The 55,077-nt window shown below is 73.8% G+C and carries 56 protein-coding genes (1 of these 56 running past the window's edge); 37 read left to right on the plus strand and 19 right to left on the minus strand.

Annotated elements, in window-relative coordinates; all coding sequences use genetic code 11:
• Positions 1-46, plus strand: the end of a protein-coding gene (locus tag ACF068_RS06415; protein WP_392273010.1) for a VOC family protein. It extends 365 nt beyond the left edge of the window; the window shows 46 of its 411 coding nt (coding positions 366-411); its start codon lies off the left edge, out of view; its stop codon occupies positions 44-46.
• 206 nt (positions 47-252) lie between these two features.
• Positions 253-2,643, plus strand: coding sequence for an ATP-binding cassette domain-containing protein (locus tag ACF068_RS06420; RefSeq protein ID WP_392273011.1), 2,391 nt, complete (start codon positions 253-255; stop codon positions 2,641-2,643).
• Positions 2,644-2,729: 86 nt separating this feature from the next.
• On the opposite strand, the gene ACF068_RS06425 is transcribed toward ACF068_RS06420, so the two are convergent.
• Complete coding sequence (locus ACF068_RS06425; RefSeq protein ID WP_392273012.1) at positions 2,730-3,242, minus strand: hypothetical protein; 513 nt, start codon at positions 3,240-3,242, stop codon at positions 2,730-2,732.
• A gap of 298 nt (positions 3,243-3,540) precedes the next feature.
• Between ACF068_RS06425 and ACF068_RS06430 the strand changes: the two genes are divergently transcribed.
• Genes ACF068_RS06430 through ACF068_RS06440 form a run of 3 tightly spaced genes read left to right on the plus strand, consistent with a single transcriptional unit; the run spans position 3,541 to position 7,438 of the window.
• Positions 3,541-4,308 carry a hypothetical protein gene (locus ACF068_RS06430; RefSeq protein WP_392273013.1) on the plus strand — a complete coding sequence of 256 codons (768 nt, stop codon included), beginning with the start codon at positions 3,541-3,543 and terminating at the stop codon, positions 4,306-4,308.
• Positions 4,308-5,861, plus strand: a complete 1,554-nt coding sequence (locus tag ACF068_RS06435) for an amidohydrolase family protein (RefSeq protein ID WP_392273014.1) — start codon at positions 4,308-4,310, stop codon at positions 5,859-5,861. Before ACF068_RS06430 ends, ACF068_RS06435 begins: the two co-directional genes overlap by 1 nt.
• A complete protein-coding gene (locus tag ACF068_RS06440; RefSeq protein ID WP_392273015.1) occupies positions 5,858-7,438 on the plus strand; it encodes a S41 family peptidase in 1,581 nt (526 codons plus the stop codon). Before ACF068_RS06435 ends, ACF068_RS06440 begins: the two co-directional genes overlap by 4 nt.
• 99 nt (positions 7,439-7,537) lie before the next feature.
• Here the strand turns inward: ACF068_RS06440 and ACF068_RS06445 are convergent, their stop codons facing one another.
• Positions 7,538-8,422: a hypothetical protein gene (locus ACF068_RS06445; protein ID WP_392273016.1), complete on the minus strand. Its 885-nt coding sequence runs from the start codon at positions 8,420-8,422 to the stop codon at positions 7,538-7,540.
• Between the two features lie 163 nt (positions 8,423-8,585).
• Between ACF068_RS06445 and ACF068_RS06450 the strand changes: the two genes are divergently transcribed.
• The 4 genes from ACF068_RS06450 (at position 8,586) to ACF068_RS06465 (ending at position 12,002) form a co-directional block, all read left to right on the plus strand.
• Positions 8,586-9,248 (plus strand): 1,4-alpha-glucan branching protein, encoded by a 663-nt coding sequence (locus ACF068_RS06450; RefSeq protein ID WP_392273017.1) that lies wholly within the window; start codon positions 8,586-8,588, stop codon positions 9,246-9,248.
• A gap of 200 nt (positions 9,249-9,448) precedes the next feature.
• Positions 9,449-9,652 (plus strand): hypothetical protein, encoded by a 204-nt coding sequence (locus ACF068_RS06455; RefSeq protein ID WP_392273018.1) that lies wholly within the window; start codon positions 9,449-9,451, stop codon positions 9,650-9,652.
• A gap of 140 nt (positions 9,653-9,792) precedes the next feature.
• Complete coding sequence (locus tag ACF068_RS06460; protein WP_392273019.1) at positions 9,793-11,421, plus strand: serine/threonine-protein kinase; 1,629 nt, start codon at positions 9,793-9,795, stop codon at positions 11,419-11,421.
• Positions 11,418-12,002, plus strand: coding sequence for a hypothetical protein (locus ACF068_RS06465; protein ID WP_392273020.1), 585 nt, complete (start codon positions 11,418-11,420; stop codon positions 12,000-12,002). The genes ACF068_RS06460 and ACF068_RS06465 overlap by 4 nt, the downstream gene beginning before the upstream one ends.
• A 4-nt stretch (positions 12,003-12,006) precedes the next feature.
• On the opposite strand, the gene ppk2 is transcribed toward ACF068_RS06465, so the two are convergent.
• Positions 12,007-13,044 (minus strand): polyphosphate kinase 2, encoded by a 1,038-nt coding sequence (ppk2, locus tag ACF068_RS06470; protein WP_392273021.1) that lies wholly within the window; start codon positions 13,042-13,044, stop codon positions 12,007-12,009.
• Between the two features lie 177 nt (positions 13,045-13,221).
• On the opposite strand from ppk2, the gene ACF068_RS06475 reads away from it, so the two are divergent.
• From ACF068_RS06475 to ACF068_RS06500, 6 genes are all read left to right on the plus strand, one after another.
• Entirely contained in the window at positions 13,222-13,986 is a 765-nt protein-coding gene (locus ACF068_RS06475) for an amino acid ABC transporter ATP-binding protein (protein WP_392273022.1), read from the plus strand.
• 44 nt (positions 13,987-14,030) lie between these two features.
• Entirely contained in the window at positions 14,031-14,876 is an 846-nt protein-coding gene (locus ACF068_RS06480) for a glutamate ABC transporter substrate-binding protein (RefSeq protein ID WP_392273023.1), read from the plus strand.
• A 10-nt stretch (positions 14,877-14,886) separates the two neighbouring features.
• Positions 14,887-15,552, plus strand: a complete 666-nt coding sequence (locus ACF068_RS06485) for an amino acid ABC transporter permease (RefSeq protein ID WP_392273024.1) — start codon at positions 14,887-14,889, stop codon at positions 15,550-15,552.
• Complete coding sequence (locus ACF068_RS06490) at positions 15,549-16,538, plus strand: amino acid ABC transporter permease (RefSeq protein ID WP_392273025.1); 990 nt, start codon at positions 15,549-15,551, stop codon at positions 16,536-16,538. Before ACF068_RS06485 ends, ACF068_RS06490 begins: the two co-directional genes overlap by 4 nt.
• 116 nt (positions 16,539-16,654) lie before the next feature.
• Positions 16,655-18,091 (plus strand): DEAD/DEAH box helicase, encoded by a 1,437-nt coding sequence (locus ACF068_RS06495; protein ID WP_392273026.1) that lies wholly within the window; start codon positions 16,655-16,657, stop codon positions 18,089-18,091.
• Positions 18,092-18,165: 74 nt separating this feature from the next.
• Positions 18,166-18,699: a GNAT family N-acetyltransferase gene (locus ACF068_RS06500; RefSeq protein WP_392273027.1), complete on the plus strand. Its 534-nt coding sequence runs from the start codon at positions 18,166-18,168 to the stop codon at positions 18,697-18,699.
• A 102-nt stretch (positions 18,700-18,801) separates the two neighbouring features.
• Here ACF068_RS06500 and ACF068_RS06505 read toward each other — a convergent pair whose 3' ends face one another.
• Positions 18,802-20,082: a serine hydrolase domain-containing protein gene (locus tag ACF068_RS06505; RefSeq protein WP_392273028.1), complete on the minus strand. Its 1,281-nt coding sequence runs from the start codon at positions 20,080-20,082 to the stop codon at positions 18,802-18,804.
• 274 nt (positions 20,083-20,356) lie between these two features.
• On the opposite strand from ACF068_RS06505, the gene ACF068_RS06510 reads away from it, so the two are divergent.
• Both ACF068_RS06510 and ACF068_RS06515 read left to right on the plus strand, forming a co-directional pair.
• Positions 20,357-21,481, plus strand: a complete 1,125-nt coding sequence (locus tag ACF068_RS06510) for an AI-2E family transporter (RefSeq protein WP_392273029.1) — start codon at positions 20,357-20,359, stop codon at positions 21,479-21,481.
• 102 nt (positions 21,482-21,583) lie between these two features.
• On the plus strand, positions 21,584-22,768 hold the full coding sequence (locus ACF068_RS06515) for a low temperature requirement protein A (protein WP_392273030.1): 1,185 nt from the start codon (positions 21,584-21,586) through the stop codon (positions 22,766-22,768).
• A gap of 70 nt (positions 22,769-22,838) precedes the next feature.
• Here the strand turns inward: ACF068_RS06515 and ACF068_RS06520 are convergent, their stop codons facing one another.
• Entirely contained in the window at positions 22,839-23,357 is a 519-nt protein-coding gene (locus tag ACF068_RS06520; RefSeq protein WP_392273031.1) for an SRPBCC family protein, read from the minus strand.
• Positions 23,358-23,546: 189 nt separating this feature from the next.
• On the opposite strand from ACF068_RS06520, the gene ACF068_RS06525 reads away from it, so the two are divergent.
• The 3 genes from ACF068_RS06525 (at position 23,547) to ACF068_RS06535 (ending at position 27,503) form a co-directional block, all read left to right on the plus strand.
• Positions 23,547-25,214 (plus strand): serine/threonine-protein kinase, encoded by a 1,668-nt coding sequence (locus ACF068_RS06525; protein WP_392273032.1) that lies wholly within the window; start codon positions 23,547-23,549, stop codon positions 25,212-25,214.
• 532 nt (positions 25,215-25,746) lie between these two features.
• Positions 25,747-26,511 (plus strand): VC0807 family protein, encoded by a 765-nt coding sequence (locus ACF068_RS06530; RefSeq protein WP_392273033.1) that lies wholly within the window; start codon positions 25,747-25,749, stop codon positions 26,509-26,511.
• Between the two features lie 80 nt (positions 26,512-26,591).
• Positions 26,592-27,503, plus strand: a complete 912-nt coding sequence (locus ACF068_RS06535) for a sigma-70 family RNA polymerase sigma factor (protein ID WP_392273034.1) — start codon at positions 26,592-26,594, stop codon at positions 27,501-27,503.
• 49 nt (positions 27,504-27,552) lie between these two features.
• Here ACF068_RS06535 and ACF068_RS06540 read toward each other — a convergent pair whose 3' ends face one another.
• Positions 27,553-27,993: an NUDIX hydrolase gene (locus ACF068_RS06540; RefSeq protein WP_392273035.1), complete on the minus strand. Its 441-nt coding sequence runs from the start codon at positions 27,991-27,993 to the stop codon at positions 27,553-27,555.
• Between the two features lie 114 nt (positions 27,994-28,107).
• Between ACF068_RS06540 and ACF068_RS06545 the strand changes: the two genes are divergently transcribed.
• The 3 genes from ACF068_RS06545 to ACF068_RS06555 all read left to right on the plus strand — a co-directional run bounded on the left by ACF068_RS06545 (position 28,108) and on the right by ACF068_RS06555 (position 29,625).
• Complete coding sequence (locus tag ACF068_RS06545) at positions 28,108-28,569, plus strand: hypothetical protein (protein WP_392273036.1); 462 nt, start codon at positions 28,108-28,110, stop codon at positions 28,567-28,569.
• 136 nt (positions 28,570-28,705) lie between these two features.
• The gene (locus ACF068_RS06550; RefSeq protein ID WP_392273037.1) at positions 28,706-29,095 is read left to right on the plus strand and encodes a thiol-disulfide oxidoreductase DCC family protein; all 390 of its coding nucleotides are present in this window, start codon (positions 28,706-28,708) and stop codon (positions 29,093-29,095) included.
• 110 nt (positions 29,096-29,205) lie between these two features.
• Positions 29,206-29,625 carry a hypothetical protein gene (locus ACF068_RS06555; protein ID WP_392273038.1) on the plus strand — a complete coding sequence of 140 codons (420 nt, stop codon included), beginning with the start codon at positions 29,206-29,208 and terminating at the stop codon, positions 29,623-29,625.
• Positions 29,626-29,694: 69 nt separating this feature from the next.
• Here ACF068_RS06555 and ACF068_RS06560 read toward each other — a convergent pair whose 3' ends face one another.
• Entirely contained in the window at positions 29,695-30,411 is a 717-nt protein-coding gene (locus ACF068_RS06560; RefSeq protein ID WP_392273039.1) for a BTAD domain-containing putative transcriptional regulator, read from the minus strand.
• A gap of 57 nt (positions 30,412-30,468) precedes the next feature.
• Here ACF068_RS06560 and ACF068_RS06565 point away from each other — a divergent pair, with 57 nt between their 5' ends.
• Together ACF068_RS06565 and ACF068_RS06570 are read left to right on the plus strand one after the other, a co-directional pair.
• Positions 30,469-31,566: a hypothetical protein gene (locus tag ACF068_RS06565; protein ID WP_392273040.1), complete on the plus strand. Its 1,098-nt coding sequence runs from the start codon at positions 30,469-30,471 to the stop codon at positions 31,564-31,566.
• A 155-nt stretch (positions 31,567-31,721) separates the two neighbouring features.
• Positions 31,722-32,375 carry a maleylpyruvate isomerase N-terminal domain-containing protein gene (locus tag ACF068_RS06570; RefSeq protein WP_392273041.1) on the plus strand — a complete coding sequence of 218 codons (654 nt, stop codon included), beginning with the start codon at positions 31,722-31,724 and terminating at the stop codon, positions 32,373-32,375.
• Between the two features lie 60 nt (positions 32,376-32,435).
• On the opposite strand, the gene ACF068_RS06575 is transcribed toward ACF068_RS06570, so the two are convergent.
• The 3 genes from ACF068_RS06575 to ACF068_RS06585 all read right to left on the minus strand — a co-directional run bounded on the left by ACF068_RS06575 (position 32,436) and on the right by ACF068_RS06585 (position 34,622).
• The gene (locus ACF068_RS06575) at positions 32,436-32,726 is read right to left on the minus strand and encodes a hypothetical protein (RefSeq protein ID WP_392273042.1); all 291 of its coding nucleotides are present in this window, start codon (positions 32,724-32,726) and stop codon (positions 32,436-32,438) included.
• A 140-nt stretch (positions 32,727-32,866) separates the two neighbouring features.
• On the minus strand, positions 32,867-33,202 hold the full coding sequence (locus tag ACF068_RS06580) for a YnfA family protein (protein WP_392273043.1): 336 nt from the start codon (positions 33,200-33,202) through the stop codon (positions 32,867-32,869).
• A 301-nt stretch (positions 33,203-33,503) separates the two neighbouring features.
• A complete protein-coding gene (locus tag ACF068_RS06585) occupies positions 33,504-34,622 on the minus strand; it encodes an FAD-dependent oxidoreductase (RefSeq protein ID WP_392273044.1) in 1,119 nt (372 codons plus the stop codon).
• Between the two features lie 53 nt (positions 34,623-34,675).
• Here ACF068_RS06585 and ACF068_RS06590 point away from each other — a divergent pair, with 53 nt between their 5' ends.
• The 3 genes from ACF068_RS06590 to ACF068_RS06600 all read left to right on the plus strand — a co-directional run bounded on the left by ACF068_RS06590 (position 34,676) and on the right by ACF068_RS06600 (position 36,382).
• Entirely contained in the window at positions 34,676-35,368 is a 693-nt protein-coding gene (locus tag ACF068_RS06590; protein ID WP_392273045.1) for a TetR/AcrR family transcriptional regulator, read from the plus strand.
• Positions 35,369-35,447: 79 nt separating this feature from the next.
• On the plus strand, positions 35,448-35,918 hold the full coding sequence (locus ACF068_RS06595) for a hypothetical protein (protein ID WP_392273046.1): 471 nt from the start codon (positions 35,448-35,450) through the stop codon (positions 35,916-35,918).
• On the plus strand, positions 35,918-36,382 hold the full coding sequence (locus tag ACF068_RS06600; RefSeq protein ID WP_392273047.1) for a hypothetical protein: 465 nt from the start codon (positions 35,918-35,920) through the stop codon (positions 36,380-36,382). The genes ACF068_RS06595 and ACF068_RS06600 overlap by 1 nt, the downstream gene beginning before the upstream one ends.
• Before the next feature lie 65 nt (positions 36,383-36,447).
• Here ACF068_RS06600 and ACF068_RS06605 read toward each other — a convergent pair whose 3' ends face one another.
• Complete coding sequence (locus ACF068_RS06605; RefSeq protein WP_392273048.1) at positions 36,448-36,966, minus strand: SRPBCC family protein; 519 nt, start codon at positions 36,964-36,966, stop codon at positions 36,448-36,450.
• Positions 36,967-37,029: 63 nt separating this feature from the next.
• On the opposite strand from ACF068_RS06605, the gene ACF068_RS06610 reads away from it, so the two are divergent.
• A complete protein-coding gene (locus ACF068_RS06610) occupies positions 37,030-37,611 on the plus strand; it encodes a TetR/AcrR family transcriptional regulator (protein WP_392273049.1) in 582 nt (193 codons plus the stop codon).
• A 157-nt stretch (positions 37,612-37,768) separates the two neighbouring features.
• The gene (locus ACF068_RS06615) at positions 37,769-38,029 is read left to right on the plus strand and encodes a hypothetical protein (RefSeq protein WP_392273050.1); all 261 of its coding nucleotides are present in this window, start codon (positions 37,769-37,771) and stop codon (positions 38,027-38,029) included.
• 120 nt (positions 38,030-38,149) lie between these two features.
• On the opposite strand, the gene ACF068_RS06620 is transcribed toward ACF068_RS06615, so the two are convergent.
• Positions 38,150-38,365: a ferredoxin gene (locus tag ACF068_RS06620; protein ID WP_392273051.1), complete on the minus strand. Its 216-nt coding sequence runs from the start codon at positions 38,363-38,365 to the stop codon at positions 38,150-38,152.
• Positions 38,366-38,370: 5 nt separating this feature from the next.
• Positions 38,371-39,564, minus strand: coding sequence for a cytochrome P450 (locus ACF068_RS06625; RefSeq protein ID WP_392273052.1), 1,194 nt, complete (start codon positions 39,562-39,564; stop codon positions 38,371-38,373).
• Positions 39,565-39,690: 126 nt separating this feature from the next.
• On the opposite strand from ACF068_RS06625, the gene ACF068_RS06630 reads away from it, so the two are divergent.
• From ACF068_RS06630 to ACF068_RS06645, 4 genes are all read left to right on the plus strand, one after another.
• Positions 39,691-40,431: a TetR/AcrR family transcriptional regulator gene (locus tag ACF068_RS06630; RefSeq protein ID WP_392273053.1), complete on the plus strand. Its 741-nt coding sequence runs from the start codon at positions 39,691-39,693 to the stop codon at positions 40,429-40,431.
• A 116-nt stretch (positions 40,432-40,547) separates the two neighbouring features.
• Positions 40,548-42,263 (plus strand): protein kinase, encoded by a 1,716-nt coding sequence (locus ACF068_RS06635; protein WP_392273054.1) that lies wholly within the window; start codon positions 40,548-40,550, stop codon positions 42,261-42,263.
• Positions 42,264-42,447: 184 nt separating this feature from the next.
• Positions 42,448-43,170 (plus strand): NPP1 family protein, encoded by a 723-nt coding sequence (locus tag ACF068_RS06640; RefSeq protein WP_392273278.1) that lies wholly within the window; start codon positions 42,448-42,450, stop codon positions 43,168-43,170.
• Positions 43,171-43,226: 56 nt separating this feature from the next.
• The gene (locus ACF068_RS06645; protein WP_392273055.1) at positions 43,227-43,619 is read left to right on the plus strand and encodes a hypothetical protein; all 393 of its coding nucleotides are present in this window, start codon (positions 43,227-43,229) and stop codon (positions 43,617-43,619) included.
• Between the two features lie 69 nt (positions 43,620-43,688).
• On the opposite strand, the gene sigJ is transcribed toward ACF068_RS06645, so the two are convergent.
• Together sigJ and ACF068_RS06655 are read right to left on the minus strand one after the other, a co-directional pair.
• Entirely contained in the window at positions 43,689-44,567 is an 879-nt protein-coding gene (gene sigJ, locus ACF068_RS06650; RefSeq protein WP_392273279.1) for an RNA polymerase sigma factor SigJ, read from the minus strand.
• Between the two features lie 332 nt (positions 44,568-44,899).
• Complete coding sequence (locus ACF068_RS06655) at positions 44,900-46,132, minus strand: serpin family protein (protein WP_392273056.1); 1,233 nt, start codon at positions 46,130-46,132, stop codon at positions 44,900-44,902.
• A 147-nt stretch (positions 46,133-46,279) separates the two neighbouring features.
• Here ACF068_RS06655 and ACF068_RS06660 point away from each other — a divergent pair, with 147 nt between their 5' ends.
• Entirely contained in the window at positions 46,280-47,188 is a 909-nt protein-coding gene (locus ACF068_RS06660) for a YwqG family protein (RefSeq protein WP_392273057.1), read from the plus strand.
• A gap of 203 nt (positions 47,189-47,391) precedes the next feature.
• Positions 47,392-48,582 (plus strand): cytochrome P450, encoded by a 1,191-nt coding sequence (locus ACF068_RS06665; protein WP_392273058.1) that lies wholly within the window; start codon positions 47,392-47,394, stop codon positions 48,580-48,582.
• Between the two features lie 48 nt (positions 48,583-48,630).
• Here the strand turns inward: ACF068_RS06665 and ACF068_RS06670 are convergent, their stop codons facing one another.
• The 4 genes from ACF068_RS06670 to ACF068_RS06685 form a co-directional block, all read right to left on the minus strand.
• Positions 48,631-50,412 carry an alpha/beta fold hydrolase gene (locus ACF068_RS06670; RefSeq protein ID WP_392273059.1) on the minus strand — a complete coding sequence of 594 codons (1,782 nt, stop codon included), beginning with the start codon at positions 50,410-50,412 and terminating at the stop codon, positions 48,631-48,633.
• Positions 50,413-50,495: 83 nt separating this feature from the next.
• The gene (locus ACF068_RS06675) at positions 50,496-51,062 is read right to left on the minus strand and encodes a TetR/AcrR family transcriptional regulator (protein WP_392273060.1); all 567 of its coding nucleotides are present in this window, start codon (positions 51,060-51,062) and stop codon (positions 50,496-50,498) included.
• A gap of 126 nt (positions 51,063-51,188) precedes the next feature.
• Entirely contained in the window at positions 51,189-52,706 is a 1,518-nt protein-coding gene (locus ACF068_RS06680) for an APC family permease (RefSeq protein WP_392273061.1), read from the minus strand.
• Positions 52,707-52,844: 138 nt separating this feature from the next.
• A complete protein-coding gene (locus ACF068_RS06685; protein WP_392273062.1) occupies positions 52,845-54,053 on the minus strand; it encodes a saccharopine dehydrogenase family protein in 1,209 nt (402 codons plus the stop codon).
• A 116-nt stretch (positions 54,054-54,169) separates the two neighbouring features.
• On the opposite strand from ACF068_RS06685, the gene ACF068_RS06690 reads away from it, so the two are divergent.
• A complete protein-coding gene (locus tag ACF068_RS06690; protein WP_392273063.1) occupies positions 54,170-54,871 on the plus strand; it encodes a TetR/AcrR family transcriptional regulator in 702 nt (233 codons plus the stop codon).
• The last annotated feature ends 206 nt before the right edge of the window (positions 54,872-55,077 follow it).

A 55,077-nucleotide genomic window follows, 5' to 3' on the forward strand; every position in this document is an offset into this window, starting at 1 on the left:
CCGGGACCCGGCCGGCAACCTGATCCGCGTCAACGAACTCCGCTGACCCGCAAGGCGATCGCACCCCCGCTCCCACCGCCGGGCGGCACGACGGCCGGCCGGCGCCGGGCCCCTGCCCCCGCCGGCCGGCCCGTCGCCGTGATCCGTACCGGAGGCGAGGGAACCGGACGTAGGCTCTGACCCGGCCGGATCGAGCACGGCGCGACGCCGACGGGGACCACGCAGGCGGCCCGCCCGACAGATGGAGACACCATGAGCAAGGCCAGGACGAGCACGGACGGGCCGTCGCCCGCCCCGCACGCCGCCGACAGCCACGATCTGATCCGGGTGCTCGGCGCCCGGGAGAACAACCTCAAGGACGTCAGCGTCGAGATCCCCAAGCGCCGGCTGACCGTGTTCACCGGTGTGTCCGGCTCCGGGAAGAGCTCACTGGTCTTCGACACCATCGCCGCCGAGTCCCAACGGCTCATCAACGAGACCTACAGCGCCTTCGTGCAGGGGTTCATGCCCACCACGGCCCGGCCCGACGTCGACGTCCTCGACGGGCTGACGACCGCGATCAGCGTCGACCAGCAGCGGATGGGAGGCGACCCGCGCTCCACGGTCGGCACCGCCACCGACGCCCACGCGATGCTGCGGATCCTCTTCAGCCGGCTCGGGAAGCCGCACATCGGCCCGCCCAGCGCGTACTCCTTCAACACCGCCTCCGTCCGGGCCAGCGGGGCCATCACGGTCGAGCGCGGCGCCAAGAAGGCGGTGAAGGCGACGTACCACCGCGTCGGCGGCATGTGCCCGCGCTGCGAGGGCCGCGGCACCGTCTCGGACATCGACCTGACCCAGCTCTACGACGACACCAAGTCGCTCAACGAGGGCGCGCTCACCATCCCCGGCTACAGCATGGACGGCTGGTACGGCCGCATCTTCGCCGGCTGCGGCTTCTTCGACCCGGACAAGCCGATCCGGCGGTACACCAAGAGGGAGCTGCACGACCTCCTCCACAAGGAACCCACCAAGATCAAGGTCGACGGCATCAACCTGACCTACGAAGGCCTGATCCCGAAGATCCAGAAGTCGATGCTGTCCAAGGACATCGACGCCCTACAGCCCCACGTCCGCGCGTTCGTGGAGCGGGCGACGACGTTCGCCACCTGCCCCGAGTGCGACGGGACCCGGCTCAGCGAGGGCGCCCGCTCCTCGAAGATCGGCGGGATCAGCATCGCCGACGCCTGCGCGATGGAGATCAGGGACCTGGCCGTATGGCTCCGCGGCCTCGACGAGCCGTCGGTGGCACCGCTGCTGACCGCGCTCCGGCACAGCCTCGACTCGTTCGTGGAGATCGGGCTCGGCTACCTCTCGCTCGACCGGCCGGCGGGCACGCTGTCGGGCGGCGAGGCGCAGCGCGTCAAGATGGTCCGCCACCTCGGGTCCTCGCTCACCGACGTCACCTACGTCTTCGACGAGCCGACCATCGGACTCCACCCCCACGACATCCAGCGGATGAACGGCCTGCTGCTGCGGCTGCGGGACAAGGGCAACACGGTCCTCGTGGTGGAGCACAAGCCGGAGACGATCGCGATCGCCGACCACGTCGTCGACCTCGGCCCCGGCGCCGGCACGGGGGGCGGAACGGTCTGCTTCGAAGGCACCGTCGAGGAACTGCGGGCCGGCGGCACCATCACCGGCCGCCACTTCGACGACCGGGCCTCCCTGAAGGAAACGGTCCGCAAGCCCACCGGAACGCTGGAGATCCGCGGCGCGTCCACGCACAACCTGCGGGACGTCGACGTCGACGTCCCCCTCGGGGTGCTGTGCGTGGTCACCGGAGTGGCGGGCTCCGGCAAGAGCTCGCTGGTGCACGGCTCCATCCCGGCCTCGGAAGGGGTGGTGTCGGTGGACCAGGCGCCGATCCGCGGCTCCCGGCGCAGCAACCCCGCCACGTACACCGGACTGCTCGACCCGATCCGCAAGGCGTTCGCCAAGGCCAACGGCGTGAAGCCGGCGCTGTTCAGCGCCAACTCCGAGGGCGCCTGCCCCACGTGCAACGGAGCGGGCGTCATCTACACCGACCTCGCGATGATGGCCGGCGTCGCCACCACCTGCGAGGACTGCGAGGGCCGGCGCTTCGACGCGTCGGTGCTGGAATACCGCCTCGGCGGGCGTGACATCAGCGAGGTGCTCGCGATGCCGGTGGCGCAGGCCGAGGAGTTCTTCCGCGACGGCGAGGCCCGCACCCCGGCCGCGCACAGGATCCTGGAGCGGCTCGCCGGCGTCGGGCTCGGCTACCTCACCCTGGGCCAGCCCCTCACCACCCTGTCCGGCGGCGAGCGGCAGCGCCTCAAGCTGGCCACCCACATGGCCGACAAGGGCGGGGTGTACGTCCTCGACGAGCCGACCGCCGGTCTGCACCTCGCGGACGTCGAGCAGCTGCTCGGGCTGCTCGACCGGCTCGTCGACGCCGGCAAGTCGGTCATCGTCGTCGAGCACCACCAGGCGGTGATGGCCCACGCCGACTGGATCATCGACCTGGGCCCGGGCGCCGGCCACGACGGCGGCCGGATCGTCTTCGAGGGCACTCCGGCCGACCTCGTCGCCGCCCGCTCCACCCTCACCGGCGAACACCTCGCGGCCTACGTCGGCGCCTGACCCGCCGGGCCTCCGGCAACCGCGGCGGGGCCGGCCGTCCGATCCGGGCCGGCCCGCCCACGGCCACGGCCGTTCCGGCCGTACTGCTACCCCGCGTCCCGCCCGGTCCGCAGGGCGAAGACCGCCAGGTTGAGGTCCTTCATGGCCTGCCGCGCGGTTCCGGCGTCGTCGCCCCGGTCGATCGCCTCGAGCGCGGCGGCCGCCGCGGTGCGCACCGGGTGCGGCAGGCCCTCGTCGGCGGCGATGCGGTAGGCGATGGTCCGGCGGGCCGACCGCTCGTCGGGGGAGACCCCGCCACCGGTCAAGGGGAAGGCGGCGGCCTCGTACGCGGTGATGCCCAGCAGCACCGCGTGCGCCAGCCCTTCGGCGTAGCCGTGGTCGTGGGCGTCCCGGGCCGCCCGGCCGTAACCGGCGAAGACCCGCCGGCGGATCAGGAGGCAGCCGCCCAGGACCCCGGAACCGGTCACGACGCCCGCGATCGCCGCGGCGACGGGCCCGCTCACCAGGAGCCCGCCGAGAGCGGCGAGCACCGCGCCCGCGAGCGTCAGTTCGACGGAGAGGAGCAGGTGTACGCGGCGGAGGGCGCGGGCCTGTGTCATGCCGGGCATTATGCCGACCGGCCCCGCCGCACACGACGCTCGCCCGGTGCCGTGCTCCCGCACCCGGGCTCAGGCCCCTCCCGGCCGCCCGGCCAGAACGCCGCCGTCGCCCATGGACCGGCGCGTACGTCCGGGCCACCCCCCGGGCCGGCCCCGGATGGCCGGCCGGCGTTTGCGGGGCACGGGACCGGGTGTTCCAGTGGAACCGGACACCGTCAGGGCCGGCGAGGCCGCGAGGTGGCGCCCGCCACCGCACCGGTGAGCGCTCGCCGTACCCCCGGTGAGGAGGCGCTGCCCCATGCAGGAGTTCGACCGCGGTCCGACGGCCCAGTTCGCCGAACTGCTCGCGCAGGTGCCCGACCCACCCGTCCCGGCGGCGTTCTGGTCCGACTGGGGACCCGTCTTCTACCGCGGCCGGCTCGACGGTTCGGCCCGGGTGCTGATCGTGGCCTCGGACCCCGGACCGACCGAACGGATCGCCGGACGCAGCCTGGTCGGCAACGCCGGACAGCGGGTGCAGGGCTTCCTCACCAAGCTGGGGCTGACCCGCTCCTACGTCTGCCTCAACGCCTGGGCGTACGCGGTCCACCCCGGCCAGGCCCTGGCGATGAAGGACCGTCTCGACGACCCCGCGCAGAAGCAATGGCGCAACACGGTCTACGACCGGGCCACGGACGCGACACTCCAAGCCGTCGTCGCGATGGGGTTCATGGCCCGGGAGGCGGTACGGCTGTGGACGACCCGGCCCCCGGTGCCACTGATCGAGATCCCCCACCCGTCCAGTCACGACGAGCAGGCCCTGCTGACCGCCTGGCGCGACGCCGTCACCCGACTGCGCGCCATCGTGACGCCGGACGACGACGGCGACAACACGGGCCCCACCTACGGCACCGCCTTCGAGGAGTCCGACCACAGCCCCGTCCCGCGCCGTGACCTGCCCTTCGGCGCACCGGACTTCCTGGGCGACGACGCCTGGGTGCGCGCCCAGCCCGGTGACGCGCAGAACTCCGTGGGCCGCCCGTCGCCGGACGATGGTCACACCCTGGTCTGGAAGGCGCCGAGCTGATGGCCCTCGTCCTCCTCGGCACCGTCGTCACCTTCGACGACGATCACCGGATCCTCGACCCCGGCGCCGTGTACGTCGGCGACGACGGCCGCCTCGACGCGGTGCGACTCGCCGGCCAGGACCCGCCGGCCGGCTACTCGGACGCGCCCCGGATCGACACCGAGGGGCTGATCCTCCCCGGGCTGATCGACCTCCACAACCACATCGCCTACAACACCCTGCCGCTCTGGGAGGCCGTGGGCGTGCCCTACGCGCACCACGACCGCTGGGTCGACGAGAAGGACCCGCCCGACTACTCCACGGCCGTCACCTGGCCCGCCAGGGTCCTGCAACAGGCCGCCCCCGAGGCACTGCTCAAGTACGTCGAGGTCAAGGCCCTGGCCGGCGGGACCACGACCATCCAGGGCGCTCCGCTCTCCACCCGCCCCGTCAACGGCTGGATGCTGCGGATCGTCGACAACGAGAAACTGCCGGCGGGCACCGACATGGTGATGACCGCCGCGCTCCAGCGTGACGCGGAGGAACTGCGCGACGTCCGGGCACCGATGCTCGACGGCACCCGCGTGCTGATCTACCACGTCGCGGAGGGCCGGAAGGGGTCCCTCGTCCACCGCGAGTTCGACGACCTCGAACCGTGCCTGAGGCCCGGCCTGATCGGCGTCCACGGCACCGCGCTGGCCGCCGCCGACTTCACCAAGTGGCGGGACGCCGTCGCGGCCGTCAACGCCGCGGAGAAGGGCACCCTCGTCTGGTCGCCGTTCTCCAACCACTGGCTCTACCACGAGACGACCGACGTGGTCGCCGCCCACAAGAAGGGGCTGCGCATCGCCCTCGGCTCCGACTGGTCGCCCTCGGGCACCAAGCACGTCCTCGGCGAGCTGAAGGTCGCCGACGCCGTCAACCGCCACGACCTGGGCGGGCACTTCACCGACCGCGACCTGTGCGACATGGTCACCGCGAACCCCGGCGACGCCCTGGCCACCGCCTGGGGCCCCCACGTGGGCCGCCTCCGGCGCGGCAGCGCCGCCGACCTGCTCGTACTCGAACACCACGACCCGGCCGAGGACCCGTACCGCAATCTGATCGGCGCGACCGAACGGCACGTACGGCTGGTGATGGTGCGCGGCCGGCCGTTCTACGGCACACAGGCGCTGATGACCGCGGCCGGGGCCACGGACACCGACCCCCTGACCGTCGCCGGGGTCAAACGCCGCGTCGTGGTGCGCCGGCCGGACCGGACCGACGCCCGGCTCGACTGGCCCGGCGTCAAACGCGCCCTGGAGAAGGTCCGCCAGGACCCGGTGGCCGCCTGGCGTGCCGCACAGGACGCCCTCGCCGAATGGGGCGGGCCGCTGGACGACCCCGACGCGCCGCTCGTCCTCTTCGGCGACATGCCGGAGGGCGACCTCGGCGCCTTCGGAGCCGCCGGGGAGGTCCCGTTGGACCTGGTCATCCCGCGCCTGGACCCGCCGGCCCACGACGCCGCCTACTTCGCCGCGGTGGCACGCTCCGGTGTGCCGCGGCTCCAGCACCTCGCGGAGTACTACCCATGAGCCCGGCCATCGCGGAACCCTCCCGGACCCTGCCCGACTCCATCGGCCTCGACGCGTTCACGGCCCGCGCCGGCGCCGACCCGCTGCCGCTCGCGGCGCGCTACCGGCTCGTGGCCGCCGCCCGCGTCCTCCTCGAGGAGCTCTACGTCCACCTCCCGCTCAAGCGGGCGATGCACGCCACCGATCCGGTCCAGCGGCTGCGCCTGCTCGAACGGCGGCTCGCCCCGCTCGGCGAGCTCCAGTTCCACGCCGAACTGGCCGGGATCTTCCGGGGACTGGGCGACCTCCACACCGTCTACCAGCTCCCCGACCCGTACCGGGGGCACGTCGCGGCGCTCGGCTTCCTCGTCGAGCGGTACACCGACCCGGACGGCACGCCCCACCACATCGTCACCCGGATCGATCCCTCGCTCGTCCACGCCGGCTTCGACGTCGGCGCCGAACTGGAGACCTGGAACGGCGTCCCCATCGAGCGGGCCGTCGAACGCAACGCGGCCGCGCAGCCCGGCTCCAACGCCGACGCCCGCCTGGCCCGCGGACTGGAGTCGCTGGCCCTGCGCCCGCTGCGGACCGGCCCACCGCCCGACGAGCACTGGGTGCTGCTGACGTACCGCACCCGGACCGGCCGGCGTCGCGAGACCAGGATCCCCTGGCGGGTGCGCGCCGCCGAGTGGTACGCGGGGCGCGCCCAGGACCCGGTGCCCACGCTCGCCACCGCCCTGGGCATCGACGCCGGCAACGAGGCCACGCGCCAGATCAAGCGCGCGCTGTTCGCGCCGCCCCCGGCACGCCGTTCGGCCGCGCGGGCGTTCCGCGGCGTCCTCGACCACCGGACGGTGCGCGTCCGCGGCCGCTCGTACGGCTACCTGCGCGTGTTCTCGTTCAACGTTCCCGGCGCACGGGCGTTCGCCGAGCAGATCGCCCGGATCGCGGCCCGCGCTCCGGCGGGCGGGCTGATCATCGACATCCGCGGCAACCCGGGGGGCCACGTACCGGCCGCCGAGTCCGCCCTCCAGGTCCTCAGCGAGAGCCCCGTCACTTCGGTGAGCTTCTCGCTGTCGACGACGCGCGCCGCACTCGTGCTGGCCCGGTCCCACCCCGGCTTCCGGATCTGGACGAACTCGATCCGCGACGCCGTGGAGACCGGCGAGGTGTACTCGCAGGGCTTCCCGCTCACCGACCCGGAGGCCATCACCGCCGGACTGCCGCGCCACACCGGCCCCAAGGTCCTCATCACCGACGCGCTCTCGTACTCGGCCGCCGACATCTTCGCCGCCGGCTTCCAGGACAACGGCCTCGGCCCCGTCCTCGGCACGGCGCACCGGACCGGGGCGGGCGGCGCCAACGTGTGGACGCACGAACTGCTGCGGGTGTGGCTGCCCGACCTGCTCGGCGACCTGCCGCGCGGCGCCGGGTTCCGGGTCGCGCTGCGGCGGGCCACCAGGGCACGCGGCAACGTCGACGTCCCGCTGGAGGACCTCGGCGTCCAGGCCGACGAGGTGCACCGGCTGACCGAGCGCGACGTCACCGGGCGCAACCAGGATCTGCTGGCGGCCGCCGCCGCGCTGCTCGCCTGATGCCCCGGCCGCCCGGCTCCCCGGCCGCCCGGCTCCCCGGCCGCCCGGCGGCCCGGCGGCCGTCCCGCCGCGGCAGCGGGCGGCGAGCCCGGGCCGGTGTCAGCCCTTCCGTACCGCCGTGACCGTGAAGCGCTCGACCTCGGCGATGTGCCCACCCGTGAACGCGACCACCGTCAGCACCGCGTCCTTGGCGCCCTTGAACGAGACGGACGACGACCAGGGCTGGCCGGAACCGCCCGCCGGCGTGCAGCAGGAACTGCCCAACGGGGCCTCGGAGGACGGCTGGCGCACCTGGACCCGCAGGCTCTCGTCCACGCCGCTGATCCGCCCGCCGACGGTCAGGGGGGAGCGGACCACGGAGCCGTAGGCCGGCGCGGTCAGGGTGAACGTCGTGTCGTCGGTGCCCACGACCTCCCAGGGCGCGTCCCGGCCGGTGCCGTACCGCATCAGGTGCACCACCGCCGCGCTGCCCGAGGACTCCGGACCGCTCAGCCCCACGCCGATGCGTGCCCGTGTCGCGCCGATGGACCGTGACGTGACGCGGTCGATCTCCGTGAAGCCCAGATAGCCCCGGGTGAACGACAGCGCGGTCTGCTCGGCGTCCAGGTGCCAGGGCTGGTGGCCTCCGGCGCGATACGCGCGCTGCCAGTCCTGCGCCTGCGCGGGCGTGGTGAAGGGCCACATGGGCTGGAACCGCCCCAGGCCCGGAACCGGCGCGGTGGCACCGGGACCGGCGGTGGTGGACGCGTCGGGCCGGGGCGTGCCCGGGACGGCCGGCGCGGACGTCGGCCGCCCGCTCGGCGCGGGCGCCGGACGCGAGGAGGAGGGCGGGGCCGCCGAGGACGGCGCCGACGGGACGGGTCTGGCGGACGGCGACCCCGAAGGCGCCGTGTCCGGGCGCCCGTCGGTGCCGCTGCAGGCGAGCAGCGACAGGCCGGTCGCGACCGTGACGGTCATGAGGCGGAAGCGGAGCCAGACGTTCATTGATGCCCCAGAGAACGAGTACCGACCCTCGGCACTGTTCGTCCGGCCATTTTGCCACGGAAACGGCCCGCTTCCCAGAGTGCCCCGGTCCGTCCAAGTGCCCCGCCGGAGCACGGCGTTTATAGGATCGGGAACCACACCGACACGGGAGGCGCACGAAACGATGGCCGTCATCCACCGGACCACGATGTCCCCGACGAAGCTCGAACTCCTCACGTCCTGGCTGCCCACGCGCCCCTGGTACGTCCCCACGGGCGCCACGCCCGCACTGGACAGGGCGGGCGGCTTCCGGCTCGACGACCCGGAGGGCGAGGTGGGCATCGAGTTCATGGTGGTCACCGACGCCTCGGGGGACCGGCCCGTCACGTACCACGTCCCCCTCACGTACCGCGCCGCGCCGCTGGAGCAGCCGGACGCCCACGGCGACGAGGCCCTCATCGGCACCTCCGAGCACGGCGTACTGGGCCGGCGCTGGATCTACGACGGTGCCCATGACCCGGTCCTCCACGCCCAACTCCTCGCCCTCCTCGCCGGGAAGGCGGAGCCCCAGGCACAGAGCGAATCCGGCACCCCCGACAAGACCGTCACCCGGCACGGCGCCGACGCCCCCTTCCCCGCCCCGTCCGGGCCGGGCACCGCCACCGACGGCGCGGAGGGCACCGACATCGTCCTCCCGGCGGGGTCCGGCCCGCTGACGCTCACCGTCACCCGCGTCCTGCGGCCCTCGGCCCCCGCCCCGGACCGCCCGTGCGTCACCGCCGCCTGGCGCCTGCCCGACGGCACCGAGCACCGGGCCCCCTTCGCCCTCCTGCGCACCGCCCCCTGACGCCCGGGCGTCCCGACGCCGGTCCGCGCGGTCCGCGCCGCCCCGCCGGGCCGGCCGCGCGGGCCCGGCGCCAAGGCGCACGAACTGTCCGCGAGCGGCCGCACCACCGGCAAGATCGTCCTGGCCACCGGTCCGGCGGACCGCTGCCCTTCTTCGACCCCCGCGCCACCCCGCACCCCCTCGCCTCCCTCCTCCAGGCGGTGCGGCTGGAGGGCGGCCTCGGCCGGTTCCGCGACAAGTCCTACGTCTACGCCACCGGGTGGCCCACCCCGTCGCCCTTCACCGAGCTGTACGAGCGGCTCGGCAAGGACCCGGAATGGCGGACCCACGCCGTCGCCAGCGGGCACAACATCATGCGCGACGCCCCCGAGGCGCTGCTGGAGGTGCTCCTGGGCCACGGGTGACCGGGCCCCGCGCCCGGCGGCACGGCCGCCCGGGTACCCTGTGCGCCGGCCGCCCGGTACCCCTGACGGTCCGGTCGGGAACCGGCCACGGCGCATCCGTGTCCCAGGGGGTGGAGACCGGCGGCAGGGGGGACGGAAAGATGAAGGCGTGGGTGGTCCCCGGTTACACGGAGACCAGAGAACTGGGCTCGGGCGCGAGCGGCCGGGTGGTGCTGGCGGTGCACGACGGGACGGGCATCCCCGTCGCGGTGAAGTACCTCAGCGACCGCCTGCGCCGCGACCAGGCGTTCGTACGGGACTTCCGGGCGGAGGCACGGCTCCTCGGTGGGCTGCACTCGCCGTACGTCGTCGGCCTCTACGAGTACGTGGAGGCGCCCGACGGCGCCGCCATCGTGATGGAACTGGTCGACGGCATCGCCCTGCGCGCCGTGCTCAAGCAGAGCGGGCACACCGACCCCGAGGCCGCCCTGGTCGTGCTCAAGGGCTCGCTGCTGGGCCTGGCCGCCGCCCACCGGGCGGGGGTCGTGCACCGCGACTACAAGCCGGAGAACGTGCTGGTCGCGGCGGACGGCTCGTCCAAGCTCGTCGACTTCGGCATCGCAGCCGACGACGGCACCACGCCCGGTGTCGCCGGCACCCCCGCCTACATGGCCCCCGAGCAGTGGCAGGGCGGGCCCGCCTCCCCGGCGGCCGACGTGTACGCGGCGACGGCCACCTTCTTCGAGTGCCTGACCGGGCGCAAGCCGTACACCGGGCAGAACTTCGCGGAACTGGCCCTCCAGCACATCGAGGCCCCGGTCCCCGAAGCCGACGCCCCGGAGCCGGTCCGGCCGCTCATCCGCCGGGGCCTGGCCAAACACCCCGAGGAACGCCCGGAGGACGCCGAGGCGTTCGTCGCCGAGCTGGAGGGCGTGGCCCGCGCGGCGTACGGACCGGACTGGGAGGAGCGCGGTCAGCGCAAGCTGGCGGCGCTGGCCGCGCTGCTGCCCCTGCTGTTCCCGTCGGCGGGCGCCCCGCCGGCGTCCGCCACCGCGTTCGCCACGACCTCGCTGTGGGCGCCCGGGCGGCGCGGCTGGCTGGGCGCCGGCGCGGCGCTGGCGCTGGGACTCCTGCTGATCTTCACCGAGGCGGAGGCCACGGACCTGACGGGCGGCGCGACGGTGCGCAGCGCGCGGGCGACGACCAGCGCGGCATCGGGCGCCCCCGTCCCGGGAGCGCCGGGAGCACCGTCCCCCTCGGCCTCGACCGGCACCTCCGCCCCGCCGTCCCCGTCGGCGTCCGCCAGTACCTCGCCGTCCCCCTCCGGCTCCACCTCCCCGGGCGCGTCCCCGACGACCGCACCGGCCACCCCCGGCGCGCCGGGGACGACCACGACGCCACCCGGCACCGGACCCACGGACACCGGCCCCACCACGACCCCGCCCACCACCCCGCCGACCACCGCGCCCCCACCGGCCCCGGTGGACGTGAAGGCGGTGAACGTGACCTCGTTCCGGCAGACCGACTTCACCGCGGCCCAGGTGACGCTGTCCGTCGACGCCTCCGGCCCGGCGACCGTCCTGCTCGAATGGTTCAGCAGCGACGCGCGGGGCACGCTCGGTGCGCCCGAGGGCTCCATGACCTTCCCGTCCGCCACGGCGGCCACCGCCCGGACCCTCACCTTCTCGGGCCAGGGCTGCTACTGGGGCGTACGGGCCACGACCACGCCCGCGGCCGGCAACGGGGCCGCGACCCAGCAGATCCTGATCAGGCGGTGCGAGATCCGATGAACGACGACGACTACAGCGCCACCGCCCTCGGCAGCCAATGGATCAGCGGCCCGCCCGCCACGGCCGACGTGACGGCCGTGGCACCCGACCGCGCCGACGGCTCCGTGCTGCGTTTCGGACCCGGGGTCACCGCTGCCGCCGTGGCCCCGTTCCCGGTGGAGCCGGCGCCCGCGCCCGCCCGGCGGGGCGGTGGACCGCGCCGGTACGCGCTCGCGGCGGCCGTGCTCGTCGCCGTCATCGGCTACCTCCTGTTCCAGCGCTACGGACCGGGCATCGAGGTGCGGGACCTCACCGTCACCACCGACCCGTCCGGCCCGGCCTGCGGCGCCGCCGCCGACGTGGTGGCCCTGGTGCGCACCAACGGCCGCGCGGGAACCCTGACGTACCGGTGGGTCCGCAGCGACGGCACCCGTTCCGAGCAACTGACCGAGCGGGTCGCGGGCGGCCACCGGGAGGCCACGCTGCACCTGCTGTGGACCTTCCAGGGGCCGGGCCACTACCCGGCCGAGGCGCGGATCGAGCTGCTGGAACCCGCCCGGCGCACGGCGGCGGTGGCCTTCACCTACGACTGCGCGACCTAGAGTCTCAGCCGGTGTCCTCCGGGGCCTCGGCGGAAGCACCCGGGCCCGGGGCCCCCGGCGCGTCCCGGCCGTCCGGTTCGGGGTGGTGGCCCGGCCGGGTGGGCGGGCCGGCGAGGGGCGTCGGCGAGAGGCTGGAGGGCTCCTCGCCGGGCTCCAGCAGCGTGTCGGCGGCGCCCACGATCAGGGGGTCCGGCTCACCGACCGCGGACGTGTCCTTGTTCTCGTAATCGACGCGCCACAGCAGGCTGCGTATCGCCTCCAGCCGGGCCCGCCGCTTGTCGTTGCTCTTGACCACCGTCCACGGCGCGTGCTCGGTGTCCGTCGCACGGAACATCGTCACCTTGGCGGCGGTGTACGCGTCCCACAGGTCCAGCGAGGCCACGTCGGTGGGCGACAGCTTCCACTGCCGCACCGGATCGACCTGGCGGATCGCGAACCGGGTCCGCTGCTCGCCGCGCGACACCGAGAACCAGAACTTCACCAGCAGGATCCCGTCCCGCACGAGCATCGACTCGAAGAGCGGGCACTGGCGCAGGAACCGTTCGTACTCGTCGTCCGAGCAGAAACCCATGACCTTCTCGACACCCGCGCGGTTGTACCAGGACCGGTCGAAGAACACGATCTCGCCGGCCGACGGCAGATGGGCGACGTACCGCTGGAAATACCACTGCCCCTTCTCCCGCTCGGTCGGCTTGTCCAGGGCGACGATCCGCGCCCCCCGGGGGTTGAGCCGCTCGGTGAACCGCTGGATCGTGCCGCCCTTGCCCGCCGCGTCCCTGCCCTCGCAGATCACCACCAGGCGGGCCCCGGTGTCCTTCACCCAGCGCTGGAGCTTCAACAGCTCGATCTGGAGGATCCGCTTGGTCCGCTCGTACTCGCCGCGCCGGATCTTGCGGTCGTACGGGTAGTTCTCCCGCCAGGTACGGATCGGCTCGCCCGCCGAGTCCAGCACCACCGGCTGCTCCGGCCGGCTCGCGTCCACGCTCAGGCCCGCCAGCAGGTCCTCGGCCCGGCGCTCCCCGGGTTCCATGTCCTCCGCCATGTCCCACCCCTACCCGCCCGCGCCCGGACTACCGCCACCGCCGGCCCGTCCCGCCCGAACGGCTCCGGCCGCCGCGGCCGCCCGTACGGCCCTCCCGGCGTGCAGGAGCTCGGAGGAGGGCGGAGCATGAACGTGAGGAAAGCGGCCAGCGGGGGACGGTGACCCCAGGAGGGTGCCATGCCCGTCCGGGACGAGGCCCGGCACGACGACGCGCTCGTCGTGCTGAAGAACGTCGACAAGCACTTCGGCGCGCTCCACGTGCTGCGCGCCATCGACCTGACCGTCGGCCGTGGCGAGGTCGTCGTCGTCATCGGCCCCTCGGGCGGCGGCAAGTCGACCCTGTGCCGTGCCATCAACCGGCTGGAGACCATCGACTCGGGCGAGATCCTCATCGACGGCAGGCCCCTGCCCGCCGAGGGACGGGAGCTGGCCGCGCTCCGCGCCGACGTGGGCATGGTGTTCCAGTCGTTCAACCTCTTCGCCCACAAGACGGTCCTGGAGAACGTCACGCTCGGCCAGATCAAGGTGCGGCGGAAGGACAGGAAGGCCGCCGAACAGCGGGCCCGTGAGCTGCTCGACCGGGTGGGTGTCGCTTCCCAGGCCGACAAGTACCCGGCCCAGCTCTCGGGCGGTCAGCAACAGCGGGTCGCGATCGCGCGGGCGCTGGCGATGGAGCCGAAGGTGATGCTGTTCGACGAGCCGACCTCCGCGCTCGACCCCGAGATGATCAACGAGGTCCTCGAGGTCATGCAGCAACTCGCCCGTGAGGGGATGACCATGGTCGTCGTCACCCACGAGATGGGCTTCGCCCGCTCCGCCGCCAACCGCGTGGTGTTCATGGCGGACGGCAGGATCGTGGAGGAGACCACACCGGACCAGTTCTTCAGCAATCCGCGCAGCGACCGGGCCAAGGACTTCCTGTCGAAGATCCTCCATCACTGAGTCCACGTCCCGTGCCGCGCGCACCAGCTCCAGGGGTGATCACCATGAACCCGTACAAGCTCACCAAGGCCGGTGTGGCCGCGGCGGCCGCGCTCGCTCTCTCCTTCTCCCTCGCCGCCTGCGGCGACGACGGCGGGGACGGCGGCTCGGGAGGGAACGGCGACAAGATCAACGTCGGCATCAAGTTCGACCAGCCCGGCATCGGACTCAAGACCCCGGACGGCGACTACACCGGCTTCGACGTCGACGTGGCCACCTACGTGGCCAAGCAGCTCGGCCACGAGCCGGGTGACATCGTGTGGAAGGAGGCGAAGAGCGCCGACCGCGAGACGATGCTCCAGCGCGGTGACGTCGACTACATCGTGGCCTCGTACTCGATCAACGACGAGCGGGCCCAGAAGGTCGACTTCGCCGGTCCGTACCTGCTGGCGCACCAGGACGTCCTCGTGCGCGCCGACGACGACTCGATCACCAAGCCCGCCGACCTCAACAACAAGAAGCTGTGCTCGGTGACCGGCTCCACGTCCGCCCAGAACGTCAAGACGAAGCTCGCCCCCAAGGCCCAGCTCCAGGAGTACGGCGGGTACTCGGAGTGCCTGACCGGTCTGGAGAACGGTGTGATCGACGCCGTGACCACCGACGACTCGATCCTGGCCGGCTACGCCGCGCAGGAGCAGTTCAAGGGCAAGTTCAAGCTCGGCGGCTTCAAGATGAGCAACGAGAACTACGGCATCGGTGTCCAGAAGGGCAGCGAACTGAAGGCCGAGATCAACAGCGCGCTGGAGAAGATGGTCGCGGACGGCTCCTGGGAGGCGGCCGTGAAGAAGAACTTCGGCCCGGCCGGCTACAAGAACGAACCGGCCCCGAAGATCGGCGTCATCGTCGGCTGAGGGAACCGACGTGTTCGACTTCCTCGAGGGGTACGACCTGCTGGGAGCGTTCTGGGTGACGGTGCAGCTCACCGTCTACTCCGCGATCGGCTCCCTGATCTGGGGGACGCTGCTGGCCGCCATGCGCGTCAGCCCCGTCCCCCTGATGCGGGGCTTCGGCACCGCCTACGTCAACATCGTCCGCAACATCCCGCTCACGGTGATCATCGTCTTCACCTCGCTCGGCCTGTTCCAGACCCTCGGCGTCGACCTCGGCGCCAAGGACTTCACCACCATCAACTTCCGGCTCGCCGTGCTCGGGCTGATCACCTACACCTCCGCCTTCGTCTGCGAGGCACTGCGGTCCGGCATCAACACCGTCCCGCCCGGCCAGGTCGAGGCGGCCCGCGCCATCGGCCTCGGCTTCGGGCAGGTACTGCGGCTGATCGTCCTGCCACAGGCCTTCCGGTCGGTCGTGGGCCCGCTGGCCAACGTCCTGATCGCCCTCACCAAGAACACCACCGTCGCCGCCACCATCGGCGTCGCCGAGGCCGCCCTGCTGATGCGCGAGATGATCGAGAACGAGGCACAGCTCATCCTCATCTCGGTGATCTTCGCCTTCGGCTTCATCTGCCTCACTCTCCCGACCGGCCTCTTCCTCGGCTGGGTCAGCAAGAAGGTGGCGGTGAGGCGATGAAGGAAACGACGAAGGAAACGACGGACAAGGCGACGAAGAAGGCGACGAAGAAGGCGGCGACGAACCGGCCGGCCGTCCTGTACGACGTCCCCGGACCGCGCGCGCGGCGCCGGAACGTCCTCTACAGCGTGGGCTTCGTCATCGCCCTCGCCGGGCTGGTCTGGTGGGTCGGGCAAAGCCTCGCCGACAAGAACCAGCTCGAGTGGGCCAAGTGGGACCCGCTCATCACCGACGGCCGGGCCTGGACGACGTACATCCTGCCCGGCCTGAAGAACACGGTGATCGCCGCCGCGCTCTCCATGGCCATCGCCCTGCCGCTCGGCGCGCTCCTGGGGATCGGCCGGCTCTCCGACCACCGGTGGGTACGTGGCGCGGCCGGCACGGTGGTGGAGTTCTTCCGCGCCATCCCGGTGCTGATCCTCATGCTGTTCGCCAACGCCGCCTACGCCGAGTTCACCAACATCAGCCCCGAGTCCCGTCCGTTGTACGCGGTGGTCACCGGGCTCGTCCTCTACAACGCCTCGGTCCTGGCCGAGGTCGTACGGGCCGGCATTCTGGCCCTGCCCCGGGGGCAGACCGACGCGGCCAAGGCCATCGGCATGCGCAAGGGCCAGACGATGACGTATGTCCTGCTGCCGCAGTCGGTGACCGCCATGCTCCCGGCGCTCGTCAGCCAGCTCGTCGTCATCGTCAAGGACACCGCCCTCGGCGGCGCGCTGCTGAACTTCTCCGAGCTGCTGGCCTCCGTCCGGCCGATGAGCGCCAACTACGGAGCGAACACCATCGCCAGCTTCACCCTCGTGGCGATCGTCTTCGTCGCCCTCAACTTCGCGCTCACCACCTTCGCCGGATGGCTCGAGCGGCGCCTGCGGCGGGCCAGGAAGTCGACCGGCGCGGTCGTGGGAGCCGGCGCGGTGGAGGAACTGGCGACGCCCGGCGAGCACGTCGGACCCGCGGACGTACGGGACGACGACACCAAGGCATGACACCCGGCGCCACGCCCGCTGGTAAAATGTCCCTGCGCTTCGACGCGACCGGGGCCCGTACCGACGAGGTACGGGCCCCGGTCCGTTCCGGGCGACCAGACCGAGGAAGGTTCCCCATGAACGCGAAGCCACCGTCCGCCGTGCCCCCCGTGCCCCCCGTGCCCCCCGAGACCGGCGCGGCCCGCCCCGAGGCACGGCCCGGCGAGCCCGGGGACCCAGCGACCGTGACCCCGGGCCTGCCGCCGGCCGCGTCCTTCGCCGAGCTGGACCTGCCCCCGCGGCTGCTGGCCACCATGACCGGCCTCTCGGTGCGGGAGCCGTTCCCGATCCAGGCCGCCACCCTGCCGAACGCGCTCGCCGGACGGGACGTCCTGGGCCGCGCGCGGACCGGCTCGGGCAAGACGCTGGCCTTCGGTCTCGCGCTGCTCGTCCGCACGGCGGGCCGGCGCGCCGAACCCAAGCGACCCCTCGCGCTGGTCCTCGTACCGACCAGGGAACTCGCCCAGCAGGTGGGCGACGCGCTGGAGCCCTACGCGCGGACGCTCGGACTGCGGCTGGCGACCGTGGTCGGCGGGCTGTCCATCGGACGGCAGGCCTCGTCCCTCCGGGACGGCGCCGAGGTCGTCGTCGCCACCCCCGGCCGGCTGGCCGACCTGCTCTCCCGCCGTGACTGCCACCTGAACCGGGTCCGGATCACGGTGCTGGACGAGGCGGACCAGATGTGCGACATGGGCTTCCTGCCCCAGGTGTCGGAGATCCTGGAGCAGACGCCCGCCGACGGCCAGCGGATGCTGTTCTCCGCCACCCTCGACCGGGACGTCGACCGGCTGGTGCGGCAGTACCTGCACGACCCGGTGCTCGCCTCCGTCGACCGGGTGGAGGGCTCGGTCACGACGATGGAGCACCACGTGCTGCACGTCCACCCCGCCGACAAGTACGCCACCGCCACCGAGATCGCGGCCCGGGACGGACGCGTGCTGCTGTTCCTGGACACCAAGGCGGGCGTGGACCGCTTCACCCGCCACCTCCGGGACAGCGGTGTACGGGCCGCCGCGCTGCACAGCGGCAAGTCGCAGCCCCAGCGCACCCACACCCTGGCGCAGTTCAAGGAGGGCACGGTGACGGCCCTGGTCGCCACCAACGTCGCCGCCCGCGGCATCCACGTCGACGACCTCGACCTGGTCGTCAACGTCGACCCGCCCGCCGACGCCAAGGACTACCTCCACCGCGGCGGGCGCACGGCACGCGCGGGCGAGTCGGGGCGGGTCGTCACCCTGGTCACGCCCGGCCAGCGGCGGGACGTGACCCGGATGCTGTCGGACGCCCGGATCAGGCCGACCGTCACCCAGGTGCGCTCCGGCGAGGAGAAGCTGACCGGCATCACCGGCGCCAGGCGCCCCCCGGCGGGCGACCGGGCGAAGAACTCCGCCGCCGGCACCACCGCCTTCCGGGGCATGGGCACCGGCCGCCCCGCCAAGGAGTCCCGCCGGACCACCGAGGCCCGCAGGCTCGCCGAGGCCCGGCGGGCCGCCCAGGTCCGCAAGTCCCGCTGACCGCCGGGGCGCGTCGCCCCGGCGGTGTCGCGACCCCCGCGAGCCGCTCCCCGGCCAGGTGGGAAGATGGGCGCATGACCGAGATCCACACACCCCGCCTCCTGCTGCGCCGCTGGCGCGAGGAGGACCTGATGCCCATGGCCGAGATCAACGCCGACCCGGCGGTAATGGAGTGGGTCCGCGACGGCTCCGTCCTCGACCTGGAGGAGACCGCCGAGGCGATCGAGCGCTGGGAGGAGGAGTGGGACGAGGAGGGCTTCGGGCTGTTCGCCGTCGAACTGCTCGGCTCGGGCGAGCTGGCCGGGTTCACCGGCCTGTCGGTGCCGGACTTCCTGCCCGAGGTGCTGCCGGCGGTGGAGGTCGGCTGGCGGCTGGGCCGGCCGTTCTGGGGCCAGGGGTACGCCTCCGAGGCCGCGCAGGCCACGCTGGAGTTCGCCCTCCAGGACCGCGGGCTGGACCGGGTCGTCAGCATCTGCCGGGCCGGTCACACCGCCTCGGAGAACGTGATGCGCAAGCTGGGCATGTCGCCGGAGCGCGAGACCGTCGACCCGCGGTACGGGTTCCCGCTGCGGGTGCACGCCATCGACCTGTCGGAGTACCAGGGCTGACCGCCGCCCGGGCCCGTGCGCGGACCGGGCCGAGAGGCCCCCGCTGCGGGTCGCCGCGGGGGCCTCACCGGCGGAGCGGCCCGCCCAGGGCTGCCGCCGGTGTCAGCGCCGCTCGGGCAGGTCCGCCTCGGCCGGCAGCACCGGCGGCACCCCGCGCGCGGCCCGCGCCTTCGCGGCCGCGGCCGGCTTCTTCCCGCAGAACGCGGCCTCCAGCGTCCCGCCGAGCGCGGTGTTGGCCGCGCCCCGGTTGGACGTGTTCGCCATCGCGGCGAGGCTGCGGCGGCCGTCCCGCGTCGAGAACGCGTAGGTGTAGTACCCCTGTACGGTGCCGGTGTGCCCGAACACCTGGGCGCCGCAGGACAGGTCGTAACGGCGCAGGCCCAGCCCGTAGAACCGTGTGTTGGTGGCGTCCGTCGGGGTGACCGTGGTCATCGCCTCCAGCGTCCGCGGCGACAGCAGCCTGCCCCGCATCAGCGCGGTCATGAAGGTGTTCAGGTCCGCCGGGGCGGAGATGACCGCACCGGCCGACTGCGCCCAGGACACCGTCTGCTCCGTGGAGTCGACCAGCGGCGCTCCGGCCTCGTCGGGGTGCAGGTAGCCGCGCACCCGCAGGCCCTCGATGCGGGTGTCGGGGTGCACGTACGACGTGTTGCGCAACCCGAGCGGCTTGATGATGCGGCGCTCGTACTCCTTGCCCACCGGCTTGCCGGTGACCTTCTCGATGAGCATGCCGACCACCACGAAGTTGGCGTTCGAGTACTTGTACGCCACCCCCGGCTCGGTGGTGCGCGGTTCGGCCAGCGACAGGTCCACCAGCTCCTGGTAGCTGAAGACCCGGTTCCGTACGGACTCGAAGCCCGGCACGGTCCGGGCGAACATGGCGTCGGTGTAGTCCGCCAGCCCACTGCGGTGCGTCAGCAGGTGCCGCACCGTGATCCGGTCGTCCGGCAGCAGGCCGGGCAGGTAGCGGTTGACCGGGGCGTCGAGCTCCACCTTGCGCTCGTCGACGAGCTGGAGCAGTACCACGCTGGAGAAGGTCTTGCTGACGCTGCCGATCCGGAAGCGCGCCCGGGTGTCCATGGCCGCGCCCGAGGCACGGTCACGGACACCGGCGGTCCGGGTCAGCACGCCGTCCGGGCCGGTGAACCGGGCCATCGCCCCGGGCGCCCCGTTGGCCATGGCGGCGTTTAGCGCCGCCGCCACGCCCTCCATGTCGGGGGCGGGCGCGGTGGACGCGGCCGGGCTCGCGGCGGCCGGCGCGTGCGCGGGGGCGGCCGGGGCGGAGGGCGCGGCGAAGGCGGTCGTGGCGGGGGAGACCCCACCGGCGATCGCGGCGATCAGGGTGGCGCTCAGTGCCAGGCGTCTGTGCGGCGACAAGGTCACGTCAGGTCCTCGACTCGATCGGTGGGGCACACGGGATGGCGTGTGCCGGGAATGCGGCGGGAGCTCCGGCGCCGTGACGCGCCGTCTCCCGTACCCATGGACCATGAGTGTCAACGCACGCCGCCGGTTCCCGACACGGCCCGCCCTTTTCATGGTTGACGCACCGTCAGGCCTCCGGGCGGGTCGGCGGCGGTGCGCGGGCCGCCGGGCCGTGCCGGACGGGGGCGGGGGCGCGACCGGGGGACCCGATCGGGGGACCCATAGGGTGGCCCCCATGTCTGCCCCCTTGAATTCCCGGAAGGCGGCCGCCGCGCTCCGTACGTCGGCGCGTGTGTCCGCCGAGATGCTGCTGGTGCTCGTGATGGCCGCGGTGGTCCTCTGGCTGCTGGGCCGGATGTGGTCGGTCGTGTGGCCGCTCATCGTGGGCCTGCTGCTCACCACGCTGACGTGGCCGCTGACGCGCTTCCTGCGGCGGCGCGGGTGGCCGCCCGCGCTGGCGGCGTCGGTGGTGACCGTGCTGTTCCTGCTGGCGGCCGCCGGGGTGGTGGCGCTGATCGCCGTGCCGGTGGCGTCCCAGTCGGGTGAGCTCGCCGACGGTGTGGGCGACGGCATCCAGAAGCTGCGCGAATGGGCCGCCGGGCCGCCGCTCAACATAGGCGACGACCAGATCACCGGTGCCCTCGACGCGGCGGTCGCCCGTGTGCAGAGCAGCCTGGGCAGCATGGTCACCGCCGTCGTCACGGGGGTGGGCACCGTGTTCAGCGGTCTGGTCACCGCCGTGCTGGCCCTCTTCCTGATGTTCTTCTTCCTCAAGGACGGCCCGCGCTTCCTGCCGTGGCTGACGCGTCAGCTTCCCGGCCGGCTGGCCTCCGACGTCCCGGTCGTGGCGGCGCGCTGCTGGGACACCCTCGGGGCGTTCGTGCGGTCCCAGGCCTTCGTCGGCCTGCTGGACGCCGTGTTCATCGGCATCGGCCTGTGGATCGTGGGCGTGCCGCTCGTCCTGCCGCTGGCGGTGCTCACGTTCGTCTCGGCGTTCGTGCCGATCGTCGGCGCCCTCTTCGCCGGTCTGGTCGCGGTGCTCATCGCGCTGGTGTCGAACGGGCTGACGGACGCCCTGATCGTGCTGGCGATCATCGTCGTGGTCCAGCAGCTGGAGGGCAATGTGTTCCAGCCGATGATCCAGAGCCGGGGACTCGGCCTGCACGCGGCGGTCGTCCTGCTGGCGGTGACCCTCGGCGGCAGCCTCGCCGGCGTGGTGGGCAGCCTGCTGGCGGTACCGGCGGCGGCCCTGGTCGCGGTCGTCTGGAACCACCTGCGCGAGCAGCTCGCCGACCCGACGGAGGATCCGGACGCCCCGGAGGCCGGCGAGGAGCACCTGGGTTCCGCCGTCCCGTCGTAACCCTCCCGGCCCGGACGGCCCTACATGCCGTCCGGGCCGCGACCGCCGTGGTGTGATGGCCGTGATGTCAGGTTTCGCCCAGGATCACTCAGGGACGGTTCCATGAGCACCGCGGCTCCGGCGGCCACCCCGCGCGACGAACAGGGCCGCCACGCGGCGTGGCTCGAGCTGTTCTTCGACCTCGTCTTCGTCGCGTTCGCCGCCCAGCTCTCGCACACTCTCCACGGCGACCCGGGATGGCGCGAGTTCGGGGTGTTCCTGGGCCTGTACTTCCCGCCGTGGTGGATGTGGATCAACCTGATGGTGTCCGCCAACCTGTTCGACCTGGACAGCGCGCGCCGCCGGCTGCTGATGTTGTTCGCGATGCTCTGCCTGGCCACGATGGCCGCCGCCGTGCCGGAGGCGGACGAGGACGGGACGCGTTCGGCGGCGTACGCGCTCGGCTACGCCGGGACCCGGCTGGTGCTGCTCGGGCTCTGGTGGCCCGCGACCCGCTACCCGCCGCCCGCCCGTGTGCCCAGGTGGCGGCCCCTGACGTACTGCCTGGTGTCGGGGGTGCTGTGGGCGGCCTCGGTGGCCGTGCCCGGCGAGTGGCGTTACGTCGTGTGGGCCGCGCTCATCGCGGCGGAGCTGGTGCTGCTGCTGACCGCGCGCGGCAGGGGCATGCCCAGGCGGCTGCACACGGGTCTGCTGGTGGAGCGGGTGGGCCTGTTCGTCATCATCGTCTTCGGCGAGTCGGTGCTCTCGCTCGTCACCTCCACGGACCATGTCTGGACGGGCGCGGCCGGCGTCGTGGCGGTGCTCGGCTTCACGCTGCTGGCCGCCCTGTGGTGGTCGTACTTCGACTTCGGGTCGGTCGCGGCGGAGCTGGTGCTCGGCTCGGCCGAACCGGAGCGCGCGTACGTCCTCTCCCGTGACGTGGCGGCCTTCCTGCACTTCTTCGTCACCGCGGCGATCCTGTGCCTCGCGGCCGGTCTCGCGACCGCCGTCGAGGAGGCCGGGCACGCCCATCTGCACCACGGTGCGGTGTGGGCCCTCGCGGGCGGCCTCGCCCTCTACCACGCCGCGCACGCCGCGATCGCGCTACGGTTCGGCCGCCCCGTGGGCGCCGTCGCCGTGTGGGCGCTGCCGGGGATCGGCGTACCGCTGGTGCTGATCGCCGTGTCGGACCACCTGGCCCCATGGCTCGTCGTCGCCCTGCTGGCCGCCGAGGCGGTCCTGCACCTGCTGTACGCCAGGGCCGTCGCCCGGCGCCGGGCGACGCCGGGCGGCACGGCGCTCGGCTGACGCCCCGGAACGCACCGGCCCCGGGCGGTGCGCGCACCGGGGCCGTACGGCCGCGTGGTGTGACGGCCGGTCAGCGGCCGGCGGGCTCGCCGTCGGACTCCAGCGCCTTCTTCAGACCCTCCAGCGTGGTGCGGATGTTGCGCCGCTGGAAGTCGGAGAACACCTGCCCCCGGGTCGCCAGCCGGTCGAAGGCGTTCGCCAGGGCGTCCGGCCACGCCCGCCGGTCGTCCGTCCACGTCTCCGTCACGCGGGTGCCGCCCTCGGCCGGCTCGAAGCGGTACTCCCACGTCGCGATCGCACCGGGCAGCCACGGCCGCCGCGCCCCGATGGCGTGCACCCGGAACGCGAAGCGCTCCCCGGGATCGGCGGCCGTCACCGTGCACTTGGTCGTCCAGGTGATGGAGCCGCGCTTGTTGTGCCCGGCGAAGACCATGCCCACGTACGCGCCACGCCGCTCACCGAGCACCGTCGCCCCGCGGTTCTCCGGGCTCCAGCGGCCCATCGCCGTGGGGTCGGCGACCGCCTCGTACACGGTCGCGGGGGCGGCGTTGATCACGATGCTGTCCGACACGGACATGGTGCGGGGCATGGTTGTGCCTCCTCGTCGCCGGCTGTCCCGTACAGTCCGGGGCCCACACCCTACTCACAGGTAGCCGGTCCCCGGCGGGGCGGTCCCCCGGCCCCCGCCGCCCCCCGTTCCCACACCGTCCCGGTCCCGGCCGCGCAGCGGGGTACGGCCCGGCTTCGGGAGCGCCGGCCGGCCGTGCATCATAGGCGCATGAACAACAGCGGGGGACGACAGCAGGAACCGACGAGCTACGGGCTCCAGCCACCTCTTCAGGCGCCCGTACCGGCGACCCGGGAGCCGGAGGCCGGGCCGCCGCGTCCGGACGGTCACGGCGGGGCCGGCGCCACCGGCGCCTCCGGGGCCGGCGCCTCGGGGGCCGGCGCCGCACAGCCCGGCGCGGGCCGCCTCGTCGGCGGCCGCTACCGGCTGCTGGAGAGGCTCGGCTCCGGGGGCATGGGCACGGTCTGGCGGTGCCGCGACGAGGTGGTGGACCGCGACGTCGCCATCAAGGAACCACGCGTTCCCGAGCACTTCAGCCCCGCGGAGCGCCACACCGCCTACCAGCGCATGCAGCGGGAGGCCCGTGCCGCGGCGCGCATCGACCACCCGTCGGTGGTGGCCATCCACGACGTCGTGATCGAGGGCGACAGCCCCTGGATCGTGATGGAGCTGCTGCGGGGCAAGTCGCTCGCCGAACTCCTCGACGAGGGCACGCTGCCGCCGCGCGAGGCCGCCCGGATCGGGCTCGCCATCCTGGGCGCGCTCAGCGCGGCGCATGAAGCCGGTGTGCTGCACCGGGACGTGAAGCCCGGCAACGTGATGGTCGGCCGCCACGACCGCGTGGTGCTCACCGACTTCGGCATCGCCCAGGTCGAGGGCGAACAGAAGCTCACCGAGACCGGGGGCTTCGTCGGCTCGCCCGAGTACATCGCCCCCGAGCGGGTGCTCGGCCGCCGGGCCGGCGCGGAGTCCGACCTCTGGTCCCTCGGCGTGATGCTCTACCAGGCCGTCGAGGGCGTGTCGCCGTTCCGCCGCCAGACCACGCCGTCCACGCTCCAGGCCATCCTGCTCGCCGAACTCCCGCCGCCCCAGCAGTCGGCGGAGCTGACCGCGGTCGTCACCGGTCTGCTGCGCAAGGAGCCGGAGAACCGGCTCACCGCCCAGGCGGCGCTGCCGATGCTGCGTGCCGCGGCGGACCCCCCTCCCCGGCCGTCGGCACCCGCCCCCGCCCCCACCCGGCAGGCGGGCCCGGAGGCGGCGCTGCCCGCCCCCTCGCTCGCGCGCCGCCTGCTGCGGCCGCTGCCCCTCGCCCTCGCCGCCGCCGCGGTGGTGGCCGCCCTGGTCGTGGCCCTGGTCGTCCCGTTCGGCGGCGACGACGTCCCGGACGGCTGGAAGCGTTACGAGGAGTACCGCATGCGGGTCACCGTCGCCGCCCCGGCCGACTGGACCATCACCACCGCGGACGACCTGGAGAGCTCCGACGGCGCCTACGTCGCCACCCGCTACACCTCCCCGAAGGGCGACATGACGCTCCTGGTCGACAAGAAGGAGAAGGCCACCGAGACCGCCATGGCGACGGCCCAGCGCTGGAAGCAGGAGTACGAGACCGCCTCCCCTCCCACCGGCGGCACCGCCGCGGTCGCCTCCGTGAAGCCGGCCACCGAGCAGGGCCGTGACGCCGCCGTGCTCACCGTCACCTACAGCAAGCAGCAGGACGACGGCGCCCCGCGGCGCCTGTCCAAGACGCTCGTCGTGATCAACAGCAAGCAGGAACGTCTCACGCTCAACGTGGACGTGCCGGCCGGCAAGTCGGCGGAGGCGACGGCCGACGACCTGTTGGCCACCGCCCGCTCGCAGTACCGCATCGGCGACCTGTAGGCACCACGTCGGCCCGCGCTCCCGGCGCGGACCGACGTCCCCGAAAAAAGCCCGGCATGATCGCCGGTGCACGGGGCACCAGCACCTCAAGCCCCGCCGCGTCTCCCCCCCCTCGCGGCGGGGCTTCGCCGTCCCCGCGCGGCACCGGGCCGACACCTACGTCCGCCACCCCCAGGGCCACCGCGACGCCCCATCCGGTGACGCACCGTCAACAACCGGGTCAACCACCTTCGGAGGGCCCGTCCTCCCTGCCGGGCGTGGTCACGCGAAGCCGGCCCCACAGGTGTGTTTTCGGCCTGATCGCGGCGACGGCGCCCGCCGGGGTGATCTCGGCGGGATGCAGGGAAGGCGACACGCATGCACCCACCGCGGGCGCCGCCCACGCCTCACCGGGGACGCCCGTCCCACCGCGGGGCGACCACACCGGTCCGACCAGATTTGGTGATCATTTGGCACCCGGCCGCTGGTCCCGCCCCACGAGCGTGATCTACGTTTCGACTGTTGCACTGACCAGGCACTTTCAGGGGGAACCATGCCCGTCCGAGACACCCCGGACACACACGACGTACGCACGTCACCGGACGCGCCGGGGGACCGGGCCCAGGACGCCCCGGACCGGCCGGCCCGGTCCGGAGGCGCGGCCGCCCTCGGCTGGGCCGTGACCATCACCCTCAACGTCGTCGCGCCCATCATCACGTACAAGCTGCTCCGCGACCACGGCTGGAGCGAGTTCGGCGCGCTCCTCGCGGGCGGTGTCTGGCCGGTCCTCGACAGTGCGGTCCACATCGCCTGGCGTCGCCGCCTCGACGAATTCGCCGTCGTCACCCTGGTGTTCCTGGTGCTCACCGCGGTGGTGTCGCTCGTCGGCGCCCACACGGCCCGGGCCCTCATGGTCAAGGACTCCGCCGTCACCGGCCTGTTCGGCCTGCTGTGCCTGGCCACCCTGCTGGCCCCGCGACCGCTCATGTTCTACTTCGGCCGCAAGTTCGCGACCGACGGCACCCCGCGGAGCACCGCCTGGTGGAACGGCCTGTGGCAGTACGAGGGTTTCCGCAGGACCCTGCGGACGATGACGACGGTCTGGGGCGTGGCGTACTGCGTCGAGGCCGTCGCCCGTATCGCCCTGACCTACCTGCTCAGCACCGACACCATGGTGGTCCTCAGCCCGGTGCTGATCTACGGCGTCCTCGCCGCGCTGGCCGTGTGGACGGCCCTGTACGGCAAGCGCGCCCGGCGCAAGGGGCAGGAGCGCGACGTGGCGGTCGACGCCCCCACGTCGCCGGCGCGGGCGTCATGACGCTCCGCCGCCCGAGCGGCCCGCCGGGGCCCGACGGGGCCCGCGGGCCGACCGCCGGACCGGACGACGAGGACACGCCGGTGAGCGACGCGGAACTCCTGGCCCGCCGCTTCGAGGAACACCGCGCCCACCTACGGGCGGTGGGCTACCGCATGCTGGGCTCTCTCGGCGAAGCGGAGGACGCCGTCCAGGAAACCTGGCTCAGGCTCGACCGGTCCGACGTCTCGGACGTACGCAACCTGGGCGGCTGGCTGACGACCGTCGTCGGCCGCGTCTGCCTCGACATGCTGCGCGCCCGCGCCACCCGCCGCGAACACCCGCTGGAGGCCCCGGACGGACAGGTCAGGCTGCCGGACCCGGTGGTCAGCGGCCCGCACGGCGTGGACCCCGAGCAGGAGATGCTCGTCGCCGACGACGTCGGCATCGCCCTCATGATCGTCCTGGACACCCTCGCACCCGCGGAACGGCTCGCGTTCGTCCTGCACGACCTGTTCGCCGTGCCCTTCGAGGAGATCGCCACCGTCCTGGGCCGGACGGCCGCCTCCACCCGTCAACTCGCCGGCCGTGCCCGCCGCCGGGTCGAGAAGGCGGCACCCGCCCCGGACACCGACCCGGCCCGCCGGCGCGAGGTCGTGGACGCCTTCCTCACCGCCTCGCGCGGCGGGGACTTCGACGCGCTCCTCGCCGTCCTCGACCCGGATGTCGTGGCCCGCTCCGACGGCGGCGGCCTGCGCCCGAGCCTGCTGCGCCAGGGCGCGGCCGACGTGGCCTCGCAGGCCATCACGTTCGCCCGGTTCGCGCAGGCCGGGCTGCCGGTGCTGGTCAACGGCTCGCCGGGAGTGGTCGCGGTCGACGCGGGCCGTGCCGTGTCGGTGATGGCGTTCACCGTCCGGGGCGGCAGGATCACGGCCCTCGACATCCTCACCGACCCCGAGCGCCTCGCGGGGATCGACCCGGGCGCGCTGCACGACGGCGTGCCGCACGACGGCTGAACCGGGGGCGCGCGCCCGGGGGCCCGGGGCCGGGCCCCCGGGCGTGGGGTCACGGGGCCGGGGCGGCGCGACCGGTGAGCAGCCGTACCCCGTCGACGGCGGCCGGGGAGAGCACCGCGTCGCGCAGGTCCGGCAGCGGAAGCCAGCCGACCGCGTCGGTGGACCCCCCGGTCTCCGACACCTCCGGCGCGCCGCCGTCGAGCCCGACCGCGTAGAACAGTCCGGTCACGTGCCACTCCACCCCGCCGCGGCGGGCCGCGTAGGTCCGGGCGTCGAGCAGCCGGGCGGCGCGGAGCTCCAGGCCGGTCTCCTCGCGGAGTTCCCGCGCCAGGGCCTCCACCGGCTGCTCGCCGGGGTCGATCCCGCCGCCCGGCAGATGCCACAGCCCGGGAGCGAAGACCGGGGACGTCTCCGACAGCCGGGTGAGCAGCAGCCGGCCCTCCCGCAGCGCGAGCGCGTACGCGGACACCCGCGTCCGTACCTCGGTCATGCTCTTCCCCCTCCGCGGGACCCGGCGCATTGCCGGGCCCCGCCCCGGCGCCACGTGGGAGGATCATGGCACGGGGGCGGCCGGCCGGCCGCCGGGCTCCGGAAAGCGGGTCGGGTGAGGGACGACGACATACGTGCGCGGTTCGACGGACGCGTCCGGGTCGAACTGCTGCCGGGCGACGCCTCCGCCGCGACGCGCCGCCGCATCGAGGGGATCGGCCACGCGCTGGGCTACCGGCCGCTCGCCGTCGAGAACGTGTGGCCCGCGGGCGTGCGGCTGGTCTACCAGCGGGACGACGCCCCGGACGCCCGTCGCCGGGCCGCGCTGACCATCGCCCGGCTGCGCGCGGGCGGGCCGCTGCTGCCGGCGGCCGAAGCGCCTCCACCGCCTCCCCCCGGCCCACCGCCCCCCGCCCCGGCACCCGCGCCGCCCCGGCCCCGGCGCCCCGCGCGACCGGACCTCCCCCCGGCGGTCCCCCCGCCCCCCGCGGCCGCGCGGCCGGCCCGGCCCCGGGTCCCGCCTCCGCCGGCATACCCGCCACCACCGCCACCGCCGCCCGCTCCGCCGGGTCCCTGACGCACAGCCGGGTGCCCGACGGCTGCCGGGCGCGCCGGCACGTGCGTCGTCGTCACGCGCCGCCGGTGGGCCGGTTCGCCCCGGGTGGCGGCGGTACCGTGGGTGCTGTCGCGACGTGCCGACGGACGAGGTGACCATGCGGAACCGGCCAGTGCTGGTCTACGACGGGGACTGCGGTTTCTGCAGTACCTCGGTGCGGTTCGCCGGGCGGTACATCCGTCCCCGCTGCGCCATCACGCCGTGGCAGTTCACCGACCTGGAGGAACTGGGCGTCACGCGGCAGCGCGCCGCGTACGAGGTCCTCTGGGTGACCCCGGTCGGCACGGTGTACGGCGGGTCCCGGGCGGTGGCCAAACTGCTGCTGAGCTCCGGGGGCGGATGGCCGGTCGTGGGGGCGCTGCTCAACCTGCCCCCGGTGCGCTGGGCCGCCCACGGTGTCTACCGGCTGGTGGCGAACAACCGCCACCGCATGCCCGGCGGCACGGCGGCGTGCGCGCTGCCGGGCCGTCGCCCCTCGGGGGGCTAGGCGGGCCCTCGCGGGCGCGGCCGGGCTGCCAGCGCGCTGTGCGCGGTCTGCCAGCGGCCCGGCGGAGGCTGAGGGCGTCACGTACGGCGCTCACCCGGAGGTATGGGTCCATGTCAGCCACTCCACAGCACTTCGCACCGCGCCCAGGGGCGGGGCCCCGCCGCCGCCGGGCCGTGCCCGCGGCCCTGCTGGCCCTGGCGCTCACGGCCGGGACCGCGTGCGCGGCGCCGTCCGCCGCGGCCCCGGCGGCCGGCGGGGACCGGCCCGCGCCGGCCGCCGGGAGCACCGGCCCGGAGCGGCACGACGACCTGGCCCGGCTCGCCCGGGAACTGGTCGACGCCGGGGCGCCGGGGGTGGTCGTGCGGGTGACGGGCGGCCGCGGGCGGCCCGTCGAGATCGTGCGACAGGCGCCGTGGGCGGCCCGGCTGCAACGGCTCGCGATATTCGACGAGTTCCGGATGGGCTGCAACACCAAGACAATGATGGCCACGCTCGTACTGGGCCTCGCCGCGGAGACCGTCTGTCGCTGACGGACCCGGTCGAGAAGTGGCTGCCCGGGCAGGTGCCCGGCGGCGCCGCGATCACCCTGCGGATGCTGCTCAACACCCGCAGACCCGCGCGAGCCGGGTCTTGCCCGCGCCCCCGGGGCCCACGAGGGTCACCAGCCGGGCACGACCGAGCAGTTCGGTCACCCGGCGGACATCGTCCGTACGCCCTGCGAAGCTCGTCGAAGGGACGTCCAGGTTGCCGCCGTCCCCCGCCGCCGGCCGCGCCGGCACGGGCGTCACCCCGGCTCCGGTGGCGGTCGTGCCGTCCCCCGCCTCCGCCGTGACGGGCCGCCCGCGCAGCACGGCGAGGTGCGCGGCCGCCACCTCGGGCCCCGGGTCGCTGCCGAAGGTGTCCGCGAGCCGTTCGCGCAGGTCCGCGAAGACCGCCAGCGCCTCGGCGTTCCGCCCGGCCGCCGCCAGGGCGCGGATCAGCAGGGCGTGCAGCCGCTCGTGCGGCGGGTGGTCGGAGGTCAGCGCCTGGAGTTCGGCGACCGGACCGGGCCCGGCGGCCGTCCGTACGAGACCGGGCCCGGTGGCCGTCCGTACGAGATCGGCCTCGATCCGGTCCTCCAGCGCGGCCAGCCGCGCCCGCGCGAGCCGCTCCGCCTCCCGCTCGGCGAACGGCGCCCCGCGCACGTCCGCGAGAGCGGGCCCCCGCCACAGCCCCCCATTGTCCCAGCCGCCTGCGCCCGACCGCCGTACGAGTCGGTTGATCTGACGGGTGGTCGGGTGCGGGCGGCACGATGAGCCGTGTGATGATCTGATCACACAGGGGCCGGCCCTCCGGGGAGGGTGGGAAGGCCGGGAACGAGGCGGGAGCAGAGGGTGAGCAAGGGCGGGGCGTCCATACCGGACGAGGAGTGGGAGCGCTTCCTGCGGGAAGCGGGGGCCGGGGACCAGGACGCCCCTCGCGAACCGTCCGCGCGGGCCCGGATGGTGACCGGGCGGCTGCGGGAGGAGCCGGACCGGCCGGAGGGATGGCGCACCTACCGGCCGGTCCGGCGCCGGCGGGGCAGGGGCTGGTACGTGCTCGGCCTGCTGGCCGCCGTCGGCCTGCTGGTCGTCGCGGTCGCGCCGGGACGCGTCGTGGGATGGTTCGCCCCCGGGAGCGGCGACACGACGCCGCTCGCCGCCGAGTCCCGGCGCCCCGACCAGCCGCCGCCCTCGGAGGCGGCGAACCGGCTCCCCACCCTGGAGCACCCGTTCCGGGGCTCACCCGCGGAGCGGTGGGGCGACGGGACGGCGGGGATCAACGTACCCCCGGCGCACGCGACGGGCTGGATGAGCGAGGAACAGGTGGCGGGGGCACTGGAACGGACCCGCGACTTCCTCGCCGCGTCGAGCCTCGACCCGGGGGTGCTGCGCGGGGAGCGGCCCCGGCGGGCCACGGCACTGATCAACCCCCACCAGCGGGACGTCCAGGACTTCCTGGCGACGGCGTTCCGCGCGCCCGACCGGGAGAACGACCCCCGCCTGCTGTTCAGCCGCTTCTCCCCGGGCGACGTGCGGCTCGTCGGGGACGTGATCAAGACCCGCGGCCGGATCACCTACCGGGAGGGCGAGCGCGGTGCGGTGCGGATGACCGCCGACGTCACCTTCGTCTACCCGGTCGTACGCGCCGAGGCGGGGAGCGAGGAGGTGACGCGGACCATCGTGCGCCGCGAGGTCGTACTGAGCTGGGACGACCCGGCCAGGGTCGTCATCGAGCCGGGGACCTTCTCCCTGGTCTCGTACAAGGCCGACATCACCAACGGCGGCTGCGGGACCTTCACGGGCTACCTCACCCCTGAGTTCGCCGCCGAGCGCGCGGTCACGGGGTCCGGTGGCGGTGCCGAGGTCGACCCGTACGACCGGAGCAGGTCGATGGACGCCCGGATGCGGGAGGCCGGGGGAGAGGAGTGCGGGACCGCCACCCGCTCGTGAGCGGCGGCCCGCGGGTGACGTCGTGACGGATCCGCCGGCCCGCGCGTGACGACCTCCCGCGACGGCCCGGTGCGGGGCGGAGCGGGCGGTGGCGGGCCGGCGGGCTCGCGAAATCGCGGTCGCCGTGGGGGACACGGCGCTGCTAGCTTGCGGCCGTGGACCTCTTCTCACGCTCCTGGACAGCCCTGCTCGAAGCGGTCGCCGACCTCCCGGACGAGGACTTCGCCCGGCCGTCCGGCTGCACCGGCTGGCTCGTCCGGGACCTGGTGTGCCACCTGGTCATCGACGCCCAGGACGTGCTGATCACGCTCGCCACCCCCTCCGACGCCGAACCGACCCGGGACGCGGCGACCTACTGGAACGTGGTCGAGGCCCCGACGGGCGACGACCCGCTGGACGCGCTGACGGTGCGTCTGGCCGCCGCGTACGAGGAGCCGGGACTGCTCAAGTTCCACCTCAACGACGTCGGTTCGGCGGCAGGCCGCGCCGCCGGGCTCGCGGACCCCGGCGCCCGGGTCGCCACCCGCGACGTGGTGCTCACCGCGGGCGACTACCTCTCCGCCTACGTCCTGGAATGGACGCTGCACCACCTCGACCTGATCGCGCACCTCCCGGACGCGGCGGGCCCGCCCGCCGAAGGGCTCGCCCGGTCACGCGCGTTGCTGGAGCGGATCGCGGGCGATGCGCTCCCCCCTGCGTTCTCCGACAAGGACGCGCTGCTGATCGGCACCGGGCGGCGGGCCCCGACGGAGGCCGAGCGGTCCCGACTGGGCGACCTGGCAGGGATTTTCCCGCTGGTCATCGGCTGATCCGGGCGGCCGCATACCGGGGTCGCCGCCCACATGCGTCAGACCGGCGGCCTCGGACTGTCAGCCGTCGGCCCCCGGGACCCAGTGGTGGTGCACCGGCAGGATCCTGGGACCGTTCCCCGTGTCCGGCCAGCCGAGTTCGGTGGCCACCGGCATCATCTTCTCGACGAACGCGTTCATCTGCTGCTCGGTCTCCCACAGGTCGAAGACCTCCAGACCGCCGTCCGTCGGCACGCACGCGTGGGACAAGCAGCCGTCGAAGACTCCGGGTATCTCCTGGAGCCTGGCGTTGAGGGCGTCGTACTGGTCCGTGGTGACACCGGGGGCCACGGCGTGGACGAAGATCGCCATGGTGGGACCCTCCTCGTGTGGCGGGCAGGACCTCCCGTGCCGCCCCTGTGGCGGTATCCCGCCCCACCTTCCAGCACACCATGTACGCCCGGGGACGGCATCCCGCCCGCACGATGCTGGGCGCGGTGGACGAAAGCAGGTCAGTGGCTGCGGGGCGCGTACATGATCACGGCCATCCCGGCGAGGCAGACCAGGGCGCCGATGACGTCGAAGCGGTCGGGGCGGTAGCCGTCGGCGGCCATGCCCCAGGCGATCGACCCGGCCACGAAGATCCCGCCGTACGCGGCGAGGACGCGGCCGAAGTCGTCGTCGTGCTGCCAGGTCGCCACGACGCCGTAGAGACCGAGGGCGATGACGCCGGCGCCGATCCAGATCCAGCCCTTGTGCTCGCGGATGCCCTGCCACACCAGCCAGGCGCCGCCGATCTCGAAGAGGGCGGCGACGACGAACAGGGCAAGGGAACGAGCGACAGTCATAGCGGCTGACCCTACCGGCGGCCCCCGCTCGTGACCTTCGGCGGGACGGCCGGCTTCCGGCAGCCGCCCCACCACCGCCCCGGCCCCGGCCCCGGCGCCGACGACCCCGGCCGCGATCAGGCGGACCCGGTCCTCCACGCCTCTCCGCCGGCCAGGTCCGGCGCGGCGGAGCGGCCGCGGCCTCGACAGCGAGGTCAGCCGCTCGGCGAACAGCGCGTCCCACTCGGCGACCCGCAGGGGCCACTCCTTGGTGGGCAGGGTGCAGGACCGCGGCGCCCACCCAAGATCTCGCGCTCGGCAGTCAGGATGCCTGGACCTGGTCGAAGAGAGCGAGAGCTTCGGCGGGGTCCGGACTCACGAGGCGTTCCAGACCGGCCGTCGTGATCTCCGCCCACCTGCCGGCCCGTGCCCACATCTGCTCCTCGAAGGCGCGGACGGCCTCGTCCAGATCTTCAGGGCCGGTGGCGATGGACTCGGCGAGTTCGGCGCCCTCCAGCATCGCGAGGTTCGCGCCCGCCCCCAGTGGGGGCATCAGATGGGCGGCGTCGCCCAGGAGCGTCACCCCGGGGACATGGGTCCAGGTGTGGGACACGGGCAGGACGAAGAGGGGGCGGTGGACGAAAGCGGTGCCGTGGCGGAGGAGGTCGAGGACGGGAGCGGCCCAGCCGTCGAACAGCGCCAACAGACTCGATCGGACGGCTTCGGCGTTGGCCGGGTCCAGGTCCCTGTGCCAGTCCAGCGGCGCGCGGAACTGGGCGTACACCTTGACGTGGCCGCCGCTGTTGCGCTGGGCGACGAGAGCTCGGTTCACCCCGTACGCGGCCACGGAACCGTCGCCGATCAGCCGGGCGAGGCCGGGGTGGCGGGTGTCGACGTCGTCGAGGGAGGTTTCGACATAGGTGACGCCGGTGTAGTGCGGCATCACCGACGAGACTGCCGGGCGCGTCCGGGACCAGGCGCCGTCGGCGCCGACCACGAGGTCGAACGTCTCCTGTCGCCCGTCCGCGAAACGGACTGCCACACCCTCCCGGCTCCCTGGCACCACCTGCGTCACGCTCCGCCCCCACCGGACGTCGAGAGGGCCGAGCAGCAGGTCACGGAGTTGCCCGCGGTCGATCTCGGGATTGGCCCGGTCATCCGGACGGGGTCGCCAGTCGCGCAGGACGGTGCCGTCCGCGTCCAGGATGCGCATGGCCTGCCCCTCGGGGCGGGACAGCGCCCGGAACTCCGACAGCAGCCCCGCCTTGTCCAGCGCGAGCTGGCCCAGCCCCTCGTGCAGGTCCAGCGTGCCGCCCGGGGGGCGGACGTCAGGGCCGGGATCGCGTTCGAGGACGGCGACGGGGTAGCCGTGGCGGCGCAGGACACGGGCGAAGGTAAGCCCTCCAGGGCCGCTGCCGACCACAGCGATACGATGTCTCATGGCGATACACTGTATTGCCCCAAACGATGTATCGCAGCAGAACGGTGTGAACCATGAGTGTGTGGGACCGGCCGGAGCCGCCGACTCGCCCCGTGCCGCTCGACCGGGAGCGGATCGTTGCCGCCGCCATCGCGCTGGCCGACGAGGGCGGGCTGGACGGGGTGTCGTTGCGCAAGGTCGCCGCCCGGCTGAATGCGGGCCCGATGCGGCTGTACGGATACATCTCCACCAAGCAGGAGCTGTTCGACCTCATGGTGGACGAGGTCTACGCCGAGATCCTCCCCCCAGAGCCGCCCGGTGACTGGCGTGAGGCGCTGCGTACCCTCGCCCACCGCACCAGAGACGCCGCTCTCCGGCACCAATGGCTGGCCGACCTGCTTGGTGGCCGCCCGGCCCTGGGACCGAACGCCCTCGCCGTGGGCGAGGCCACGCTGGCCGCCCTGGACAGCCTCACCGACATCGACACCGCCATGCGCGCGGTGGAGACCGTCGGTGCCTACTTCACCGGCGCGATCAGGCGCGAGATCGCGAACCTGCGGGCCGAGCGCGCCACGGGACTGTCGAAGCACGACTGGCAGCGCGCCTCCGGCCCGCATCTGACAAGGATGTTGGCCACCGGTCGCTTCCCGGCGCTGACCAAGGCCGTGTACGACGGCACGGACGTGGACGCTGAGGCATCCTTCGCAACCGGCCTGGACTGGGTCCTCGACGCCGTGGCCGCCAAACTCGCCCGGCCGCCGGCATGACGCTCAGTCCTTGTTCCCTACCAGTCTCAAGTCCCGTAAGGGGTTGGCGGTACGCGCGGCGGGTCCTACCGTCGTCCTGATGGAGATCGCCTTCCGGAAGCTGCCGGACAACCAGCACGACATCCTGGTCCGTGCCCGCAGGGGACCCGACGTGCGGCTGCCCGCACAGCCCACGGGTCCGTCCATGCCGCACGACCTGGTGCACGCCGTGGTCGAGACGGCCCTGGGCCTGGACGACGGGTTCTGGGGCGCGATGGCGCGGGGTGCGACCTTCCAGGGCTTCGAGCTCGTCGAGCCCGGCCGCCACCGCCGCTCGGGGCTGAAGGCGCTGCGCCGCGGAGGCGACGCCGTGATGGCCGCCGAACTGTCCGTGAACTGGGCGTACCGGGTGTGGCGCGGCCTGCCCACCGAGGGCCGGGGCGTGGGCCGCGCGCCCCTGGGCCCGGAGGCCGTGGCGCGCACGGGCCCGCCCCTGGACGCCGCGGCCGCCCGCTGGGCGGCCCTCGCCGAGGGCGCGTCACTGGTGTGGCGCTGGGGCAGGGACCGCTAGTGGGGGAGCGCGGCGAGTTCCGGCCGCTGGTCGTCGGCATGCTCGTGGCCGCGTCGCTGGCGGGCTGTTCGGCGCCCGACGACGTACGTCCGCCGGCACCGGAGGGTAGGACCTGTCCCGCGGTGCCGGCGGAGGCCGGGTGGTGCTTCGACGAGCGGCTGTACGAGGAGTACCCGCCCAAGGGGGACATCGACATCGTCTTCGGCATCCTCAGCGAGTACCGGGTCGGTGAGCCGGTCGACCTCCGTCTCCGGGTCACCAACCGCACGCCTGCGACGTGCCGGTACGAGTTCGAGGTCGAGAGCAAGGGCTTCGCCGACGGGGAACCGGCCGGCTTCACCGTCGTGGTGCCGTACGAGGTACCCCCGTCCGCGACACGGGAGTTGGTGCGGCGCACCCCCGTGGTGAAGGACCCCCATCCGCTCTTCGAGGTGGACGACGTCTACCGCCGCTGCCGCCCCTAGGTCGTGTCCGCGCCGTATCGGCGACCGCCCGGAGGACGGGCCGGGCGAGACTTCGCGGACACGACCTAGGACCCCTGGGCGTGGTCCCGGCGGGCGAGCGGGGTGGCCAGGAAGTGGAGCAGGCGGACGTACGGTGACCAGCGGGCGGGCCGGGAGACCCGGCCGGTGCAGGCGAGTTCGGCCCGGTCGAGAGCGTCCTCCAGGCAGGCGTCGTGCATCGGACGCCAGGCCAGCGGCCAGGTGAGGCGCGTCGGGCCGCCGGTCGTCATCGCCAGGGTGTGGTGCAGCAGCGTGTGTTCGGGATCGACCGGCAGGACGGCCAGTTCGTGGAAGCCGTGGAAGCCGCGCGGCCCGGTGAACCGGAAGCGGATCCAGCGCTTGGGCGCGTACCCGGAGACGGTGTAGCGGACGGGGCCGTGGCCGCCGACCGCGCCCACGCCGAGCGGCCGGTCGAACCTCATCGGCGGCCAGGGGCGGCCGGGCCACAGCAGGTCGTCCTCTCCGCTCGCCAGGGAGTCCAGGAGGGCTCCCACCTCGTCCTGCCCGGCGCTCAGCAGGCGTTCGTGCACGTTGTAGACGGCCATGCGGCCCCCTCTCCACAATATTGGAGACTGTCCTCCAATATTGTGGAGAGTACTCTCTGTTTCATGGCGCGACCACCCCGGTTCGACACCGGCCAACTCCTCGACGCCGCGGTCCGTCTCGCGGCGGCCGGCGGTCCGGCCGCGGTCACCATGTCGGCGGTCGCCCAGGCCGTCGGCGCGCCGAGCGGCTCCGTCTACCACCGTTTCGCCGGGCGCCCGGCGCTCCTCGCCGAGGTGTGGCTGCGGACCGTGGAGCGTTTCCAGGAGGGGTACGCCGCCGTCCTCGACGGTGAGCCCGACCCCCACCGGGCGGCATGCCGGGCCTCCCGGTTCGTGGTGTCCTGGAGCCGCCGGAACCCCGAGGAGGCCGCCCTCCTCCTGCACGGCCCGGCCGAGTTCGGCAGGGCCGACTGGTCCGCGGACCACACCCGCCGCGCCGATGCCGGGAACGAGCGGGTGTTCGCCCGGCTCGGCGTCCTGGCGGAAGCCCTGGGCGCCATGGGCGATCACGACCGGGACCGTGTCGTCCTCGCCCTCGTCGATCTGCCGCTCTCCCTGGTCCGCCGCCACCTCCGCGCGGGCACGCCGCTGCCGCCGTACGCCGAGGACCTCGCCGAGGAGAGCACGGCCGCGCTGCTGGCCTGAACCCGGCGCCCGGGCCGGGCCGTAGCCCGTACGGGCCGTGTCGCCGTGGGGCGGGGCGCGGGTCCGGGTGGGCTACGTCGCCGTGTGCGGGCGCGGGAACGCTTCGATACTGGCCGCGCGGGGCCCCGACGGGGCGCCATGACGAAGGAGTGCTGACGTGAACCAACCGGCGGGCCGGGAATCCGGATGCCAGATGATGAAACGCATCGCCAAGGAGCTCAAGGCGAGCATTCGTGCCGCCGAGGGCCACGCGGACGAGCTGTCGCGCCGTATCGCCGAGCTGGAGGCGCAGCCCGGTCCCGAGGTCGAGCTGGAGATCACCGCCCTGGCGAAGGCGCGGGAAGCCATCGAGAAGAAGATCGCCGAGGAGCACGCCTCCCTCTCCACGCTGGAGGACGTGATCATCGAGAACTGCTGACACGCGTGTCCGGCGCCCTTTGCGGCCCGACCCGCGGCCGGCCTCCCCAGCCCCGGGGGCCGGCCCCACCCCGCCGGCCCCCTGACCGGCCGCCCCCCGAACCGGCCCCCGGCGCCCGTCCTACAGTCGCGGCCCGATGAGGCGCGCTCCGTCGAGGACGGTGATGGCCGCCGCCGGGCACGAGTCCGCGGCGTCCAGGGCACGCTCGTCCGCGCCGATCTCCTCACGCACCGGTTCGGCGCGCTCACCCTCCAGGCGGTACAGCTCGGGGGCGAGCGCGGCGCACATCCCCGAGCCCAGGCACTGCTCCCGGTCGATCCGGGTCGTCCACGACATCCGGCTCACCAGCCCACCGGCATCTCGCGCGGCCCCCGCACCAGCATCTGGTTCTTCCACACCACGTCGCCCGCGAGGTGCAGCGTCGGGAAGCGGGTGATCAGGGCGCTCAGCGCCTCCTGGAGCTCCAGGCGCGCGAGGGGCGCGCCGAGGCAGTGGTGGACGCCGTGGCCGAACCCGAGGTGCTGTACTCCGGTGCGGGTGATGTCCAGCGTCCCCGGCGCGCCGAACTTGAGCGCGTCGCGGTTGGCGGCCCCCACCGCGACGAGCACCGGCTCCCCGGCGCGCACGAGCGTGCCGCCCACCTCGACGTCCTCCTTGGCGTACCGGGGGAAGGCCGCCGCGCTGCCCAGCGGGACGAAGCGCAGCAGCTCCTCGACGGCACCGGCGACGAGCTCCGGCCGTGCGCGCAGCAGGGCGAGCTGGTCGGGGTGGTCGAGCAGGGCGTACAGGAAGTTGGGGATCTGGCTGGCGGTGGTCTCGTGCCCGGCGACCAGGATCCCCACGCACAGGTCGACCAGTTCCAGCTCGGTCAGGCGGTCGCCGGTGTCCCGGGCCTCGATGAGGCCGGTCATCAGATCGGGGCGGGGACGGTCCCGGTGGTCCTTGATCAACTCGCCCATGTAAGCCCGGAGTTCCTCGCGGTTGCGGGTCGCCTCCTCGGCGGTCAGGGAGCTGGTCGACAGGGCGGCGTCGCTCCAGACGCGGAACTTCGGGCGGTCCTCCTCCGGCACGCCCAGCATCCGGCAGATCACGGCCACCGGGATGGGCAGCGCGTAGTGCTCCACGAGGTCCACGGGCGGGCCCATGGCCTCCATCCGGTCGAGGAACCCGTGCGCCAGCTCCCGCACCTGCGGGCGCTGCTTCTCCACCTGGTGCACGGTGAAGGCCTTCGCCACGAGGGTCCGCAGCCGGGTGTGTCCGGGCGGGTCCATGCTGAGGATGCCGGCGTCCTGCTGCGCCGCGGACTGGCGGGGCTCGTCGTGCTCCAGCGCGTCGGCCCGGCTGAAGCGCCGGTCGCCGAGGACGAGCCGGGCGTCCGCGTACCGCGTGGCCAGCCAGGCGGGCTCGCCGTACGCCATGCGGACGCGTAAGAGGCCGGGGTGCTCCAGCGCCTCCGCGTAGGCCTCGGCCAGGTCCAGTCCTTCGGGCTCGTTGAACGGGTAGGCCAGCGGGGGCTGCTCGTGCGTGGCGGTCATGGGGAACCTCCCAGGTGTAAGCGGCTGCTTACCAACCTAGAGTTGGGCTTCCGGGCGGTCAACGGGGCCTCGAGCGCGGGCTGGTGGGCGCGGCGCCGGACGAACAGGGGGTGGCAGGTGGTGGCCATGAAGGCGGACGACGAGGCAGGGCCGTCGCGCGGGGGACCGTGGGTGCGGCCGGCTCCGCCACCGGCAGCGGACGACGACGGTGCACCGCCGCCGGACGGCGCCCCGGCCCGGCAACGGCCCCCGGGCGGTGGCGCCCCGGCCGGGGAGCGGCCCCCGGACCGCGCCTCGACCCGGGAGCGGTTGCTCGCGGCCGCGTCCGGCCTGTTCGCGGAGCGCGGCTACGAGCGCGCCACCGTACGGGACATCGCCTCCCGCGCCCGGGTCAACCAGGCGCTTCTCTTCCGCCACTTCGGTTCGAAGCGTGCCCTCTTCGGCGAGGTGGTGTCACGCGACGGGACGGAACAGCTACGGAACACCCCGCCGGAACGGCTCGTGGAGACGGTACTGACGAGCATGCTCGCCCCGCCCGCGCTCGACGGCGGCGGCGGTTCCAGCCGCTCCCTGGAGACCCTGCTGCGGTCGGTCGGCGCGGGGGACGAGGTGTCCGCGGCCGTCACCGCGCTGGGGGACGACTACGCCCGGGCCCTGGCCACCCTGAGCGACGCCGACGACAACGGCCTGCGCGGGGACCTGGCCCTGTCCTGGCTCCTCGGCATCGGCCTCATGCGGGTGGTCGTGGGCAAGCGACCGCTGGCGGACGCGGACGCCGGCGAGGTGAGCCGCCTGGTGGTCGGCACTCTCGGCGGGCTGCTCGACGGTATGGCACCGCCCCGGGACCGGGGCGCCGGCCAGGACTGACGCCGGCCGATGCCGGTGGCTCCCGGAACCCCGGGCAGGGCTCCGCGTACCCCTGCCCGCCGTCCGGACGGCGCGTCGCGGCCCCTGGCGGACAGGAGTTCACCTTGTGCCGGACCGTGGAACCCCTACGCTGGATCACCGACACGACGGCGTCCTCGGGGGTGCGGATGCAACGCGGCGAGCTGGTGGCGGGCCGGTACGAACTCGTGGAACGGCTCGGCCGGGGCGGCATGGGCGACGTGTGGGCGGGACGGGACCGCACACTGCGCCGGGACGTGGCCGTCAAACTGCTGGTGCTCGACGCCACGGTGCCGCCGGACCTGCCCCACCGCTTCGAGCGGGAAGCCGTGGCCGCCGCGCAGATCAACCACCCGAACGTGGTCGCCCTGCACGACTTCGGGGTGCACGAGGACCTGCTCTACCTCGTCATGGAGCGGGTCGAGGGCGCCACGCTGGCCGCGCACCTCGGTGACCGGGGCCCCATGGAGCCGGCCCGCGCGCTGGAGGTCGCCCAGCAGATCTGCGAGGCGCTCGCCGCCGCGCACCGGGCCCGTGTCATCCACTACGACATCAAGCCCCACAACGTGATGCTGACCCGGGACGGACGGGTGAAGGTGGTGGACTTCGGCATCGCCGGCTTCGTCCACCTGCCCTACACCCTCGTCCCCTCCGAGCAGCTCGCCCCGGCGGGCACTCCGGAGTACGGGGCGCCGGAGCAGTTCCTCACGGAACGCGGGGACGAACGCTCGGACCTGTACGCCCTCGGCAGCGTCCTGTTCGCCCTGCTCACCGGCCGTCCGCCCGTGACCGGTCCCAACGGTTACGCGGTCATGCGCCGCAAGCTCGACGAGGAGGCGCCCTCCCTCGGCACGTTCCGCCCCGACCTGCCGCCGGACCTGATCCGGCTGGTCGCCGACCTGTTGCGACGCGATCCGGCCCGCCGCCCGCCGACGGCGGAAGCGGTGGAATACCGGCTCCGACGCCTGCGCGCCACGACCGGCGCGCCGGGGACCTCCGGCACCGCCGGCGACACCGGGGAACGGACCCGCACCCCCACCGGTACCCACACCCGCCGCATCCCGACCTCCGGCACCCCCAACCGGACCCCCGTGCCCACCTCGTCCCGCACCCCCACGCCCACCGAGCCGATCCGGCCGGGCGAGGAACCGTTCGACATCACCTGGAGCGTCAAGGACCGCTCCACCGTCGGCCCGCGTCCCCGCTACGGACCGGCGCTCGCGTGCGCCTGGATCGTGGCCCTGGTCCTCGCGACCGCCGTACTCTCCCGGGACTACTTCCCCCCTGACGGCGCCGCCCTGCGCAAGGCGTACGAGGAGGACGACGATCCGGTGCTCGGCACGGTCTTCCTGCTCGTCGTCGCGCTCTCGATCGCCACCGTGACCACCGTCGCGGGCGCGCTGCGCCGGCGCCTCCGCAACGGCCGCGCCACCGCCTGGTCCCTCCGGATCGGCCCGCAGGGCATCGTCACCACGGACGCGTCCGCCGCCACGACCGCCACCGGCCCGACGGGCCGCCACGCCATCGCCTGGGACCGGGTCCGCATGGTCACCCTGGAGGACGTCCGGGCGGGCGTACCCCGACGGAGCACCGGGCTCCATGTCCGCTTCACCCCCGACGCCCCCGCGCAAGCCCCCGGCCGTCCGGCGGGCTGGAACGGCCCGCTCCCCCTCCGCCCCCGGGCGGACGGCAGCGTCCCCCTGTGCGTGCTCGGCCCCCTCACGGCCGAGCAGCGCTCCGCGCTCACCGACGCCCTCGGCCACTACGCCGGCCCTCGCTGGCGCCCCGAGATCGGCCGCCTGGGGGACGCCTGACGGGAAAGCGGCTTTTGGGAAGCGGCTTTCCGGAGAGAGCCCGTCACGCGGACGGCCCATGACTTGACGTGTCTGCGACATACGGATAGTCCAAGGGGGCATCCATGGAGTCGCTCCGGAGAGGCCTTCCTTGTCCCACAGACCGAGAACGCGCCGGGCCGCCGTCATCGCCGCCACCACCGTCATGCTGCTCGCCGGCTTCCCCGGCAGCGCCCACGCCGCACCGCCCCGTGCCCTGCCCGGTGACGCGAGCGCGCTGGAACGGGCCTTCCAGCCCGCGTACGACTACGACAAGGACGGCTGCTACGCCACGCCGGCCATCGGCCCGGACGGCACCGTGTCCCCCGGTCTGAAGCCGTCCGGCACCGTGAGCGGACAGTGCCGGGACGCGTCGGACCTCGACAACACGAACGGGTACGCCCGCGCCCTGTGCAGCGACGGCTGGTGCGCCGTGATGTACGACCTGTACTTCGAGAAGGACCAGGCCGTCTGGGGCAGCGGACTCGGCGGGCACCGCCACGACTGGGAGCACGTCGTCGTCTGGGTCCGCGACGGCACCGCCCAGTACGTCGCCACGTCCGCCCACGGGAAGTTCTCCGTCCACGGGCGGGACCGGATCCGCTGGGACGGGAGCCACCCCAAGATCGTCTATCACAAGGACGGGGTGAGCACGCACTGCTTCCGGCCCGCCTCGGCGAACGACGAACCGCCGGAGAACCACCGCGGCACCTGGCAGTACCCCGACCTGGTCGGCTGGGAGGGCTACCCGCCCGGCGTGCGGGACCGCCTCGTCCAGGCCGACTTCGGCTCGGCCAGCTTCGGCCTGAAGGACACCGCCTTCCGCTCCCTGCTCACCAAGGCGAAGCCGGCCGGCATCACGTTCGATCCGCCCGCCGTGCGGGGGTGAGGAGAGGGACGGCCGGCCGCGCCGGCCCGGCCGGCCGTGCCGTTAGGGTTCCTCCCATGAGTGAGCCGGTGCTGCGCGCGATCGAATGGGACGGGACGAGCTGGGACGACCCGTCGGAGGACCGTCTCCACGACCTGCTGGCCGACATGAACCTCACCTGGCGGTTCGTCATCGTGCGGCGTCTCGACCGGGAGCCCGCCGACCAGCACTACATCCAGGTCGGGCTCAACGACGACCTGAGCTACCAGGTGGAGTTCCGGGACGGGGGACCCGACAGCCACTTCCAGGCGCGGGTCCCCCGGGACCACGGTGTCTTCTCGCTGGAACCCGTGGCCAAGGTGGTCCAGGACTGGGCCTTCGGGCGCCCGGGGTGGCGCGAGGCCCTTCCGTGGACGCCCTGGCCGTCCACGGAGCCTGCCCCGCCTCCACCGGCGGGGCCGCCCGCGTGAGCGGTGGCCTCCTGAGCGGTCGTGCGTGCCGGGCCGCGACACCGTCCGCGTACCGGTGCCGGCCGGCCCTCAGACCGCCGTCCACGGGCGGAGCTTCTCCGGGTTGAGCACGGCCCACACCCGCCGGATCCGGTCGCCCGCGAAGTCGAACGCCATCACCGAGACCGTGACGCCGTCCAGTTGGGCCACCAGCCCGGGCCGGCCGTTGACCGTGCGCTCCACGAGCGTCACCGCGGGCGCGGCACCCGCCCGGTCGGCGAAGAAGCGGGCCACCTGTTCGGCGCCCTCGACCGGCCGGGGCGCGGCCGTCACGAGGCCGCCGCCGTCCCCGGTCGCCGTGGCGTCGGGGGCCAGCAGGCCGATGAGGGCGTCGACGTCCCGTGCTTCCCAGGCTCGCTTGAACGCCCGGACGACATCGGCGTGCCCGCCCGTCACGGCCGGGCCGGGCGTGGCCGCGCCGACCCGGCGGCGGGCGGACGAGGCCAGTTGGCGGCACGCCGCCGGAGTGCGGCCGACGATCCCGGCCACCTCGGGGAAGGGGTAGCGGAAGACGTCGTGCAGGACGAACGCGACCCGCTCCGCCGGGGTCATCGCCTCCAGGACGACGAGGAAGGCCATGGTCACCGACTCGTCGAGGGTGACCTGGTCGGCCGGGTCGACGGTCCCGGCCCCCGCCCGCCCGCTGATCCACTCCGTACGGTCCGGCAACGGCTCGGGAATCCATTCCCCCACGTAACGCTCGCGTCTGACCCGCGCCGAACCGAGCAGGTCGAGGCAGATCCGTCCGGCGACGGTCGTCAGCCAGGCTCCCGGCGAGTCGATGGCCCGCCGCTCCTCCGGTGACCTCGCGTACCAGCGTGCGAAGGTCTCCTGGACCACGTCCTCGGCATCGGCGAGCGATCCGGTCAGCCGGTACGCGAGGTTGGTCAGATGACGCCGCTCGGCCATGAGCACGCTGAGCTCCGGTTCGGAACGGCCGCCGCGTGCCCGCTCGGAACCGGACGGGGACGCGGGGCCGGACCCGGACCCGGGCCGGGACTCGCACGCGGGCCGGGATTCGCACGCGGGCTCGGACGCGGACGCGGGCTCGGACGGGTGGGGCATGGTGACACCGGCTCCTTCGGACGTGGTCTCTCGCTCCTGACGTCCCTTACGACGATCCGTGGCGTCCCTCTGTGAGGCCGGCGGTACGTCACCGGGGCGGTACGTCACCGCTCAGCACCACCGACCACCGGCCCCCGTGGTTCCGGGGCGGGCCGGCGGGCCCGGTGTGCCGGCCGTCAGTGGTCGTCCTCGTCCCAGGAGTCGTCGCCGTGCTCGCCGAACCCGGTGAACGGGAGCGGGTCCACCACCCAGCCGGCGCTCAGTACCAGGCGCGAGGTGCGGTGGACGGCCAGGAAGGCGAAGGGCCGGTCGAAGGTGACCTCGACGACCCGGACCGAGTACCGAGGGGGCCGGGGCGCACCCCCGGCCACGGCTCCCAGGGCCGTCACGGAGGCCGCTTCGAAGCCCTCGGCGTCGAAGACGGCGAGGGCGGTGTGGCCGGCCGTGCCGACCGCCAACGGCTCGGGCCCGATGCCGGGGAAGTGGCCACGGCTCGGGTCCGAAGCCGTCGACAGACCGAACGGGGCGGGCCGTCGCAGCAGGTCGTGGCGCGCCTCGACGCGGAACGGCACGGTCAGGACCTGGAGTTCGGGCTCGGGGGTCTGCCGGCGCTGCGTGTACACCAGGACGCCCGGGCCCGGCGCGCCATCGGCGAGCCGGTCGCCGGGCACCGGTGAGCCGGCGCCGGTGAGCGTGCCGATCCCGTGGCACAGGACCCGGTCGGGCGGCATGCCGTCGGCACCCATGCACAGGTGCACGTCGACGTCGGTGGTGCCGAGCACCTTGAGCACGGTCAGGGGACCGTCCAGGGTGTCCGCCACGGCCACCCGGTCCAGGACCGAGGTGGTCCGGCACAGTCCGCGGAGGGCGCGTCCCCGCCACGGACCGGTGTCGCACTCCACCACTGTCTCGACGAACGGCCGGAGCCAGCGGGTCCGCAGCGTCTGGGCCGCCGCCAGCACCAGCTCGGTGTCCTTCTCGATCCGCACGGGCATGTCGCTGACCAGGCCGCCGGTGGCCTCGGCGACCCAGGCGTCGAGGCGCTCCCGGTCGGCCGCCTGATCGCCGAGGAACGTACCGTGCGTACCGGCCGGCAGCCCCGCCGTCCAGGCCGCGTCCAGCGGGAAGCCGGCCCGGGTCCACAGTCCCAGTGCCGTCCGCGTGCCGCGGAGCGACCCCAGGGCCTCGATGAAGCACCGCGCGGCTCCGGCCGCCTCGGCCGCCGGCAGCCCCACCGCGTCCTCCAGCTCGTCACGCGCCGGTCCGTCGGCGGCGGACGCCAGGAAGCCGAGCAACGGCCAGAGCGTCGCGGCGGACAGGGCGGCACCTTCCGGGGCCGCACCACCGCCCGCCGCCCACCGCGCGGTGAGCCGGTTGACGGCGCGTACGGAGCGTGCTGCGGGCTGCATGGTGTCTCCCCCGGATCGTGTGGGGCGGCAGGCCCAACTCCGGCCCCGGTCACGCCCGGTCGCGTCCGCCCCGGCGACACCTTAATCGCACGGGCGGGCTCCACGCCGGTGGGCCGGTTGACAGTGGGGCAGTGCATCATCGGTGCCATGACACAAGGCACCACCGACGCGTTGAGCCGACTCGCCCGTGAACACCTGCCCGGCGAGATCGCCGAGCGCTGGACAGGCCTGCTGCGGCCGAGCATCCGGCTGGAGAAGAGCTCGGGACCGGGACCGGGACCGTCGGGGATTCCGGGTCCGGGTTCAGGTCCGGCTCCGGGAGCGGGTCCGGGCGCGGTCGTCGGACGGCTCGGCGGGCTGCCGCGGTTGCCGGAGGGCGAGGAGTGGCCCCAGTGGGAGGGGCACGGACCGCTCTCCTTCGTCGCCGCGCTCGACTGCGCCGCGCTCCCGTCCGCCGCCCTCGACGTGGCGCTGCCGGCCGGAGGCACGCTGCTCTTCTTCTACTTCGACGGGCAACTGGACGACGGGGAGGCGGTGGTCACCCCCGACGAACCCGACACCTGGGCGGGCGCGCGCGTGCTGTACGTGCCGGCGGGCGTCCCGGTCGCCGAGCGGCCCGTGCCCGGGGAGCTCGAACCGTACCCCGAGGTGGAGCTGACGGCCCGGGTGGAGCCGACCGCCCCGTACCTGCGGCATCCCGTGGTGCACCGCGAGTTCGGTCCGGAGCGGGACGGCCACCCGCTGTGGGGCGGGGCCTTCGAGGACGCGCTGTGGGACCACACCGGAGGCACGGAGCACCGGATAGGCGGCCATGCGACCCCGGTGCAGGACGCGGTGGAGCTCGAGGTCGCCCGCGGGGCCCTGGGCGGCCCGCCGTGGGACGACCCGCGCATCGGCGAGGAGGCTCTCCGCTGGGTGCTGCTCGCCCAGTTCGACTCGGACGACGACGCCGACATGATGTGGGGCGACTGCGGTGCCCTCTACTGGCTCATACGCCCCGAGGACCTGGCCGAACGCCGCTTCGAGCGGGCCCTTCTCACCTGGCAGTGCGGCTGAGAACCCGACCCCGCCCCGTCGCGTCCCGGCGGCTCCCGTGCATTGCAACGCTGGTTCCTCTCGTTGCCTTCACCCGCAGTGTCATTGCTTCAAATAACCGGCTCTGAACTGGGGTTACGCCCACAAGTCCGTTGACCGAATAGTGAACGCAACGTAGCTTTCGGGGTGCGTCAACGAGTGGCGCAACGAGGTGAGGAACAGTCATGAGCGAATCCCTCCACACCGTCACGTCGCTGCCGACGGAGCGACGACCCGGCTGCCCCTTCGACCCGCCGGCGGAGCTGGTCGACGCCGGGCGGCACGGCCCGATCAGCCGCTACACCCACCCCGGCGGGAAGCCCGGCCGGCTGATCACCGGACACGACCTCGTCAGGTCCGTCCTGGCCGACCCGCGGTTCAGCTCCCGCAAAGAACTGCTGAACGTGGTCGACTTCGAACTCCCCCCGGCGCCGCCGGGCGAGTTCCTGCTCATGGACGAACCCCGGCACAGCCGGTACCGCAAGCCGCTGGTGGGCAAGTTCACCGCACGGCGGATGCGGCTGCTCACCGAGCGGATCGAGCAGATCACCACCGACTGCCTGGACGCCATGGAGGAGGCCGGGCCGCCCACCGACCTGGTGACCGCGTTCGCCAAGCCCATACCCACCATCGTCATCTGCGAGCTCCTGGGCGTCCCCTACGAGGACCGGGAGTCCTTCCAGGAGCAGATCGACGCGTTCATGAACGGCGAGACGAGCGACGAGGACCTGGTCGCGGCCTACACCGCCACCCAGAACTACCTCGCGGAGCTGGTGGCCGCCAAGCGGGCGAACCCCACCGACGACGTGCTCAGCGAACTCACCGACAGCGACCTGACCGACGAGGAACTCCAGGGAATCAGCCTGATCCTGCTGGCGGCAGGGTTCGACACCACGGCGAACATGCTGTCGCTGGGCACCTTCGCGCTGCTCCAGCACCCCGCGCAACTGGCCGCGCTGCGCGCCGATCCCACGCTCATCGACGGGGCCGTGGAGGAACTGCTGCGGTACCTGAGCGTCGCCAAGTCGTTCATGCGGACCGCATTGGTGGACGTCGAGGTGGGCGGCCACACCATCGAGGCCGGGACGACGGTCGTCCTGTCGTACCACACCGCCAACCGCGACCCCGAGCGCTTCACCGACCCCCACGCCCTCGACATCCACCGGCGGGAAGGCGGGCACCTGGCCTTCGGCCACGGCATCCACCTGTGCCTCGGCCAGCAACTCGCCCGCGTCGAGATGCGGGTCGCGCTCTCCCGGCTGCTCCAGCGCTTCCCCACCCTTCGCCTGGCCGTACCGGCCGAGGACGTCGCCCTGCGCCCGGAGGCCGCGGACATCCACGGGGTGAAGAGCCTCCCCGTCACGTGGGACGCCTGACCGGAACCGGACCGTGCGGACACTCCTGGGGAGTGCGTGCGGACGCTCCTAGGGAGTGTGTTCCGGATCCCGCCCGGTGCGCCGGGCGGGGGCGCCGGGCGCCGGTGCGCCGGACGCGTCCAGGAGGATGCGGGCCACCTCCTCGGGGTGGGTCAGCTGCGGATAGTGCCCGGCGCCGGGGACGGTGAGGTGGACCGCCCCGCCGGCGGCCGGAAGACCGCACGCCAGGGGGTCCGCGGCGCCGGTCACGACAGTGACGGGCACCCGAACACCGGCCAGCTCCCGCCGCAGCGCGCCCTGCTGACGGCGGCCCGCCCGCAGTGCGGCCATGGTGCGCCGGGCGGTGCCCGGCCGGTGCAGGGCCGCCGCCGCGCTGTCGAGCGCGGGGCCCGCGGGGACGCCGAGACGGGAGGCGAGCCGGGCCGCGGACACCCGGCGCAGGGCCATTGGGGTCATCAGGTCGCGCACCCACCGGCGCGGCGCGTCCTGGAGGAACGCCGGGGCGACGAGGACCAGTCCGCCGATCCGCTCCGGGTGGCGTCGCGCGTAGCGTACGGCGGGCCCACAGGCGAGGGAGTGCGCCGTGAGGAGCGGACGGCTCGTCACCGGCTCCAGCAGTTCGGTGAGCCAGTGCTCCAGATCGGTGTCCGCCGGACCGGACCGGCCCAGGCCGGGCAGGTCGGCGGCGAGCGTAGGAGCGCCCAGGCGCGCGGACACCGGGGTCCACGACTCGGCGTCCAGCGGAAGGCCGTGCAGCAGCACGTGCGCCGGCATTCGCCGGTCTCCGGCGATCCAGGTGCGGCTGCCCGCGACACCCTGGTAGCCGTACGGCCCCGCCGGTGCGACGCCCCTGCCGAAGCGGGTCGCGACGAGGTGGTCGGCCCAGGTGCGCAGCACCTCCCCGACCGGCGGCGCGGCCAGGCCGTGGCTGCGGGCGAAGGCGTCCGCCGGGCCGGTCGGGTAGCGGTCGGCGGACAGGAACGAGAACGTCTCGGGGTCGGCACCCGTCAGGGCGCGCGGCAGCCGCCGCAGCAGCGGCACGGGGACGTGGCGGCGCGGCGCGCGCACCCCGGTGTGCTCGGCGACGAGCCGGAGCAGCGCGGGGAGTTCGGGGGTCGAGTCGTCGAGGATCCAGTAGTCCCGCCCGGCGGCGTCCGGGTCCTCGGGCAGGGCGGCGAGGAACCGCGCGACATGGTCGAGGGCCACGACCGGCAGGAAGGTGGCCGGCGTGCCGGGGACGGCGGGCATCCGGCCGTGCCACAGGTCGTCCACCAGGGAGGCCAGCCCGATGTACTGGCCGGGGCCCACCACGCTGGCGGGGTTCGCCACGGTGAGGGGAACGCCCAGTTCCGCGGCGCGGCGGCGGACCGCCGCGTCGCCCTCCCGCTTTGACGCCTCGTAGGCGCCCAGCCGGTCGTAGTCCTCCTCACCGCCGGGGGCGCCCACGCGGTAGCCGCTGAGGTGCACGAGTCGGCGCGGGGCGGGCCGTGCCGCGGTCCACTCGACGGCGTTGACCGCGCCGGTGACGTTCACGGCCCGCGCCTCGTCGGCACCGAGGCCGAAGGCGAAGCGGGCGGCGCAGTTGTACACGTCCCGGACGGCGGGCAGGGCGTCGGGCGCGAGGCCGAGGCCGGGGCGGGTGAGATCGACGCGGACGACGGTCAGGGCGCCGGTGTCCGCGCCCGCACGGGCCAGTGCTTCCACCAGCGGCTCGGCGGACCCGCGTACGGCGGCGGCCACCCGCCGTCCCCGGCGGAGCAGTTCGGCGACGAGTGCGCGTCCGACGAAGCCGGAGGCTCCGAGGACGAGGGTGTCGGCGGAGGAGGACATGGCTCACTCACTTTCAGTAGACCGATCTATATATTTTTGGGTCCGGAAAACGCCCACCCGAAGGTGGGCGGGGGAGCGGGGGGTCAGGTCAACAGGGTGAGCGCGCGGGCCGCCCGTTCCAGCGGGTCGCGGCTGCGATGGGCCCTCGCCAGCAGCAACGCCCCCTCGATCAGGGCGAGGACGGCCGTGGCGGCCGTCTCCGGGGAAGCATGGCCGTCGGCGGCGAGCCGCTCGGTCAAGGTCGCCTCCCACGAGCCGTACACCTCGGAACAGGCCCGCTGGAGCGCGGGGTTGCCGGCGGCCATCTCCAGGGCGACGGTCGCCACCGGGCACCCCTTGTGCCAGTCCGACGCCTCCAGCCGGTCGCCGAGGACCTTCAGGAGCGCGGCGAGCGTCTCCGCCGTACCGGCCGCGCCGGAGTCGTGCTCCAGGCCGGCCAGGAGCGCCGAGACCTCCTCGCCACCCCGGCGGACGGCTTCCTCGACCAACTGGTCCTTGCCGCCGGGGAAGTGGAAGTACAGCGACCCCTTCGGGGCGCCGCTCGCGGCGACGACCTGGTTGAGCCCCGCGTGGTGATACCCGCCCGCCTCGATGAGGTGCTGCGTGGCGTCCAGGAGTTTGCCGCGGGTCTCCTCGCCCTTCTGTCCCATGCCGAAAAAATAGACCGGTCGTCTTATTTTGGCAAGCGCTCGCGGGACCGGCGCGACGCCGCCGCCCCGCCGCCCCGCCGCCGCGACCGCCGGAGCTCCCCACCCGCTCTTACGGCGGCGGGCACGTCACCCGTTCCGGCCCCGGGCCGGCCGGGCCCGGTGCCCGTCCTCCGGAGCGGCCACGCCGGGGCGCTCGCGCCAGTACACGCCCGAGACCCGGCGCCACACCAGCATCACCAGCACGCCGGTGACCAGGATGCCCAGCGCGATGACGAGCGGCGGGCCGAGACCGAACCAGTCGGTGCCGCTGTAGCTCTTCTCGGGTTCCGCCATGTCGATGACCGCCTCGGCCAGCAGCCACACCAGCAGCAGCGAGCCGACGACCGGCCCCGCGCCGATGAACAGGAAGCCCCGGACGCTCTCCGTCAGACGGCGCCGGTAATAGACCGCGCAGGCCACGCCGGTGAGCGCGTAGTAGAAGGCGATGAGCAGGGACAGGGCCGTCAGCGAGTCGAACAGGGCGTTGGCGCTGATCCGGTTGACCACCAGGTACCAGGCGATGGCCACGGCCGCGACCCACCAGGTGCTGGTGTGCGGGGTGCGGAACCGGGGGTGGACGCGGGCGAGCCGGCCGGGCAGCGCCCCCCGGCGGGCCATGGACAGCACCGTACGGGAGGCCGGGATGATCGTGGTCTGGGTGGACGCCACCGCGGAGGTGGAGACGGCCAGCAGCACGATCCAGTCCCACCCGCCCATCACGTCCTCGGCGAGCAGGCCGAAGACGTACTCCTCCTCGCCGGCGTTCTCGACGAGGAAGGCCGTTCCGGCATAGGCCACCACGGCGAACGCGACCGACACGTACGTCACCAGCAGCACGACGGTCGACCACACGCCCGCCCGGCCCGGCGCGCTGGTGGGGTCCTTGACCTCCTCGGTCAGGTTGACCGCCGACTCCCAGCCCCAGTAGGTGAAGACGCCCAGCAGCAGCCCGCCCGTCAGCGCCGCGCCCCCGGCGCCGAACGGGTTCAGCCAGGCCGCCGCGGGGGTGGCCGACCCGGGCGCCGCGCTCCCGGCGTACACGCGGTACAGCGCCACGACCGCGAACACCAGCAGGCAGGCGACCTGCGCGAGGATGAGCACGTTCTGCACCTTGGCCGAGACCTCGGTGCCGATGACGCACACCGCCGTCATCACCAGGATGAGCAGCACGGACAGACCTTGGCGTACGGCGTCGTTCCCGGCCGCGCCGTCCAGGCCGACGGTGAGCAGACCGAAGGTCACCGCCACGTCGGCGAGCGACCCCACGACCAGCACACCCGTCATCGCCACCGCCCAGCCGGCGAGCCACCCGGCCCACGGCCCCATCGCCCGGGTCACCCAGGAGAAGGTCGTGCCGCAGTCCGGGTCCACCTTGTTGAGGTAGTAGAACGCCGACGCGATCAGCAGCATCGGCACGAAGGACGCGACCAGGACGCCCGGGGCGTGGACGCCGACGAGCGCGACGATCGGGCCGATGACCGCCGCCAGGGAGTAGGCGGGGGAGGTGGAGTTGAGTCCGATGACGAGCGCGTCGGTGAAACCGATCGCACCGGCCTTGAGACCGGCGGGCGGATCCGCGCCCGTGTCCGTGTCCTCGTCCTTCATCTTCCCTCGCTTCCGGGGTGTGGTCGACGCCTGGTGGAATGATCCTCAGCGGGAGTACGCGGAGCACGTGACGGCCCCGGACCGGCGCGCCGCGGGAGCGGGAGCCCCTCGGGCGGCGCGCCGCGCGGACGGGTGTGCCTACTCGCGTACGCCCCAGGGGGAGCCGTACGCGGTCAGCAGGTCCAGGAAGGGGCGCGGGTCGAAGGCCTCCGGGCCGAGGATCCCGGCCCCGAGCCACGCGCCGTTCGCCACCAGCTCCAGGGCGACGACCGGGTTGACGGCGGTCTGCCAGACGACCGCCTGTGAGCCGTACTCGCTCATCGACCACTGGTTGTCCACCACGTGGTACAGGTAGACCTCGCGGGGCTTCCCGTCCTTGACGCCCTTCACCCAGGTGCCGGCGCAGGTCTTGCCGTGCATGCGGTCGCCGAGCGTCGCCGGGTCGGGCAGGCACGCCGCGACCACGTCACGCGGGGAGACCTCGGACCCATCGGGCAGCCGCACCTTCCCGGTGCGGTCCAGGCCGAGTTTGTGCAGGGTCTTGAGGGTCTCGATGAACTCGTTGCCCAGCCCGTACTTGAAGGTGACCCGCCGGGCGTCCACCCAGCGGGGGATGAGCAGCACCTCCTCGTGCTCGACGTTCACGCACTCCACCGGGCCGATGCCCTCGGGGAAGTCGAACACCTCAGGCTCGCTGAAGGGCGCGGTGGTGTACCAGCCGCGGTCCTTCTCCCAGACGACCGGAGGGTTCAGGCACTCCTCGATGGTGGTCCAGATGGAGAACGACGGGGCGAAGTCGTATCCGTCGACGGTGAGGTTCGCGCCGTCCCGTACCCCGATCTCGTCGATCTCGTCGAACAGCTCCTCGGCGGCGTAGCGCGCGAAGACGTCGGAGAGGCCCGGCTCGACGCCCATGCCGACGAGCGCGAGGCGACCGCTCCCCTCCCACGCGGCGGCGCGCGCGAACTGCGCGTCGCCCAGCTTCGTACCGCACTCCTCGTACGGGCGCGCCCGGTGCGGGGAGGACAGGGACATCGCCATGTCGAGGTAGTGCGCCCCGGCGGCCAGCGCGGCCTCGAACAGCGGCATCACGAAGCGCGGGTCGGTGGCGTTCAGCAGGACGTCGCACCGCTCGGCGGCGAGGAGGGCGGCGACGGCCTCCTGGTCCGAGGCGTCGACGCGTGCCGCGCTGAACCGGGTCTCCCCGTCGCCGAGCGCGGCGACCGCCGCGTCGGCGCGGGCCGGGTCGTAGTCGGCGACGACCATGTGGTCGAAGAAGGAGCGGCGGGCCGCGATCCGGGTGATCGCGGTGCCCACGCCACCGGCGCCCACAAGCAGAATGCGCATGGCGGAGGAGCCTTTCGTCGAGGGTGGCCGAAGCCGGGAGGCGTCATGAAACGGGCCCACCGAAAGCAACGTCAAGGGCGTTGGCATAAGCTCGACGGGAGCGGAGGAGGTACCCGGTGGCGAAGAAAGTGGTGCCGGAGGCGGACCGGCGGCGGAGGAAACCGACCAAGCAGGGCGTGGTCCTCTCGGCGGGGCTGATCGTCGAGACCGCCCTGCGGCTGCTGCACGAGCACGGCCGGGAGGGCCTGACGGTACGGCGCCTGGGCGCGGCGCTCGGCGCGGACCCGAGCACCCTGTACCGCTACTTCCGCGGCACCGACGACCTGACCCTGGCCATCGGCGACGAGCTGATCGGCCGCGCGATGCGAGGCTGGCGGGCCACCGGCGACTGGCGCGCCGACCTGCGCGAACTCGGCCTGCGCATCTACACCGCCTACCTCGCCCATCCGGAGGCGGCCGTCCTCACCGCCAGCCGGGTCAGCGGCCGGGCCAACGAGATCGCCACGGATGAGGCCATCCTCGGCGTGCTGCGGTCCACGGGGCTGCCCGACCCCGAAGTGGTGCGCGTCTACCACGCCTTCATCGACCAGACCCTGGCGTTCGCCGCGCTCGACGCCGCCGGCCTGGCGCTGCCGGAGCGGGCCCGGGCGGCCGACCAGGCGGTGTGGCGCGCCACGTACGCCCGGCTGCCCGCCGGCACCCACCCGAACATCGCGGCCACGGCGCCGCTGCTGGTGGCCCGGATGAACGCCAGCGCCTATCCCACGGCCCTGGAGATGCTCCTCGACAACGCGGAGGCGACGCTGGCGGCCGGCTGAGCCGTCGCGGCGGACCGCCGTCCCGCTCCGCGGCCGCTCTCATGACGGCCCCGAAGCGGCCCACGGCGCACCCGGGTTCACCGCCCGGATCCAGTGAGGGCCGACCGGTTTCCGATAGGCCGGTGAAAAAGGGACACATTCGCAGGCATGAGCGTGTGAGCGGCGGGTAGGCGCGGCCCATCGGCTTGTCGGGGGACGACGGCGTG

The organism is Streptomyces sp. NPDC016309 (assembly GCF_043077235.1).
Taxonomy (GTDB): Bacteria; Actinomycetota; Actinomycetes; order Streptomycetales; family Streptomycetaceae; genus Streptomyces.

Bases quoted from the DNA above. Each gene is read 5' to 3' on its own strand.
- ACF068_RS06420 (WP_392273011.1), top strand. From the start codon at position 253: ATGAGCAAGGCCAGGACGAGCACGGACGGGCCGTCGCCCGCCCCGCAC.
- ACF068_RS06425 (WP_392273012.1), bottom strand. From the start codon at position 3,242: ATGACACAGGCCCGCGCCCTCCGCCGCGTACACCTGCTCCTCTCCGTC.
- ACF068_RS06430 (WP_392273013.1), top strand. From the start codon at position 3,541: ATGCAGGAGTTCGACCGCGGTCCGACGGCCCAGTTCGCCGAACTGCTC.
- ACF068_RS06435 (WP_392273014.1), top strand. From the start codon at position 4,308: ATGGCCCTCGTCCTCCTCGGCACCGTCGTCACCTTCGACGACGATCAC.
- ACF068_RS06440 (WP_392273015.1), top strand. From the start codon at position 5,858: ATGAGCCCGGCCATCGCGGAACCCTCCCGGACCCTGCCCGACTCCATC.
- ACF068_RS06445 (WP_392273016.1), bottom strand. From the start codon at position 8,422: ATGAACGTCTGGCTCCGCTTCCGCCTCATGACCGTCACGGTCGCGACC.
- ACF068_RS06450 (WP_392273017.1), top strand. From the start codon at position 8,586: ATGGCCGTCATCCACCGGACCACGATGTCCCCGACGAAGCTCGAACTC.
- ACF068_RS06460 (WP_392273019.1), top strand. From the start codon at position 9,793: ATGAAGGCGTGGGTGGTCCCCGGTTACACGGAGACCAGAGAACTGGGC.
- ACF068_RS06465 (WP_392273020.1), top strand. From the start codon at position 11,418: ATGAACGACGACGACTACAGCGCCACCGCCCTCGGCAGCCAATGGATC.
- ppk2 (WP_392273021.1), bottom strand. From the start codon at position 13,044: ATGGCGGAGGACATGGAACCCGGGGAGCGCCGGGCCGAGGACCTGCTG.
- ACF068_RS06475 (WP_392273022.1), top strand. From the start codon at position 13,222: ATGCCCGTCCGGGACGAGGCCCGGCACGACGACGCGCTCGTCGTGCTG.
- ACF068_RS06480 (WP_392273023.1), top strand. From the start codon at position 14,031: ATGAACCCGTACAAGCTCACCAAGGCCGGTGTGGCCGCGGCGGCCGCG.
- ACF068_RS06490 (WP_392273025.1), top strand. From the start codon at position 15,549: ATGAAGGAAACGACGAAGGAAACGACGGACAAGGCGACGAAGAAGGCG.
- ACF068_RS06495 (WP_392273026.1), top strand. From the start codon at position 16,655: ATGAACGCGAAGCCACCGTCCGCCGTGCCCCCCGTGCCCCCCGTGCCC.
- ACF068_RS06500 (WP_392273027.1), top strand. From the start codon at position 18,166: ATGACCGAGATCCACACACCCCGCCTCCTGCTGCGCCGCTGGCGCGAG.
- ACF068_RS06510 (WP_392273029.1), top strand. From the start codon at position 20,357: ATGTCTGCCCCCTTGAATTCCCGGAAGGCGGCCGCCGCGCTCCGTACG.
- ACF068_RS06515 (WP_392273030.1), top strand. From the start codon at position 21,584: ATGAGCACCGCGGCTCCGGCGGCCACCCCGCGCGACGAACAGGGCCGC.
- ACF068_RS06520 (WP_392273031.1), bottom strand. From the start codon at position 23,357: ATGCCCCGCACCATGTCCGTGTCGGACAGCATCGTGATCAACGCCGCC.
- ACF068_RS06525 (WP_392273032.1), top strand. From the start codon at position 23,547: ATGAACAACAGCGGGGGACGACAGCAGGAACCGACGAGCTACGGGCTC.
- ACF068_RS06530 (WP_392273033.1), top strand. From the start codon at position 25,747: ATGCCCGTCCGAGACACCCCGGACACACACGACGTACGCACGTCACCG.
- ACF068_RS06540 (WP_392273035.1), bottom strand. From the start codon at position 27,993: ATGACCGAGGTACGGACGCGGGTGTCCGCGTACGCGCTCGCGCTGCGG.
- ACF068_RS06550 (WP_392273037.1), top strand. From the start codon at position 28,706: ATGCGGAACCGGCCAGTGCTGGTCTACGACGGGGACTGCGGTTTCTGC.
- ACF068_RS06555 (WP_392273038.1), top strand. From the start codon at position 29,206: ATGTCAGCCACTCCACAGCACTTCGCACCGCGCCCAGGGGCGGGGCCC.
- ACF068_RS06575 (WP_392273042.1), bottom strand. From the start codon at position 32,726: ATGGCGATCTTCGTCCACGCCGTGGCCCCCGGTGTCACCACGGACCAG.
- ACF068_RS06580 (WP_392273043.1), bottom strand. From the start codon at position 33,202: ATGACTGTCGCTCGTTCCCTTGCCCTGTTCGTCGTCGCCGCCCTCTTC.
- ACF068_RS06585 (WP_392273044.1), bottom strand. From the start codon at position 34,622: ATGAGACATCGTATCGCTGTGGTCGGCAGCGGCCCTGGAGGGCTTACC.
- ACF068_RS06590 (WP_392273045.1), top strand. From the start codon at position 34,676: ATGAGTGTGTGGGACCGGCCGGAGCCGCCGACTCGCCCCGTGCCGCTC.
- ACF068_RS06595 (WP_392273046.1), top strand. From the start codon at position 35,448: ATGGAGATCGCCTTCCGGAAGCTGCCGGACAACCAGCACGACATCCTG.
- ACF068_RS06605 (WP_392273048.1), bottom strand. From the start codon at position 36,966: ATGGCCGTCTACAACGTGCACGAACGCCTGCTGAGCGCCGGGCAGGAC.
- ACF068_RS06610 (WP_392273049.1), top strand. From the start codon at position 37,030: ATGGCGCGACCACCCCGGTTCGACACCGGCCAACTCCTCGACGCCGCG.
- ACF068_RS06620 (WP_392273051.1), bottom strand. From the start codon at position 38,365: ATGTCGTGGACGACCCGGATCGACCGGGAGCAGTGCCTGGGCTCGGGG.
- ACF068_RS06625 (WP_392273052.1), bottom strand. From the start codon at position 39,564: ATGACCGCCACGCACGAGCAGCCCCCGCTGGCCTACCCGTTCAACGAG.
- ACF068_RS06630 (WP_392273053.1), top strand. From the start codon at position 39,691: ATGAAGGCGGACGACGAGGCAGGGCCGTCGCGCGGGGGACCGTGGGTG.
- ACF068_RS06640 (WP_392273278.1), top strand. From the start codon at position 42,448: ATGCTGCTCGCCGGCTTCCCCGGCAGCGCCCACGCCGCACCGCCCCGT.
- ACF068_RS06645 (WP_392273055.1), top strand. From the start codon at position 43,227: ATGAGTGAGCCGGTGCTGCGCGCGATCGAATGGGACGGGACGAGCTGG.
- sigJ (WP_392273279.1), bottom strand. From the start codon at position 44,567: ATGGCCGAGCGGCGTCATCTGACCAACCTCGCGTACCGGCTGACCGGA.
- ACF068_RS06655 (WP_392273056.1), bottom strand. From the start codon at position 46,132: ATGCAGCCCGCAGCACGCTCCGTACGCGCCGTCAACCGGCTCACCGCG.
- ACF068_RS06660 (WP_392273057.1), top strand. From the start codon at position 46,280: ATGACACAAGGCACCACCGACGCGTTGAGCCGACTCGCCCGTGAACAC.
- ACF068_RS06665 (WP_392273058.1), top strand. From the start codon at position 47,392: ATGAGCGAATCCCTCCACACCGTCACGTCGCTGCCGACGGAGCGACGA.
- ACF068_RS06670 (WP_392273059.1), bottom strand. From the start codon at position 50,412: ATGTCCTCCTCCGCCGACACCCTCGTCCTCGGAGCCTCCGGCTTCGTC.
- ACF068_RS06675 (WP_392273060.1), bottom strand. From the start codon at position 51,062: ATGGGACAGAAGGGCGAGGAGACCCGCGGCAAACTCCTGGACGCCACG.
- ACF068_RS06680 (WP_392273061.1), bottom strand. From the start codon at position 52,706: ATGAAGGACGAGGACACGGACACGGGCGCGGATCCGCCCGCCGGTCTC.
- ACF068_RS06685 (WP_392273062.1), bottom strand. From the start codon at position 54,053: ATGCGCATTCTGCTTGTGGGCGCCGGTGGCGTGGGCACCGCGATCACC.